We start from the raw sequence: 57,671 nt of genomic DNA, 5'->3' as shown, positions 1-57,671 counted from the left end.
CCTCGTAAAACGAATAGTTATCTTCGCTCCCCCATACCTCCCAAAAAACTTCAATGGCTTTTTCAAAAAGTTCATCCCTATGTTTTAATTCGATAATTTCCATTCTATATTCCCCCTATTTCATAACTCATTATAATATTTTATTTCTTCTATGTCATTTCTGAAATTTTTTTATAATTATGGTACGATAGTTTTTGCAACTATTTATTAGGAGGTAAATCATGGTATTACCAAACTTTGAAGAGAATTTACAAAAATATGCACGATTATTAGTCGCAAAAGGTATTAACGTCCAGCCTGGTGACTGGGTAAAAATGACGATTACGGTTGATCAAGCTCCTTTAGCTCGTTTGGTTACAAAAGAAGCTTATGCTTTAGGTGCAGAAAAGGTAATTATAAAATGGGCGGATGACGAAATTACCAAACTAAATTACATACATCAACCTCTAGAAGTATTGACCGACATTCCCGAATATGAAATACAAGAATCGGAAGATCATGTATTAAATCATCACGTAAGTCGCCTATCGATTGTATCCAGTGATCCTGGTTTACTAAATGAAGTGGATCCTGCAAAAATTGCGGCTTTTCAAAATAAAGCTGGAAAAGCATTCAGTGCACAACGAATTGCCACCCAAAATAACGATTTGAAATGGACTGTTGCGGCGGCAGCTGGTGCGGGCTGGGCTTCAAAAGTTTTCCCTGATTTGAAAACTTCTGAAGAACAAGTCGACGCCCTCTGGGATCAAATTTTCAAAACTTGTCGTGTGTATTCAGATGACCCGGTTGCTGCCTGGGATGATCATAAAAAAACCTTAAATGAAAAAGCAGCGTTCTTAAATGAAATCCAATTTGATGCGTTGCATTACACAGCACCAGGGACGGATTTAACTTTAGGCTTACCAAAAAACCATCTTTGGTGTAGTGCAGAAGGTGAAAATCCAAAAGGCGAAGAATTTATTGCTAACATGCCTACAGAAGAAGTCTATACTGCTCCGGATACTCATCGCATGGACGGGGTGGTACGCAGTACAAAACCACTAAGCTACGCTGGTACATTAATTGAAGGCATTGAAGTGCACTTTAAGGATGGAAAAATTGTAGATATTTCTGCTGAAAAAGGCGACGAAACGATTAAGAAGCTGGTTTTTGACAACGAAGGTGGAACTGGCTTGGGTGAAATCGCTTTGGTCCCAGATCCATCCCCTATTTCTCAATCTGGTATCACTTTCTTCACGACTCTATATGATGAGAATGCCTCCAATCATTTGGCCATTGGAGCAGCGTACCCAACTACGATTCAAGGTGGTACAAAAATGAGCCAAGAAGAATTATTGAAAAATGGGATGAATACTTCCATTGTTCATGTTGACTTCATGATTGGTTCTGACAAGATGGATATTGACGGTATTAAACAAGATGGTACGATTGTTCCGATCTTCCGTAATGGAGATTGGGCAATTTAAACAAAATAAAAAGTCCAGGAAATACTATTTCTTGGACTTTTTGTTTTGGAATTAATCATGATCTCTTACCATATCATCCACCATTTTTCTCATGGTATAAATAACTGTCTTTTTATATTGAGCTGCTAAAAGAAGAAGTCTAATTTGTTGGGATCGGGATAAGTTTTTAAAGCGAGGTTCTTGTTTTAAGAAGGAACGCATGATAGACCAGCTTTTCGGCATTAAAGGAAAATCATCAAGAGGCTGTTTTTTTTCGAAGACGCTGGAAGAAAGGTATGTTTCCAGCAGGAGTGCTTTTATCGACAATACAAGGGGCATAAAGAGTTTTGGTATGTTTTCGAAGCGATTCATAACGTTCCTGTCCGCTAATTATGGTGTAGTCGTTGTCCTTCCGATTCTTTCTCACAACCAAAACAAACATACAATCCCACATTAATCTTTGAAGTTTCTTGACGTGCTCTGTAATTTTTAATGAACTATCTGGTTTAATTTTTTTCAGTGGTATATATTGTATCGTAAATTTCACAAACATCCCCTCCTGTTTTTTCCTTTACTTTGGTGATCGTTGCAACAGGTTCGGAATTCCTTATCGTTTTAGCACTACTACAAATACCCTCTTACCAATCTATGTTCCGACTAACCTAAATTGACCTATTTATTTGATTTTTACTAATCTTTGTTATATAACAAACTAACATCTGTACTATATCACAATCGAATAAAAAATAACTGAAACTTTTACGTTAATCCCAATAACGGCACCAATTAGCAGATGTCTCCCCTTTTAAAAAAAATCCTGTTGTATTTGTTTTAGCATACTGTTACAATAAAACCATTACAATTTATAGAATATTTATAATATTCTATATCCATTTAACGGATAGGAGGAATACCTTTGTCAAAATTGCCAAAAACAAATGCTTTAGGTTTTTTTGAAATCCGCCTAGAATCAATCGGTGGATTAGGAGCTAACCTAGCAGGAAAACTGCTCTCCGAAGATGGAGTTGTTGGAAACGGATTGAATGGCGTCGGTTTTTCTTCTTATGGATCAGAGAAAAAAGGATCCCCTGTAAAAGCCCATATTCGTTTCTGTGACCCAGATACAAACATTCGCGACACCACACCAATAGAACGCCCTCATGTTGTCGGCATTTTTCATGATGCCCTATTTAAAACCATCGATTGCACCAGCGGAATTTATCCCGACAGTACCATCTTAGTGAATTCGCAAAAATCCCCCGATGAACTAAAGAATCAAATGAAAATTCCCGGCGGTACCATTGCCATCGTAGATGCCACTGGTATTGCCTTAGAAGAACAAACAAAAGCCAATACCGCTATGCTTGGAGCTCTTTATCGAATTTTAGATTTCTTAGATCCTGATTCGATGAAACAAACGATTCGTCGTACCTTTGAAAAAAAATACCCTCACCTTGTTGAACCCAATCTTCGTACTTTTGATCGCGGCTATAAAGAAGTCGAATTTAAAACCTATCTTTTGGAGGATGGAGTCGATCCTTTACCTTTCACTCGGGCAGAACCGCTGCTAGGATATAAAACGCAGGCCATTGGCGGTATGATTACCAATCCAGGAAACAGTATTTTAAAGGATTTAAGTATTTCCCGTGCAGGGATGCTGCCCCATTTTCATGAAGAAAAATGCATTAATTGCGCAGCTTGTGATACGGCCTGTCCAGACTTTTGTTTTGTATGGGAAGAAAAACCAGACAAAAAAGGACGTCCGCAAATGTTCCTCAAAGGGATTGACTACCAATATTGTAAAGGCTGCTTGAAATGTGTCACTGCCTGTCCGGTGGAAGCGCTTTCTGGTGAACGGGAATATAATGACGGTTATGCCGACAAGAACCGTGTGCCCCATTTATTTGATTTGGTCACTCAAAACTAAGGAAAGGACGGGATCAAGATGTCCATCGATATAAACCAAGAAAAGCTCACATCTAAAAATGAAACAGTTGAACAAAGTTTTGTATTTGAATCCGGCAATGAAATGGCTGCTTATGCCGCACACCAAATTAATTATCATGTTATGGGGTACTTCCCTATCTCACCTTCTACAGAGGTGGCTCAATTCCTAGATGGAATGAAAGCCCGAGGAGAACATGATATCGTGTTGATTCCGGCTGATGGTGAACATGGTTCGGCAGGAATATGTTATGGTGCGTCAACTGGCGGAGGTCGCGTGTTTAATGCAACAAGTGCCAATGGCTTCCTTTATATGCTAGAGCAGCTCCCTGTTCAATCCGGAACCCGATTTCCAATGGTATTAAATTTAGTGAATCGTTCTGTTTCCGGCCCTTTAAATATCCATGGTGATCACTCTGATTTATATTTTGCTTTAAATACCGGCTGGCCAATCTTAATGGCCCGTGATCCGCAAATTGTCTATGATATGAACATACTTGCTATTAAACTAGCAGAAGATCCTGAGGTCAGACTTCCAGTAATCGTTTCCTTTGACGGCTACTTTACCTCTCACCAAAAACGGCGCGTTCAGGTGATAAAAAATAGAAGCGATGTTCAAAAATTTATTGGGGAGCCTCCAAGGAACTTCCCTCATGCTTTAAATCGTGAAAATCCAGTTACCATCGGTCCTTATATGAATGAACCTGATTATATCAATAACTGCTTTCAACAATCGGAAGCGATGTATAAAGCGGAGGAAGTTTTTGAAAGAATTTCGAAAGAATATGCAGCCTTAACGGGACGAGAATATCCAATCCTTGATTTATATCGCATGGAGGACGCAGAAGTTGCCGTATTTATGTTGAATTCCGCTGCTGAGGTTTGTAAAGACGTGGCTGACACCCTTCGATCACAAGGGATTAAAGCGGGAGTGATTTCCCCTAATATGATCCGTCCCTTCCCGCAAAAGCAAATAGCGGAATCCTTGAAAAATATTAAGGCCGTTACTGTTGGAGATCGTGCCGACTCGTACGGGGCACATGGCGGAAACATGGCGCTTGAGTTACGAGCAGCCTTGCAAACCGTTGGAAATGCCCATACCAAGGTCATTAACAGAATTTACGGATTAGGCGGCAAGGATTTTTATGCAGACGATGCAGAACAATTTTTCCAATTAGCTATAGCTGCCGCGGAAAAGGGTTATGCTGATAGGCAATTTGATTATTTTGGACACAATCCTGGGAGGCCGGAATTTGCTCCAAAGCGCGTTTTAAATCCGATGAAAAAAGAAGACTTAAATACCGGTTTAATCACGGTAACGCCTGATGAAAAAACAGGTGAACTAAAAGTGAAGATTCCACCATTACGGAGCTTAACGAAGAAACCAAAACGCCTGGCTTCTGGACATGGTGCCTGCCCAGGCTGCGGGATTTTCTCTGGTTTGGAGTTGTTTTTCAAAGGAATTGAAGGAGATATTGTTGCCCTATTCCATACTGGCTGTGCTATGGTTGTTACGACAGGTTTCCCATACAGTTCCCATAAAGCAACATACATCCACAACCTTTTCCAAAATGGTTCTGCTACCCTCTCCGGTCTAGTAGAAATGTTCCATGAAAGAAAAAGACGTGGTGAATTAAAAGAATTGGGACTTAGTGATGAGTTCACCTTCGTCATGGTGACGGGTGACGGCGGAATGGATATTGGGATGGGTCCAGCCATTGGAACCGCCCTACGGAACCATAAAATGATTATCCTTGAGTATGATAATGAAGGCTACATGAATACGGGAAGTCAGCTGTCGTATTCAACACCGATGGGACATATGACAAGCACCTCCAATATTGGCGGTTTCCAAAACGGTAAGCCATTTCATCACAAGGATACGGCGCAAATTATGGCAGCAACTCATATTCCATATGTCTTTACAGGAACAGAAGCGTTTGACCGCGATCTCTTAAAGAAGGCGGCCAAAGCACAATGGTATGCTAATAATGAAGGTTTGGTTTACGGCAAAATCTTAATTACCTGTCCATTGAACTGGAAATCAAAAGATGAGCTGGGTCAGACAATTGTTGAGGCTGCCGTGAATTCGTGCTTCTTCCCTCTCTATGAAGTCGAGCATGGAATCACCACACTTACCTACGATCCTGAAAGTAAAAATAAACGATTAGCTGTATCAGAATGGTTGAAGCTAATGGGCAAAACGAAACATTTGCTCAATGAGAACAGCAAGGACATGTTGGAGATGTTTGATAAAGAGGTAGATCGCAGGTGGAATATGCTAAAGGCAAAGCATGAGAGTCCGTATTTGTAAAATGGAAGGAAAATCCCAAGTCGCGGTTGGCTGCTTGGGGTTTTATTATTTAAGCGACTGAATATTTATGGGAGCCATTTTTTCTAGTAATCTTTTTTTAGTATTCATGAATGCTTCATGTGGACTATTTATTGGGAAACAGATAATTTGGGGCTTCATGAACGCTTTATGAGGCCCGTTTTTTAGAAAATCCACAATTTGGGGATTCATGAGCTATTTATGTGAATCGATTTTCCTAAATTTCTTTTCAATCCACATAATCGAAGTTTTCTTTAAACTAGGTGCACAATGATCCGAGTTTTACCTTGATTTGTAAATTATCCGTTTATATTAATATTCCTATTTTCTTTATTCATCTTCTTCGTCCTCTTCATCAATAACCCATTCAATCGTGTAGTATGAATCCCATAACGCTTCTTGGAATCCCCAGCCTTCTGGTGCATTAGAAACGACATTATAAAGTCTAGCGGAAAATGATCTGTACAGGTCCTCATCCTGGTCACATTCTATTGCTACTTGATCAAACATTTTCACCATACTAGAATAAAAACTTTCAGAAATATCTCCAAAAGAATTAGTAAATTCCACACCTTGTTCCACATAAAAAAGCATTAAATCTACCGTACCTTTTTCATCATTTGTCGCCTTTTTAAAAGCGGTAATTTCTTTCTTTGCTTCTGCTAGTCCAAGCTTCCCAATTCCTCTATCCGGAAAAAACTCATTCTCTATTTTTTTTCGAGCCTGATCAAAAAGCACCTCTATCGCTTCGTCACCAAGAAATTTACTAGACAAGAAGTTTTGAATCTCTTTGCTTGTTTTGAACATTTCGACCACTAAATCAATTAGTTCCTTTTGATCATAGTTCTTTAATTGTTTTTTTAAATCAGTTACTTTGATTTTCATCATAATCCCCCACTAATCCACACTTTGAATTAAGCATAGTAAATACTGTACAATAAAATTATACAAAACTATCTAGAGGGATTTAAAGTGGAAAATAATCTTCTATTAAAAGAAATAGAGCTATTAAAAAAAGAAAATACCTATTTAAAAAAGTTGTTATCAAACCTAATACATCAGAGAGAAAAAACCGAGGAAATCTCCTATGGAGATGAGATAATTAGTAATAGATCCCTGCCAGAGCAAAAAATTAACCTCTTTAAAAGTTTGTTTAAGGGCAGAATGGATGTCTTTGCTTATCGTTGGGAGTCAAATGATGGTAAGAGCGGTTATACGCCAGCTTGTGATTTAGAATGGCAAAAGCCTGTTTGTCAAAAACCATTGATAAAATGTTCTAAATGCCAACATCGTAAGCTATCTCCACTCACCAATCAAGTACTATATAATCATTTGAGTGGAGTAAAAACAGTGGGGCTTTACCCACTACTTCAAGATGAAACCTGCTTTTTTCTGGCATTCGATTTTGATAAGCAAAATTGGCAACAAGATGTTTTAGCATTTGTTGGTGTATGTAAAAAAGTTAATATTCCAGCATATATTGAACGCTCTAGATCTGGAAATGGTGCACATGTTTGGATATTCTTTTCCGAGAAAATTCCAGCTTCTTTAGCCAGAAAACTAGGTATGCAACTCTTAACAAAAACTCTTGAACAGCGGCACCAGATTGGGATTGATTCCTTCGATAGAATGTTTCCTAATCAGGATACTCTCCCTAGGGGTGGATTCGGAAATCTAATTGCTTTACCACTACAACTTCATTCAAAGAATAATGGTAATAGCGTTTTTGTTGATGAAAACTTCATTCCCTTTCAAGACCAATGGTTGTATTTGTCTTCAATACAAAAAATGAGTAAACAAGAAGTCTTATCAGCACTAAAATACCCTATTCAATCACAAATTAAGGAAACACCAATTTTATTATCAACTCCAAATACAGTTAAAGTTGATATAAAAAATGGGCTCCATATAAGTAAGGAAGGAATTCCTTCTTCAGTATTATCAAAAATCATGTTACTAGCAACTTTTAAAAATCCTGAATTCTATAAAGCACAGTCAAGGAGGTTATCAACCTACGGAATACAAAGAGTAATTAGTTGTTTTGATGATAAACCCGATATACTAATATTACCGCGAGGCTGTTATGCAGAATTAGAAAAGTTATTCAAAGAATATTCAATTAAAATGGATTTAACCACCAACAATTATGAAGGGGAAAATATTGAAGCAAACTTTAATGGACAACTAACATCCCAGCAAGAAGAAGCTGTATCAGAGCTAATGAAGTATGAAAATGGTACTCTTGCAGCCTCAACAGGTTTCGGCAAAACGGTTACAGCTGCTGCACTTATATCTAAAAGAAAAACGAATACATTAATAATTGCTGATAGGACTCAATTATTACAACAATGGATAGAAAAGCTAGCCATATTTCTTGGAATGTCTCCTCAAGAAATAGGCCAAATTGGAGGTGGCAAAAAGAAAATAACTGGTCAAATTGATGTTGCAACAATTCAAAGTTTTAATTCGAAGGGTGAAGTAAAATCCTTAATTACTCAATATGGGCAGGTTATTGTTGACGAATGTCATCATATTTCAGCTTTTAGTTTTGAAAAAGTGTTAAAACAAGTACGTGCTAAGTATGTGTATGGCCTTACTGCTACTCCAATAAGAAAAGATGGGCTCCATCCAATTATCTTTATGCAGTGTGGACCAATCCGATATAAAACCGATGCAAAAATACAAGCAAAAATTAGACCATTTAAACACACATTAATACACCGAAAAACTAATTTCAGGTCTAATTCAAAAGACATTCAAGAAATCTATCAATCCATCTCAAAAGATATCCATCGAAATCAATTACTGTTTGATGATGTACTGAATGAATTAGAAAAGGGACGCTCCCCTATTATTTTGACGGAAAGAATTGAACATTTACAGGTCCTTCATAAACAATTTAAGGGATTTGCAAAAAATATAATCATCCTTACTGGAAACATGAGTAAAAAGAGTCGAAGACTAGAACTAGAGCGACTAGAAAAGATACCTGATAACGAAGAACGGCTAGTAATTGCAACAGGAAAATACATTGGCGAAGGATTTGATGACCCTCGATTAGATACATTGTTCTTATCCATGCCAATATCGTGGAGAGGTACCCTTCAACAATATGTAGGACGGTTGCACAGGAACCATTCCAATAAGCAAGAGGTAAAAGTTTTTGATTATGTTGATGATAACGTGCCTATTTTAAAAACAATGTTTCAAAAACGGCTTAGTGGTTATAAAGCTATGGGCTATATAATGGAAGAAAATAGAGAACAGCATAGTGATGAACAAATGAAATTGTTTTAAGAATAATTATTATTAGGTCACGTATTGCAGCGATACGTGACCTTGTTTAACCTTCGGGGGTAGTTACTATAACTCGATGATTCTGACTCAAGTCCCAGTCCTCTTCAAATTTCGAGGAGAATTCTCATTTGATTCTTCCCCAAAACCCCTTCTCCACTGTAATTCGGGAAAAGTCATAAACTTATTCTTCCCCAAAATCTTCGCTGCACAGAATATCGGTCAAAATCATCCCAATCCTTGTGTCAGACAACAAATGTATTATAAGGCAAACCCACTAGTCACCTCACTTTAATTCACATTACCTCATTCCGTTTCTGTAAATAGCGATACAAAACAATACTAAAGACCGAACATAATAATGCACATACGCCTATGAAAATAAACCCAGCTTGAAATCCTCTCATTAATCCCATTTCAGCGCCGAGAAAGCTCGTGAATATTTGTTTGAAATATTCAATAAAAGCACCTAAGAATAGATTCGCAATCACAACGACGATTCCCATAATCGTAACGGTAACCGAAATCGCTGCTCCGATTCCATTCGGGTATCTTCTGGCCAGCAAGGCCATAACGGTCGGATAAACAGGTGCAATACCAAAACCGGAAACACCGTAAAGCCATACTCCAGATGGACCGAACAAAGTTGCCAAAATGGTAGAAATACCAGCTAGTGCAGAAAAAATAATAATAGACAGCATAAATCCAATTTTATCCGTTAGAATACCTAGGAGTAATCTTCCAACCATAAAGCAAAGGAAGAAGATTGATAACATTGAAGATGCTGCTGCAGAACTCCAATGATAAGACCTTTCGAGAAAGTTAACGAGCCAGCCTGCAATCGAAAGCTCAGCTATAACTCCAAAAGATAGAATCATGATGATGAACCATGCTACGCGATCCTTCAAAAAACTTTTAAATGGCAGCTGATTTTCAATGTTTGCAGTATCCTCAGGGAATTTTGTAAAAAACGCTGGAATCATAGGGATAATGCATAGGGACAGCATAAATAAGTACATGCCTTTCCACCCCAGCTCTCCACTTCCGAAAAAAGAAATTCCCATTAACCCTGCCGCCATAAGAGGTGCTGCGGTTGAGCTGAGTCCATAAAAGAAATGCGATAAATTCATCATAAACCCAGTATTTTTAGTGAATACTCTAGCTGCCAAAATCGCTAATACAATTTCCAACATTCCATTACCTAAATACATAATGAAATAAGAAACGGAAAAAAGCTCGAAAGTACTAGAAAAATAGATGAAAACACCTGATAACGTCATGGAGCTAAAAGCTAGTAAACTTGTAAGCTTACTGCCAAACTTAGACGAAAAAGCCCCTGTAAAGCTGCAAGCTAGTAAAAACCCAATCGAATTAATGGCCAACAGAAAGCCCACCTGCAACTCATCTATTCCATACTCTGTCTGCATTTTGGGTATCGCAGGTCCCTTTATATTCTCGGAAAATCCAAAAACCAAATACCCCAAAAAAACAACATAAAACGTTAGAGGTATGTATTTTTTTACAGGTTGTGTTTGTGGCAATGTTTGCATAATCATATCCTTTCATTCTAGTTTACATCTTACTTTCGTTACTCTATGATTCCTTACGTCTACCACAAAATTTCGGCGATAGTTTGGAGCAACGCTGGGATACGTAACAGACGATAAACCTCATAAAATCAAATACTAGGTAAAATTAAATACAGGCAACAATAAGGATGGTGTTTTAAAAATATATCTTGATGATCAACTTAAATTGGAAAAACGCGATATTCGTTATAGATCAGATAATAGTATGATTGATACAGCACACATCGCTATCTTTCCAGGAGGATTTACAAGTGATTTGGGAATGACTTGTGATGGTTATATAAGATTGTCATTGGTCAAAAGGGAATAAATAGATAAAGAATAAAGTCTCAAGTGCTTGCATTCACTTGGGACTTTCTATATCTATCTTTATTGGGCCATTTAAAAAAACAGGAGCCCAAGCAGCCCCCTATTAATACCACTTACCTTCTGCAATAACAAACACACTACCGCCTACTTGGATGAGAAAGTTATCCTCTGTCTTTTTGGCATTTATTTTTAGTATAGATGGTCTTCCAATAAAAGCCCCTTGTTCGACAGAATAATTAATTTCCTTAGAATTAAAAAAGTTATGTTCTAATAAATAGCCTGCTAAATTGCCATTTGCACTTCCAGTTGCAGGGTCTTCGAGATATCCGGATATAGGCATAAATAATCTTACGTTAAGATCATTTTCAGGGCTTGCAGTTTCAGTGGTAAAAGCAAGTAGATTTACATCCCCAATATCCGCCAATAGATCCTCATAGGCACGATGATTAATTTTACAACGACTTACAGCGTCCAATGTTTTCAAATTTACAATAACGCTTGGTAATCCCGTTGATACAACTTGAATAGGATACTCAGTATTAATATCTTCTTTATTAATTTGAAGGGCGGCGGCGATTCTATCAATCTCTACTTCATTACCAAACTCAGGTTGATTCTGCGTCATCCAAGCAGATTGATCTTCAAAAACAACCGGAACCTGCCCAACGGTAAGATTTAAATTGACTTCAGCTTTTTCAGTTTTTTCCAATAAGTTTTTGATGACGTAGGCTGTACCAAGGGTCGGGTGTCCTGCGAATGGTAGTTCAGAATCAGGGGAATAAATTTTCACATCATACCCCCCATTTTCCTTTAAACCAGACATAATAAAAGTCGTTTCCGAAAAATTGATTTCTCTTGCAATTTTTTGCATTTCAGCAGCATCTATCTCCTCTTCTGGAAGAAATACAGCTAATTGATTACCCTCATATTTGTTTTCGGCAAACACATCAACGATATAAAATTTCATAAATCAAGACTCCTTTCTTAAAATGCCATTTCATTAGATAACGATTTTACTATACTATTTAGAACAAGAATTGTCACATTTTTCTAACACAATTTTATTATTAACAACAAAAATCATAAGGATGTAATGGCGGATTGGCAGGCAGCAGCCATCTGGGTTGGAACGTTGGATCCTTCCAATGCCATGCACCTAATGCGGCTGCACAGGCGTCTATGAAATGGCTTTCTAAATCTATAAACATTGGAAGTCCTGTTACGTTTTGATCTATCATCCAATTTCTAAGAAAACTTCTCGCAGCTTGATTCTGTTCCTGTTTGTAGTTCAAGACATACTCTACTTCCTCTCGATGAAGTCTAGAGCCAATAACAGCACCTGGGTGCACTTCGACAATCGAGATTGGATTTATATTAGAAAGGTTTTCTAATTCTCTCGTAAGTTTAATTCCTCTCAAAGTTAAATAAACCATGCGATTAAAAGTTGGGGGCATGATGGACCCAGATTTCATGCCTAATGCAATAATAAACTGCCTCAACAATTTATCGCCTAACCTGTCCCCACCACCATCCTCATATGACAAAGGTGCGTCTATTCCGACCACGACTTCATCAATTTGGCTTTGTTCATCAATTTCTTTTATTATTTCCATGTCGCTTATATTACGTAATAATTTTACGAAATTTAATTGATGATCCCGTTTTTCAAATACGGTCAAAACAGTATCCTTATGATTACTGGGACCGGATAAATCAATGCCAATGATTTTCACTTTTTATATCTCGCTCTCTTTAAATATATTCTCATAATATGTGTCCACTTAAATCTCCCATTTTGTTAGATACTATCAATTAATACTTGTATACTTAAAAGATACACCTATAATGGAAATAAATGAAGATTATACTTTAGAAGAGTGATCTAATGATTTCTAAATGGAACTACCTCACTGGCAGTAAAGGGCGTGGGGTTTATATAATAGCTGTTTTTATTACTATCTTATTGGGTTTAGCCTCTAGAAAATTAAGTGATCTGCTTACACCATTCATAGTGAATAATGCTGGAGATATCCTTTGGGCTATGATGGTATATTTTGGATTTCGCTTCTTATTTGTTAATAAGGGGTTGTTATTCGCAATCTTTCTTAGTTTTATGTTTAGCTTTGGCATTGAATTTAGTCAGCTTTATCAGGCGGATTGGATTAATCAAATCCGCGGAACACTGTTTGGTGCATTGATTTTAGGTAAAGGATTCATTTCATTGGATCTTATTCGATATACTGCAGGTATTCTAATTGCCACTGCTATAGATAAAGTGTTTTTCCAGTTAACTTTACCCAAACAGTAAAGAAAAAGACAGAAGAAAATTATTCTGTCTTCCTTTTTGGTTTCCACTAATCTGGGAAATTTGTTTTTGAACACAATATTATCTTGTTTGTATTATTATTTCTAATTAAAACTGTGGAGATCGTTTACAGAAATTTAATTATTTAGAACAACTTTAAACTTTCAGCTTCATCCATTATATTTTTCATCAATGTTTTAACTGTTTGATTTTTAGCCAATCTAGGACTTTGACCAGACCATAGAGACATATAGTCTTGATTATTTTGCAAAGTTGCTGCTTTTCTAATTGGCTGTGTAAGAGTATTTTGAATTGGGAAATCTGGTAATTCATTTTCATACTTCTGCATTTCTCCGATAAATTTATTTTTAATCCCTCTTGCCCATTTTCCAGAAAAGGCTCGTGTTAAGACAATCTGATCTTCCTTGGAGTGAAGAATTGCTTGTTTATGTATCATAGGTGCTCCACTTTCTATGCAAGTTAAGAATGCCGTACCCATTTGTACACCCTTTGCACCCAAACAAATAGAAGCCATTAAACCTCTCCCATCCATTATTCCCCCAGCAGCGATAATAGGAATGTTCACATTATCAGCAACCTGTGGGACAAGTGACATTAAACCAATTAAGCTCTCCTGATTCTCATGGATAAAGTTTCCACGATGTCCTCCAGCCTCACTGCCTTGAACCACAACAATGTCCATACCCTTGTTTTCGTTTTCAATCGCTTCTTCAACTGTTGTTGCTGTTCCGATTAAAATAATATTATGTTGTTTTAACTCATTAATTACTTCCATACTAGGAACACCAAAGGTAAAGGAACAAACTGGAACTTCTTCTTCTAGTATGACTTTAATTTGTTCAAAAAATGTTTCTACTAGATTCCTAGAGTTTGGAATCTCTAGTGTATCCTTTTGTTGTAAATTCAGGTTCTTTCTAATTGGCTGCAATAGATCGTCAGCTGATTTAATCTCTTTCTCATTACTATTAAATTCAATAGGAACGAATAGGTTTATACCAAAATAGTTTGATGTTAACTGTTTTATCTCTCTTATTTGTTCTCGCATTTGTTTAGGAGTTAAATATCCTGCTCCAATCATCCCTAGACCGCCGGAATTTGAAACCTCTGCTACTAATTTCGAAGTGGTTACTCCGCCCGCCATTGGAGCTTGTATTATAGGATATTCAATATGCAACAGATTTGTAATTTCATTTTTTAACATACCTTACACCTCAATCATTATATTCAATAAATGGGTTTACACTCTATTCCCTACAAATCTACCTTATATTTGCATAAGAAACGTTCTACACCAGGATACTTTTCACCAAGACTCGTTATCTCGAACCCATAGTTTCGATAAAAATCTATTGCTTCATGATCTGTCTCTGCAGAAATCACTTGATAATGTTCCGAACTAAATCTATCATTTTGCTGCCAATCCCTTTTCCTCTTAGGTTTTTAGCTACGGCGATATGTTTAATTTCACATTCAATTGAGCTTTTAGATTCAATGCCTATGCAACCAACAATTTCACCTTTAAACTCAAAACTAAATAGTTTTCTGGCAGGTAAATTTCTATATTTTTCAAATTCTTGCTCCACATTAAAAGTGGCAAAGGAAAGCAGTTGTCTAATTTTTGGGTGGATTGTATTCAAATTAACCTCATTCATATAATCACCCTTTCTTTTTTATTTAAATTTATGTTATTCCATTGTTCCTATAATTACAAATATAGTTAAATTCATCAAAAAATGGTTCGCAAATTTTCAAGTACTAAATGCGTCATGTCCAATAAAAATAGGCTGCCGCAGCAACCTAATTCTTTAAGCGTATTTTATTCCAGCCTGCTTGATATTGTTGATATCACTTGAACTGCATGGTGTGACTGCATAGGTCATTTCACAATTTGGGCAATTCATTATAACGGTTTCTAGTGTAAAGGTTTCTCCACATTCGCAGGTAATCTCATGTACGACTGCTGGGGCCAAATTTTCCTTCCCTTTACTTTTAACGTGATCAACGATGTCTCTTCCATCTCGTATATGTGAGGAACAACCACAGCTCATTCTTAACCCTCCATTAATTTAATAATTCTCGTAATATAAGAATAGCATAGAAAACCTTACATGAATGTGGCGAAAACGGAACACATTTTATTGTAGCGTTATTTCCCTGCACATTTTTCACCAGATTAAAAAAGAAGACCTCTTATCGTAGAAGTCTTCTTGGAAATGATTAATTAATGGACACGAATAGTTTCATATATATCTTCATCATGATGCACCCTTGTATGCTTGGACTCAATTCGTTCAAATTCTTCCATTACATCATCATACATTGTCTCGCCAAACCACCAGTTTTTGAATTCAAGAAATAATTGTGTAAGCATCCTTGATTCCTCCAGTTAGGGTTAATGGAATTTCTTATGCTTTCATTATACATGTGAATCTCTTCACGTAAAAGCGCTTACATAATAGGCGGAATAGCAAAATTATAGTGAAAAGTTAGAAAATGGAGCAATTTCTATTATTATGAAAAATAAATGAAAAAGGAAGCACTTTTCAATCAGCATTTTTTTGGGTAAAGGAAACTTTTTTGACGGAGTGAAATATAATTATATAAAGGGAGTGATACGAATGTCTCCATCTAAACGAATAAAGAAAAAAATCTTATTAAATTCCTACTTATGTAAAATATTAGGGGTTATTAGTGACCAAGAATATAATACAATTTTAAATAATTTCAGTTCTCACGACGACCAAACTCAATAAAAATGTAACAGCATTTATTTTATTCGGTAAGAAATAAGGAAAGAATTTAGAGATTTTTGCAAAGAACATCCACTAGTATTAGAATGGCATTGATAAGCAGGTCAGTACTGTTATTTAGTAAAGGTCGTAACGGAATCAGTGAAAAAACTTGAGGAATTTATTGATGCTACTTTACCTTTCGGAAAGCACTCTACCTCACTATAATTATCTTTTGTTGTGGAATATAAACCATTTACTAATGGTGTTGTTTTAAATATGACAAAGGCAGCAGAATAAGATCTATTCTGCTGCCTTTGTCAATGCTCTTTCGAATAATAGACAGGCCATGCTTAAAACAAGAAATACGCTTGATTTGTGGGAGTTATTATCACCCACAGCCCTTACAGTACCGTCAATCCTAAGACCAACTGTATGACGGCGACTTGCTGCTATGGCATTTTTAGCCCACCGTTTCACTTATAATGCTGATTCTTCCGGTGAATTGTAATCCATGTTACTTTCTCCCCTTAAAGACAAGACTTTTTTCTGTGTAATATCCGCAAAAAATCACTTTACATCAATAAAAAATGAGTAACATATTCATATTATCTTGAATCTACTGCAGCTACTGCTTCGATTTCCACCAATTGATTTCTAAATCCTAATACCGTAACACCGGACAAGGTGCTGGGTACATCATGATCACCAAACTCTTTTCTTATAATTTCCCATACAGTGACCAAATCAGATTGATGATGTGTAGCAACGAGAACTCTTGTATAGACGACGTCATTTATTGCAGCGCCACATTCACTCAAGGCCTCTATCAAATTCTCCACACAAAGCTTTGCCTGCATTTCAATTGTACTGAATTCAGGTACATGCCCCTCCTTTGTAAGTGGGCAGGCCCCCGCTAAAAATAGTAAATCCATTCCTGCAGGAATATGGCTGGCATAGGCATAATCAACTTGAGCTAAATGGGTAGATCGAATAAGTGATATTTTCCTGTTCATTTCTATACCTTCCTCTTGTTTCATGATATGAATATACTAATTCTGGATTTTTATCATTATTCCTGCTTATAAGGTAACCTATCGTCTATTTATCCCTATCAGTATAGGAAAAATCACTTTTAAGACAAACTTTCATTTATGAGAAGTGGTTTATTTATGTTAAACTACTTTTATACGATAATGAATGCGGTTCCAACATGAAGAGAGGGATAGAAATGAAAGTAAGAGACTTCATGATTACGAAAGTTTTTACTGTGAAACCTTCGAATACAGTTAAAGAATTGTTACAAATACTCAATTCAAATCGAATTGGCGGCGTGCCAGTGGTGGATGATAGAGATCATCTAGTGGGAATTGTATCTGATGGGGACGTTTTGCGCTACCTATCCCCTAAGCCATTAGGTGTTGCAGGCCTAGTTTATATCATCGAGGATGGCGAGTTTGAGGATATTTTGATAGAAAAACTGGATACACCTGTTAAGGAAATTATGACGAAAAGAAACATCCTCTTCGTATCACCCGATGAAGAGTTTGAAGATACAATTCGTTTATTATCCCGGCACCATTACAAAAAACTTCCTGTGGTTAACGGGGCTGGCCGTGTCGTAGGTGTACTCAGCCGTGGAGACATAATCCATAACATCTCGAAAAAAATTATTTCATCATAAAAAGAACGATAAAAAAACCATTTGTAAAAATTACTTTTACAAATGGTTTTTGTTAATTTATATAATTCTACGATTCTCGTACGGGTTGTGTTGCTTTTACAGCAGCTGGAGATTTTCCCAAACTTTCGCTTGGTTTCTTCATAAAGAAAGAACATAATAATGCAACTGCTGAAATTCCTGTAACAAAGTAGAAAGTATATTTAACCCCGGCAGCTAATACTTCCGTTTGTGCCGCATCCGGAGTATCCGCAACGAAATTAGTTTGACCAGCTGTAAACAGCGTAATTGCGATGGCTGTCCCTGCTGCACCAGCTACTTGGTTCAATGTATTCATTGCTGCTGAGCCATCTCCATATAACTCACGCGGCAATGCATTGAGCCCATTTGTTTGCGATGGTATTGTTACCATCGTTAATCCAAAGAATAAAACCATAAATGCTACGATGATTTGCCAAGCAGGTGTGGTTGCTGAAATAGTTGCAGCAAAAATAAGATTTCCAATCAATACAATGACCGATCCAGCGACTGCTAATTTTTTTGGTCCTATTTTATCAAATAGTGATCCAACAATTGGTGACATAATCACGTTTACGGCATTACCTGGAAGTAATAATAAACCTGCTGCCGCAGCACTAAATAATAGTGATCCCTTTAAATACATCGGCAATAGAATTCCAGTTGATAAAATGACTAAAATACTTAAGAACATCATCGCTGTTCCTAAAGTGAACATTGGAAACTTAAAGACATCTAAATTAACCATTGGCTTATCCATCGAATTTTGACGAATTCCAAATAAAACGATGGCGATAATACCTACAAGCAAAGGTGCCCATACGATCGGAGCTGAGAAAGGAGCTCCTGCCATAGAAGCCAACCCATAAATTAATCCGCCAAAACCTACTGTTGATAAAACAATCGACAGAACATCAATTTTTGGTTTTGTAATTTCGCCAACATTTACAATTTTTGCTACAGCAAGAAGAGTCAAAATTACATAAAAAGCGGCACTGAACCAGAAAATATAGTTCCATCCTAACGTACTAATAACAACCCCGGAAAGAGTTGGTCCTAAGGCTGGTCCTAGTGTAATAACAAGACCCATAATCCCCATGACAACACCACGTTTATGAATCGGGAAAATAACTAAAAGAACACTCACCATGACTGGCATGATAATACCTGTTCCCATCGCTTGGACAATACGTCCGATTTCTAAGATTGCGAAATTTGGAGAGGCTGCAGCTAGAACCGCCCCTGCCATCGAAATGACAAGTCCCCCAATCACTAATTGGCGCGTGCTAAACCATTTCATTAGAAGAGCTGAAATCGGTACTAAGATTGCTAATGTTAATAAATAGCCTGTTGTCAGCCATTGTGCAGTTGCAGCTGTAATGGAATATTGTTCCATTACATTTGTTAAAGCCATATTTAAAGCTGTTTCACCAAATAATCCAATAAAGGCACCCAGCATTAAGATAGCTGCCATCATTTTAGGATTTTTTACTTGAATTTGAGTACTCATACATATCCCCTTTTTATCTAAAAAATTTTGGTAGTGCATGTGAAATAACTTTTAGTGGTTCGCTGGTTTTTTGTGTTAAGCAAAGCAGCATTCCACCTTCAATGGATGCTGTCATCATGAGAGCAACTGAATGTGCCTGATCTGCTGAAAATCCATCTGCTCGTAATTTATAGAAATAAATTTCTTGGATTTTTTGATACAAATGAGCACATGCTTCTCGGACTGGACCACTTAAGGTAGCCATTTCACTGACGATAGAGCTGAAGGTGTATCCAGAAATGGTTCCTTCCGTCTCAAAGGTAACGATTAATTTTTCAATCATGGCCATAGTTGCCTCAATTGTTGAAGGATACTGTTCAAAAATTTCCTCGATGTCCTTCGTAATACTTTCTTCTAATGTTTGAAGGCAAGCGATCAGTAATTCTTCTTTTCCATTTGGAAAGTGATAATAGAGTGAACCTTTTGAAATGTTACATGTTTTTAAAATTTCGTTTAAACCTACTCCTATATATCCTTTTTGTTGGAAAAGTGTTGTCGCGATGTCAATTATCAGCGATTTTGTGTCCATTCCCGTAGTACACCTCCACCATACCAACCGGTCTGTTTGTAACTATAACAAAATTTTTTTCTTAGGGTCAACCATTATTTTTTCACACTTTTGTCACATTCCCCCCTATGAAAACGGATTCCTTTCTGTTTTCACTAACCTCTTAAATCTTTGTTTATCAAGGCCTTAAACGTTTTCAAAAGCTCGGCTTAATTTTTCAAAAAATATTTTTATTTCTTTTTATATAGTAATGCTTACATCACTGTCTTCTCCAAACCCTTATCATTTCGTTTAGAAAAGATTAGCGGCTTTTGAACATGAATAACTTTAAATAGGAATATATTTTTATTTAGGTGTCTTGAAATGCATGTATGAGAATTGATAATAGGAGGCAACGATGAAAGCGATCCTTAGTACCCAATATGGTCCCCCTGATATTCTTAAATTAGCAGATGTCGAAAGGCCTATCCCGGAAGACAATCAAGTGCTTGTAAGAGTGCATGCTGCTTCCTTGAATTATGGAAACCTTGTTCTTTTAAGAGGAAAACCATTCTTAGCCCGTTTTGCTTTTGGTCTATTTAAACCAAAATTCTCCATTCCTGGAGGAGACCTTGCTGGGGTGGTTGAGTCTGTTGGGAAAGACGTTACTCAGTTTCGACCTGGCGATGAAGTGTTTGGGGATCTGTCAGGTGTTGGCTGGGGCAGTTTTGCAGAATATGCGTGTGTTCCGGAAAAGGCATTAGCAATAAAACCAGCCAATTTGTCTTTTGAGGAAGCAGCAGCGACACCGATGGCGGGAGTTACGGCCTTACAGGCTCTTCGTGATAAAGGAAAGATTCAGTCGGGACAAAAAGTATTGATTCATGGTGCTTCTGGTGGTGTCGGGACCTTTGCGGTTCAGATAGCCAAATCATTTGAGGCAGAAGTAACGGGAGTATGCAGTACGAGGAATGTAGACATTCTGAATTCGATTGGAGCAGATCATATCATTGACTACAAAAAGGAGAAGTTTACCGAAAACAATCAGAAATATGACTTGATAGTTGGTGTTAATGGTGGTCAACCCCTCTCAGCCTATAAGCAATCATTAAACCAGAATGGAATTTTTGTTCATGTTGGCGGCTCAGAAGCTCAAATGTTCCAAGCCCTCACATTGGGGCCATGGATTTCAATAACTTCGGGTAAAAAAATGGGCAGCTTTCTACAAAGGGCAAACCAAAATGATTTAGTTGTGATGAAAGAACTCATAGAAAACGGAAAAGTAAAGCCTGTTATTGATCGAACATATAAATTGGAGGAAGTTCCCGAAGCTTTCAGGTATTTTGAAGAAGGCCATATGCAAGGAAAAGTAGTAATTACAATGGAAAAATAGCGAATCCCTCAAAAAAAAGAACGAATGTTAAAGACATCTCTATAACATTCGTTCTTTCCTATTAAGAAATTTCGAGTTGATTAGGAATGGTTGATTAAGACTTTTCAATTTATTAATTGTTCACGGTCATCTGCTTGAGGAGGTTCTTCCAGCCATCCGTGTTTGATCATAATATTTGCCCCGTCTTCTGCATACAACGAAATCTCTGGGATTAACGAAGCATATTTCATCCCTAAATCTCTTCTAGGACTTGCGGCCATGGATGCTCCATAATTTCCGATTCCTGCTGCAATCATGGCCGATACATGGTACATAATGAGTTTATCCGAGAATACAGAAGTGGTTGAATCGGTAACAGCGGAATCCCATATCATAGGAGCTGGTAAGTTTTCTTTTTTCAGATATTCACTAAAAATATCAACATGCTTCTGGGCAATTTGTTTTCCTCTTTCCAGAAATTGTTTCACCTCGTTATCTTTAGAAGTTTGGGCAAACGCAATCATGAGCGCCTTCCCAATGGCATTGGTTTGAACATTTAGAAACAAATGGCTGATTTCAATAGAAGTGAGGGCTCTTTTATCTCCAAAAAACCCTGCTAAAAAGTGCTGTTTCTTTACAAAATCTACCTTGTTCGGAATGGAAATATAGGGAGGTTTTACATACGTTCCCTGTTTTAACATTAAATCTCTTGTTAAAGTTTGCAAAGTAAGGGAAGAATTTAAAACAACGGTATGAAGCGAAACAACATCTGGCCGTGTAGCTAATCCTAACGCGGCACAACTAGCAGCCATTGCAAGGATAGACATATTTTTAAAATACAATAAAACAAATGTATCAGAAAAAAGCCTCTGTGCATCAGGATTTACATCATCCTCTGTAAATCCGTAAGGAATCGGAAATTCTTCTTTTTCAAAGATGTCCGTCATAATAGAAAGGTGTTTTTTCGCTAATTCTATCGTTTTTTCAATAATTGGCCTTACTTCTTCATCTTCAACTTTTTGTAAAAAATATGTACTAACGCAAACAGCCAGCGTATCGTTAATATACTGAGACCATAAGCTAGACATTTCCGCTGCAGTTAACCGGATATTTGTTTTATCATTCATAACATAACCCCCTATTCATACATCAAAGATAATATTTCCAAAAAATTATAAAAGTATGAATGGATAGAGTGTTATATCACTACCTTTAACCTAAAAAAATCGCACCTGCAGCTAAACCAGCAATGATGACGTATGCAGGATGGACCTTCCATTTTTCCAAAAGCAAAAAGCTTATAATCGCAATCATCAGGGTTGCCCAAATCCCATTGGAGGCGTAGGAAGTTTGAAAAAAGTCAAAAGTCAGCGTTCCCATGAGAACAGCAACGGCTGGTAAAACGATTTTTGACAATCTCTTAACCCTTGGAGAATCTTTGTACTGAAAAATTAGCCTCATCAGAACAATCATTAGGAACAAGGATGGTGTAATCGTGGAAAATACACCTACCACTGAACCAAGTACCCCTCCTACTTCATAGCCAATATAGCCAGCCATTTTTGTAGCGATTGGACCTGGCAGAGCATTTCCAATTGCTAATATTTCACTGAATTCACTGGTCGTCATCCATCCATAACGTGTTACGACCTCGTGTTCTATTAATGGAATGGAAGCAGGACCGCCGCCGTAGCCAAGAATTCCCGGTATTAAAAAGGCAATAAAAATATGTACATAAATCATAGGCTCTCCTTCTTACTCTTCTCTGGCATGATGAAAGCTGCAATAAGCAGCAATCCAATCACAATCCCTGGATGAACATCGAGAATTTCCATCACGAAAAAACACCCAACAAGAAGAATCAGACCCCATTTCCATCCAAAGCCAGCCTTTGTTTTTTTAAAGAACTCCCAGGTTAATACTCCCATCATTACTCCAACAATCGGGACGACGGCGGCGGTCATTCCCTGTACCCTCGGGTGGTCTTTAAATTGTTTAAATGACGTTAATAACAGGACCATTAATAGAATTGTGGGCAAAACAGTGGCAAAAAGCGCGGTAATCAAGCCCATAACTCCCCCAACACGGTATCCAATATAGCCAGCCATCTTTGTCGCAATGGGTCCCGGAAGTGTATTGCCCAAAGCTAATACCTCACTAAATTCTTGATCATCCATCCATTTAAAGGTACCGACCACTTCTTTATGTACAAGTGGAATCGTCGAGGGTCCGCCTCCAAACCCTAACATTCCAGATCTAAAAAACGCGATAAACAGATTCCATTGAACTTTCAACGTATAAACCACCTTTTTTTATCCGTACTTATTATAGTAATCATACCCCACTGAAAGCTACCTTTCATTCTTTTTATAACGTTTTTAAAAAGTTCTGTCACATAGTACCTCCCGTAGTCGTTATGAGTGATGAATGAATAGATGGAGGTTTTTTATATGACGAATAAATGGGATATGGTCATTATTGGCGGCGGGCTTTCAGGGTATGTAGCAGCCAATTATTTAGCTAAAGCTGGTTTCTCTATCTTACTAGTGGAGCGGGGAAATAAGGTTGGCGGGAGGGCTCGAAGTGATATGATGAAACAGCAATATTTCAATCTTGGCCCACATGCTCTGTATAAAAAAGGAGTGGCCAAACACATTCTCGAGGAATTAGGTGTGAACCTAAGTGGAAATTCACCGAAAATCGGGTGCACTTTAGTAGAAAACAATATCGACTATGCTGCTCCCTTCTATCCTTTTGGCGTATTGACAACTACGCTTTTAAATTGGCAGGAAAAGATGGAATGGGTTATGGTACTAATGAAGGTAATGATGGTGGATAAGGAAAAGGCAGCCCAGCTTACCTTCGAACAATGGGTGAAGCAAACAGCACACTCTAAAAAAGTCCAGTCTCTGCTCTATTCGCTCGGGCGGCTCTCGACCTATTGTCATGCCCCAGAATTGGTCAGCGCAAAAGTTATTCTTTCTCACTTACAGCTTGTCACAGGTGGTGTACTTTATTTAGACAACGGATGGCAGGCAATGATGGATCAACTTCACAACAAAGCCGTCATCTCCGGTGTTCAAGTACTACGCCATTCAACGGTAAAAAAATTATTCAGGATTGAAGATGATTATAAAGTAATGCTATCAAATGACGAGGAATTTCTCACGAAGTATGTACTTTGTACAACCGGTCCAGAGGAACTGTGCCAATTGCTGGACGAATTGCGGCCGACTCTACAGAATCGTTTTACCGCCGTAAAAGGTGCGACCTTAGATGTTGCATTAACAAAGCTGCCGAACCCAAAGGTCTCATTCGCACTAGGTCTATCAGATCCGCTCTACTATTCTGTTCATTCAACTGCAGCACGACTCTCTCAGGACGGTAAAAGCACTATTCTGCATGTATTTCGATACTACCACCCTGATGATGTGATAGATGGAAATACTGTAAAAATAGAACTGGAACAATTTTTAGAAAGATGGCAGCCTGGCTGGCAAAACTTTGTGATTACAAGACGGTTTATGCCGCAAATAACGGTTAACCAGCGATTGCCACAAGTAGGTGATGAGGAAGTGCTCCATCGTTCTAAAACAGAGATTCCGGGATTATATATAGCAGGAGACTGGGTTTCCCCTGACTATATTTTATCAGAAGGTGCTGTCAGCAGCGGCAAACAAGCAGCTGAAGCAATCATTCAAGAAGCACTGAGGTGATAATCGTGCAAATAAGTAACGAGGATTATGTACTGTATAAACCTTTACTATTTTCCATCGGATACAGGATGTTAGGCTCTATAGTGGAAGCAGAAGACGTCATGCAGGAAGTCTTTTTAAAAGCGTATCAAATGGATCAGCAAATGATAGACAATAAGAAAGCATATCTTTGTAAAATGATGACAAACCGCTGTCTAGATGTTTTAAAATCAGCACGGTTTAAAAAAGAACAGTATGTTGGTCCATGGAACCCTGAGCCATTATTGCTAGAATCCTCAGCAGATTTTGATCCAGCGAAATATGTTCTTCGGAATGAAGGGTTGAGTATCGCCTATTTACGGATGATGGAACATTTGTCACCGGATGAAAGAGCCGTCCTGCTTTTAAGAGAGGTAATGGATTTCTCCTATTTGGAGATTGCGAGTATGATAGAAAAAAAAGAAGAAAACTGTAGAAAAATATTCAGCCGAGCGAAGCAAAAGATTGCACAAGTGGAGAATGAGAGCCTTCATTACGAGAAGAATAAATCGATCATCCATCTCTTTATCGAAGCGTTTCAGACTCAAAATACAGGTGCACTGTTAGAGCTTCTTTCTGAGAATGTTACACTATACTCGGATGGCGGCGGCAAGGTTAAGGCAGCCATTCGCCCAGTATGTACAGTGTCCAATGTTTTGGCATTTTTGTACGGTATTGTTAAAAAAGCACCAGAAGGGTTTAATTTTGATATCAAAAATGTCAATGGTCAGCCAGCCATCGTCAATTATGTGAATAGTTCCCTTCATAGTATTATTTGTTTTTATATAGGCGACGATTGTAGTATTAAAGAAATGTATATTACCCTAAATCCTGATAAACTTATTCGTTTTGAAAAAAAGTAAGATTCATTTCAGATGTTAGGATGTACAACTGAAAATATTAAAGGTGGAATTAACAATGATCAGTGGAATTAATCACGTTGGTTTGAAAGTCATTGATATGGAACGTTCAGTGGATTTTTATTGCAATAAGTTAGGATTTACGAAAGCATTTGAATTAAATACACCGAACGGTGAGCCGTGGATTGTATACATTAAAGTCACTGATGGGTATTTTATTGAATTATTCTACGGAGGCAAAGAAGGCGATCGATTAAGAGAGCATCATGTGTGTTTTAGAGTGGATGATATCCATGCAACTGCCGATCGTTTTAAGAAGAACGGAGTTACTTTAGCGGATGAAATTACGCAAGGGCGAGCTTTAAACTACCAATTCTGGATACAGGATCCTGATGGAAATTGGATTGAGTTTATGGAAATGCACCCAGATTCACCACATATGAATTGTTAAATGCGTTCGCATTAACATTTAAACACAGCATAGCGATGAAAAATAAAGGATAGACGGGCAATAAAAAATGCTCCATCTATCCTTTTTTTACTAAAAAGGTTTTGGTTTTCTTTCGAATATACTCATAAAGTTTTTTCTGTAATAGATCAACAAATAACCATGAGTGACAACAAGTATTATAGCTAAAGGAAGTAATGAATGGTCTAGGAACAAATGAAGTAAAAAGATGTTTGCGACAATTGGCGATAGGACGGCAATGGCTAACGGGATAAATTGATTGAACAGGATTAAAGTCCCGCAAATAATTTCTAACGTTTTTTCCACGATTAATAGATAATCAAATTCAAATAATGACATGGCTTCAGGGCTGGTTGCAATAAATGGTTGTAGTCCAAAAATGACAAAATAACCGTTTATTCCTGCCGTCAAAAAAACAATTCCTACTAGTAATCTGCATATTTGCATAAATTTTTTTTTCAATTTACACACCTCCTCTATATATCTATTCCAATTAGTGTGAAATTAGCTAAAACATGGAACGGTTAAAAATTAATAAATAGTACTTTCTTATTGTTTTATGTTCTGATTTTGGTTGCTATAATGATGGATAGGAATGAATTAGGAGGATGGCCGAATGACAACATACGAAAAGTTAAAGCCTATTATTGCAGACCAACTCGGTATTAAAATGGAAAATATCGCTCCGGAAGCAACATTTAAAGACGACTTCCAAGCTGATTCGCTTGATATGGTAAACCTGACAATGGAAATTGAAGATGAATTCGCGATTGAAATTAGTGACAAAGTGGCAGCAACACTTCAAACGGTCGGGGATGTTGTAAAATTTATTGAAAACCGTAAATAAATAAAATGGCGGATTTCCAGAAGCTGATAGACACAAGTGAACCTATCGCAGAAGGCATCCGCTAAAACCTCTTAAATTGAATGTTTCAATTGCCGCAGCAAGCCCTTTCCAACTAAAACTTCCCTCTGTTAAAGATCTAACTTCAAAGGATTTCATTCAGTGTTCTAACTTAACCTTAACATTTCTATCTCATATTGTCTGTTTCGAACAAATCAAAAGCTTAAAAAACAAAAAATCTCCAATTGTTCTTTGTTGATATGCTATCATATAGAAAAAGTGTTAACTATTAATGATAGTCAGTTAACTTTAATTAACACATGTTAACTAGGGGGAAAATTATGTTCAAGCTGCGGGGTCATCACCTTTTTTGCCTATTGGGTTACCGTGGAATGGGTTATTCCGAAGAATACGTTAAGAATATGACCCGTTTGCATCAGAGCTTGAGAGAGAATCCCAAGACATTGATTCAGATTGTAAACGGACCAGACCAGTTATGTGAAAAATACCCGAACACAGGTACCTATCACTGTCAAAACGAGAATATTTATGAAAGAGACGCTGTTATTTTAGAAAAAATGGGGCTTACAATCGGACAAATACTGAATTGGGAGGACATTGAATCTCATATCAAAAAGTCTGTCGTCCCCTCCGATATTCAAGTAATCTGTGAAACTTGTTCGTGGCGTTCTTTTGGAGTTTGTCAGGAAGGAATTCAAGAGATTCATGAAGGAAAAGGATTGAGGATAGTTAAATAAGCAATAGAAAAAGCTTGAATAATTTCAAGCTTTTTATTTATTTAAAAAGACCGTACCAATGCCAATTAGAATAATACCTAAAATGGAGTAGACTGAAATTTTTTGTTGTAATACAGAAATAGATAAAATGGTGACCAGAACCGCATATATACCAGTTTGGAGACCACCCAGCATGACCGTATTTCCAAATGTTTTGCTGCCTTGGATAAAACCCCAAGACAGAAAAATATTTCCTATAAAACTGAGAGGAAGAAAATATACATTAAATTTTATCGAGTCTTTTATAGTGGGTTCGAAATAATGGGCAGATAAAATGGGCAATAAGGAAAAAACAATCGCACCCATGGTAATTGCGCCAATGACTAATAATTTCATACGGATACCCCTTTTATTAATAGTACTAATTAGTATCGCGTATTTTTCTTCCCGCTATTCAGTTCTCAGTGTGACTCTAAAACAAAAGTTGGACCCTATTTGTAGAGAACCAACTAATTGCTATTGCTATTTCGGGGTAAAAAACCACTAGAGAGTTTTGGTCTCCAGGCGAAATCCTTCAACGACCACCTCTTCATCGACTTCCAACAATAGACACCTTTTTCCTTCGTACGTGATATATTTTACATTTTTCAAATCTTTCGGATTAATTGTTACATCTGCTAGCCTGGTACTTATTTTTATTGATTTAGGGACTAAAGTGTTAGCTTTAAATTCATGGGTTTCATCCGCTACCACACTTTTGAAGGCATGTTCTACCTTAGCACTATCTACATTTTCTACACCGCTTACCGTTAAGATTCGTTCCACGTCGCGATAATCCAGCATTGGTGCTTCACTTGCTTCATTTTCAATGTTTTCCTGAACTACTTTATCAATTTCCTCATACACATTTGAAATCACCCTAGAATCCACTTCGTCACCAATTACTTCCTTTAAAATCGCATCGAAGCAGTCCTTATCTTCCTGTGCAGTAATGATATCTTCACAATTGAGAACCTCTTCGATAAAAGAATAGTCTGGCTGATTTATTTTCCCCGAATAATAGAGAATATGGTTGACATCGGCAGCATTGTCATTAAAGGCAGGAAACAAAAATCCTGAAAGCGGCGATTCTAAATTAATAATCGGATCGACCACGTGATAGGACTTGAATTCTTTTTCGATATAATCGAACATCAAGGATTTTTTCGGCTGGTCAGTTTTATTAAGACTGCATAGGATAAACTCGTTAGAATAAACCTCATCATTGCCGCCCTCTTCAGATTCCTGATTCCGTTTCTTGGTAACCTTCCGATATTCTCCGCGAATAAACGTGACCACTGTGTCAAACTCATAAGCTGTATTCGCAAACATTTTCTCGACGACTTGCAGCATATTTTCTTTCCAGTCTTCTGTTAGTTTCTCTTGTAATCCTTCAAAGAGGATAGCCTGTGTGCTATATTCCACATCGCGTTTGAATTTAAGCTCGAATAATTTAGCGTCCAGGTTGCCGGTTAAAACCTTTTTGAAATTCGCTAAAAACAATTCTTGTGCTTCCTGATCTACTAGTTCGAACGGCTGGCTCACCTGATGGTAGATTTCACCTGATTCTTTTTTCACATAAACATTGAAGATTTCTCGTAAATTCATTAGATGATTATTTAATTTAAATTGCTTTCGGATATTCGCGATATCTTTTTTATTCACTTGTCTCAACTCCCATCCCTGATTATACTGTGCAGACTAGAAAATAGTAATACTTGAAATTTTTTAATCATCATACCTGAGAAAATGGATGTTCTCCCCTTCCGTTTATTTACATTAAAAAAGGCTGCCTAAAGGCAGCGAGATAAGTAATTCTGGTTTTGATCTTTATTTTCTAAGTCGATCCATCCGTCTTCTCCGATTCCGTAAAAATGATGGTACTTCCTGAGATTCTTCTGACTCATCTTGGTATTGATCATAATCTTGAACAGGTTCACTATGATAATTGCGCTCATAATGAATATAGTTATAATCTGTCTGTGGTTCTCTTTGATATGGAAGATGGGCAATTTCCTCTCTTGCTGGCTGTAGTTCTTTTTGTGGTACTTCCTCCTGTTGATCTGTGAATCCCGTGGCGATGACCGTAACAATAATTTCATCATGAAGGTTCTCGTTAATGACTGATCCAAAAATCATATTTAATTCCTCGCTAGAAGATGCAGCCACAAGTTCAGCAGCTTCCTGGACTTCAAAAAGACTTAAATTTTGACCGCCAGTTATGTTCATAATCACACCGTGTGCTCCATTGATGGAAGTTTCTAATAAAGGACTATTTAATGCTTTCTCCGCAGCCTCAGCAGCACGGTTACTGCCACTCGCAATGCCAATCCCCATTAAGGCAGTTCCTTTATGTGACATGACCGTTTTTACATCGGCAAAATCTAGGTTAATTAATCCCGGTACCGCAATTAAATCAGAAATCCCTTGCACACCTTGACGTAAAACATTATCTGCTTCACGGAAAGCCTCAATCATCGGTGTTTTTTTATCAACAATCTCCAATAAGCGATCATTTGGAATAATGATTAAAGTATCGACTGCTTCCCTCATCGCGCTGATTCCACGATTCGCATTAATGGACCGTTTATGTCCTTCAAATTTGAAAGGGCGTGTTACGACACCGATGGTCAAGGCACCAAGCTTACGGGCAATATTCGCAATAGCTGGCGCTGCACCAGTGCCTGTGCCACCGCCCATTCCCGCTGTTACAAAGACCATATCTGCTCCTTTTAAAACTTCTTCGATTTGATGTTTGCTTTCTTCCACTGCTTTTCTTCCTATTTCCGGATTGGCACCTGCCCCTAGACCTTTCGTCAAAGAAGAACCTATTTGCATCTTAATGGCTGCTCTCGATTGATTGATTGCTTGTGCATCTGTATTAACAGCAATAAATTCTACCCCGCCAACTCCGTCCTCAATCATCCGGTTGACAGCATTGTTTCCCCCGCCGCCTACGCCAATTACTTTAATGTTTGCTAATTGGTCCATTCCTGTATCAAATTCAAACATGCAATTTCTCCCCCGTTTTCTTATTCACACGAATTCGTGATTCATATGAACTTCTTCAGCTGTATTAGAAGCCCCATTTATACATTTTGAACCGGTTTTTCATACATCCTAGTTATTTGAAGGCATGTACGAATCAGTTGTTTAAAAATGCTATAGTTTTTAGTCTACGGAACATTAATTTCGTTGTCTAGTTAAGTGATACCTATTAATAGGGTTGAAATATGGGCAAAAAATCATATCTGCCAGAAGCTGATGACAGTATAATCTCCTAGATTTCGTAATAGTAGGACCATTTTGTTTCTTTTGTTAAAGAAAGTTAACTTTCTATTTACAGTTCTATTACTATCGCCCAGTTCGACAAATTTCTAAAAATCCATTGTTATAATGGCTTTAACTTGAAAAAATACAAAAATGGAGGAATCATGCTAGAACTTTTACTCTATGTAGGTACCTATTTATCTGTAACTCTTGCTCTTGGTTGGCTGATTACAGTAGCCTTTGATTTATTTTTTAAATAACCTAAATAGCGGAGGTGTAACACTTTGTCTGAGCTACATTCCCCTAGTGACGTACAGGATTTGTTGGGACTCGACAGCAATACATTACGGAAGTATGCAGTTCTATTGGAAGGACATGGATATCACATCCACCGCAACAAGAGAGGTCATCGGGCTTATGATGAAAACAATATGATCACTCTCCGCAAATTAATTGAATTAAGCCAGGAGCAAGGGATGACCATGGTCGAAGCAGTACAAACGCTGGTTACGGAGGAAGTAGAAACAGTCACGGAGGATGACAAAACGGTCAGTGATAAAGTAGAAATAGCACCCTCACAGACAAGTGATGACAGGTTAATAGAGAAGGTTTGTAATCATGATGAACTGGTAGAACGGGTAGACCATTTGGAGCAAATAAACGGTGATTTAATTAAACTTTTAAAGGACAAGGCTGTTCGGGAAGCCTATATAGAAGAGAAAATCAATCAGATTTTAAAAGTTGTCGAACGAACAGAGCAAATGATCGCTGAAAGTAAAATGATAGAGGAAACTAAAAGACAGATTGCAGCCACTAGTCAAAAAAAATGGTGGAGATGGTGGTAGTTTGGGGGTTCAGCTCTTATGAAGACCACTTTTTTTGTTTTTTTGAATGGAAATGGTCGTCATCACCCATATGAGGACCACTTTCTCTGTTTTTATGAATGGAAATGGTCCTCATCGCCCATATGAGGTCCACTTTCTCTGTTTTTATGAATGGAAATAGTCTTCATCGCCTTAATGAAGACCAATTTCCCTATTATTTTGAAGATATTCCGTCTTAATCTAAGAGTGGGTCCCCTCTCATTTCATTTTTACAGGAGTGACCACAGCAAATACATTTTCTGACGGGTCCTTTAAATTGATTTCAATAACTTTATACCCATTTCCACCAACATTTTGGTCATTTTTATTAGTTAAGATGATTTGGTTATTCATTGTTATACTTCCTTCCAAGAAATTTCTCACAGAAGCTATCATATGATAAAGGTTCAAAAAGGTGCATGATTTTTTTTGAAATATAAAATTCAACCTTTTGGTGATGTTGTATATGCATTTTTATCCTTTAAATCCTCGAACTAAGCGCATTCTGCAAATGAATCAATTCTCTTTGGATACTTGGAAATCCCTCAATATCAGGAATGTTTTTAATTGAGTCTGAAGAACGTGGGTTTGCAGCATGGGCCATCATTTCACACGCGTAAATCAATTGCGAAAGGGTAGTATCTGATAGCTTTGGTCGTTTCTCCATTTTAGAGCAATCCTCCAGGAGAAAACCTAAATGCTCGATGGAGAAAAGAACGGGCCAATAATAATCCAATTCTTCTCTATTAACAGGAATTTCTCCTGAAGCTGTATGATACAAGGTTTTTAAATTCATAATATTGATTCGCATCTTTTTTAATCCTTCACTTTTACTAACATGAAAGCCATCTCCTAGTTCGGAAAAAAGGACCAATAATAATTGTGCCTGAGCTCTAATCGTTTTGGTAATTAAATGTGGAATTCGACTAGAAGCAGACTTTCTTCCAATCAACCATACACCAATTAGACCGATCACACTCCCAATGATTACATCTATGATTCTGGCTGAAGCAAAATAAGTAAAGCTAAAACTGCCTTCTGATGTACTTTCAGCCATCAACAGAGCATTGGGTGTAAAAAACAAGGCTGCCAGCCCATAATTTTTCACAATAAACAGCTCAGTAATGAATGTCAGTAGAAGGACAAAAAAAGCAATAATATATCCCGATGGTTCCATAGCAAGGATCAAGCTGGCAATTAGAATACCTATCACCGTACCAATTCCTCGTTGAATGGCACGGTGATAGGTAGACACAATTGTAGCTCCCGACATGACAGCCACACAGGACAACGGCACCCAATAAGAGCGTGCTAGATCAAGCTCAAAGGCAATGATCGCAGCAATAATAATAATAAAACCAAAACGTAAAGCCGAGATGAAAACAATGGAGTTTTTGTCAAAGGCACCTGCAAATCTTGTCTTCGCTGATAATTTGGAAATTTGAATAGTTTGGTTAATTTTTGTAACAGGTTCATTCATTAGTGCGTCAGCATCATAAACCATGGTAAATAACTGACTTACCTTCTGATCTAGTTCACTCGGCTGAAGAATCCTTTTGTAAGTACCTTCCGCCTTCTTTTGATTAAATGAATGGGCAAGTTCTCTTACCATCTGTCCTAATTCTGGCGGGAATTTTTCTTGAGAATCCAGAAAATTGTTTAAGATATACGTAAATATCATGTTTGCCTGTTTATTTAGTAGATATAAACGTTTAAATACCTCTGATTCCTGCCAAGGGATAAATCCTACGGTGAGCGTTTCATCTGAGGCATTTAAAACGGACATCATCCTGTGTCTCGATTCATTAAAGCTATCTGTCCCTACTGAGTCTATGAATGCCGCCAATTCTAGATAGACTCTCTCTACTTCATTTTCCTCTGGACCATGTGGATTAAAAAACCATCCAATCATGGCAATTACCCATGATAGACTGCCGCCAAGGAAAACGAGACCGGATCGTATTAGAGCGAGTTCTGGTTCTTCCACCATCCCAGAAGTCATCGCAAAAACCAGAACAAAAAAGATGGCAGATGGTCCAGCAATTTTTAAAGCTCCGAAAATAAAAAGAACAGTGCCTCCTATTACCCCCATTAATATAGCAACAGCAAGAGGATAAGGTGCTGAAATGGTTCCTAAAAAAGTGACCAAGGTCATTCCAAGTACAACAAAAAACAACTTTTTAGCTCGCTGTGCATAAGGAATATTGAAGACGTACAAGTAGGTGAAACCGCCCAATCCTGCAATTAGTCCATATTCTATGTGACCAAAGAGCAACCCGATTATTATAGGTAAACTTGCCGCTAATCCAGCAGAAAAGGCTTTTAACCATGGAAATGGCTTGCTGTTAACTGCTAATGCCTGTTTCATAATGGATGAAGCTTCGCTCTTTTTTATTTCTCCCATCTTTATCACTTCTTCCTAAAAATGAACAAATCATTATTTTTCCTTCCTATACTAATATCAGAAATTGTTAGCAAGAAAATACATTCGAAATCTACACTTTGAGTATCTATATGGAATTATCATGTTGTTCGTGATACAGTATTATTTTTAGAGAATATACACAGATTTGAGGGGTTATTATGAACATCTTATGGGATTTTGACGGAACACTTTTCGATACATATCCAGCATTGGTCGAGGGTTTTGTGAAGTTAAGTCAGCGGGAACTTGATCGTCAGGAAGTATTACGATGGATGAAGATTGATTCGAAGACAGCATTTAAGCATTTTGGGATTGATGAATCCTATAGAGCTGAGTATAAACGATTAGATAAACATTACTCCACCATGTACAGTAAGCCATTTGAGCATTTAGAAGAGGTGTTAGGTGCTGTTGAAAACAATATAATCGTTACCCATCGTGATATGGAATCTTCCATCTATCTGCTGGAGAAATATGGATTAAGAAAATACTTTAAAGAAATTGTATCGGTAGAGGAACAAGGTTTCAACAGAAAGCCTCACCCTGCTTCCTATGAATTTGTTTTAAAAACATACCATATTGATTTGGTAGTAGGTGATCGGGAGTTAGATTTAAAACCAGCTAGAAAATTAAAAATCAAAACCGTCGCCTTTCAAAATCGAGACATAGAAGCTGATTTTCACATTGACAGCTATGAGGAATTTATTCCATGCGTTTTAAAAAATAGGCTGTGATAAAGGTTATTGTTGATTTTATTAATTTTAAAAATCTAAATAGACGGAAAAATCTCGCTTAATTAGAAATTTCTATTAAAAATAGCATAAATAGACGGAGAGAATCCGCCTATTTATCCGAAAAACGTGAAAATGGAGAATTTTGCTTCGCATAACCGGAAAACCTCCTCTTATTTATTCTCAAACAGACTCCATTCTGCATTTAACCGGAAAGTCTCCGTTTATTTTACTTTCGCTAGCAACTGGAGCGCAAATCAACAGCCTTATTTAACACAGCAAAAAAATAAAAGCTTGTAGATTTGTCCAAACGGACTCTTCTACAAGCTTTTTACATTTCCTGGATTTATTTTACAATGAAAACTGGACATGGTGCCTTTTGAACGACATAATGACTGACACTGCCTAAGAATAATTCCTTCAGTCCACTCAATCCTCTACTTCCCATTACGACAAGGTCGGCGTCATATTCCTTTACAAATTCAACAATCATGTGCCCTGGCAGTCCTTCTACTAGCATAATCGTTGATTTATTTGGGAGCTGCTTTAATTCTTCTTCAAGTTCACTTCGAATAGCTTGGAATTCCTTTTCTTGAGACTCGCGGTTTAATGCGAGTGCATACCCATATGACGAGTATGGGATCGGCCGAACTGGCTGCATGACAGTAACAACATACAATTGAATAATTTTATCTTGTTTCGCCAAATTAATGGCCATTTTTAATGCTTTTTTACTTAATTCTGAATGATCATATGCGACAACGATTCTTGAATAATCCGTTAACATTATTATCATCCTCTCCATGTAAAAAACCTATCTTCACTATTATTATACGTCTGGAAATTTAAGAGTGGCGTGAAGATAGTGACAACTTTGTGATATCTAGATAATTTTTACAATGAAATTTCCACTACTAAGAACGTCTATTTAAAAAGAAAAATCCCTGGAAAAATGTCCAGAGATTTACGCTTTTAGTTCAACTGATTACTAGGTTATTTACTACTCCCCTGTATGGGTGCTGTAACCTTTTCAAAATTGAATCCTTCGTACCCATTTGCTGCGATTTCGGTACATCTCTGACGATATGCTCCTACACCCCCTAAGTAGATTAAGAATCTACGTGTCTTACCCGGGATGTTGGCACCCGTGTACCAAGAATCTGCCTTCGCAAAGAGCGTTGCATTGGCAACCTCTCCACAATGCTTGCTCCATGCTTCTTCAGCCTCGACGTTAGCTTCAATGATTTCAAAATTATTTTCTCTCATATATTCAATACAATCGGAGACCCATTCCACATGCTGCTCAATGGATGCCGGCATGTTACTTAAAACGGAAGGGCTTTCAGGACCGGTGATCATGAAGAAATTAGGGAATCCAGCATTTGCTACTCCAAGATAGGTTCGCGTATTTTCTCCCCCATTCCATTTTTCTTTCAAGGAAATACCTTCCTTTCCACGGATATCAATTTTTAACAGCGGACCTGTCATCCCATCAAACCCTGTGGCAAACACTAGTGCATCTAGTTCATAATCTCCTTTTGTCGTACGAAGTCCCGTTTCGGTTATTTCATGTATCGGATTCCTCTTCACATCTACTAAAGTAACATTACTTCGATTAAAGGTTTCGTAGTAATCGGTGTCGATAATTGGGCGCTTCGTTCCGTAGTGATACGAAGGGCTAAGCATTTTTGCAACTTCAGGATTTTTAACAATGTCCCGAATTTTGGAACGAATGAATTCGGCAGCAGTTTCGTTTGCCTCTTCATTAACGGTAATATCATAGTAAGAAGTAAAAATTCCTTGGCCCCCTAAGCGCCAAGCCTCTTCGTATTTCTGAATCCGCTCTTCTCGTGAAACCTCAAGTGCGGATTTAGTTGGTACTTCAGCAGGGGCCCCACCAGAAGATTCACGCATTTGCTTCTTAATTTCTCTAAAATTTTCTTTTGCTTGCCGTACATACTCAGGATCATAAGGATGATTTCTTGCTGGAGCACTATACTGTGGGGTACGTTGGAAAACAGTAAGATGTGCCGCTTCATTAGCTATGACTGGGATAGCCTGAACACCACTCGATCCCGTCCCAATTATACCTACACGCTTCCCAGTAAAATCAACCTTTGTATGCGGCCAATGTCCTGTGTGGTACCAATCACCCTTGAAGTTTTCTAAGCCATTAAATGTAGGAAGATTAGACGCTGAAAGACAACCTACTCCAGTAATGAAGTACTTAGCTGAAACAACACTGCCATCATTTAGTGATATCTGCCATCTCTTATTTTCTTCATCATAATGAGCTGAATTAACTCGAGTTTCAAACCGAATATCTGGTCTCAACTCAAACTTGTCAGCAACAAAGTTGAGATATTTTAATATCTCAGGCTGTTCTGGATACCTAGAGCTCCAGGTCCACTCACGATACAGCTCTTCAGAAAAGGTATAATTATAGTAGATACTTTCAGAGTCACAGCGTGCCCCTGGATAGCGGTTCCAATACCAGGTACCTCCTACACCATCTGCTGCCTCATAAACACGAGTAGAAAAACCTGCCTCACGTAAACGATAAAGCATATACAGTCCTGAAAAGCCTGCACCAATGACAACAGCATCAAAACTCTGTATCTGATTATTCTCCTGTGTACATGACATAAGATTCCTCCTCCTAATTTAAGGTTTACACGCTTTTCTTATGAAAATTACACTCTGCTAACCTCTTGGTCCACTTTACTTAAAAACGCAGCAAACTTATCTATCGCGGCTTTTATATCATCTGGAAAGACAGCCATATTCGTGAAGAATCCATGGACTAATCCTTCTTCTCGTGAAGATTCTACGCGAACTCCCGCTTCCTTTAGACGTTCTGCATAGGCTTCCCCTTCATCACGCAATACATCACACTCTGCTGTAAGTACATAAGCAGGCGGCAAATTGCTTAAGTCCTCGGCCAAAATTGGAGCAACTAAACTATTTTTTGCGTCCTCTTCATTGCGTATATAATAATTGCCAAACCAAATCATCAAGTCTCTGTCTAAACCAAATCCTTCTTTAAAGTCTTGATAAGATTGGGAATCATAGCTTAATGCCGTTACCGGATAAATTAATACCTGACCAGCGATTGCAGGTCCTTTTTCCTCTCTTGATTTTAATGTCATGACAGCAGCGAGATTTCCGCCAGCACTATCTCCACCAACGACAATATTGGAAGCGTTTCCATTTAGTGACACGGCATTTTCACTTACCCACTGTAAAGCTGCATAGGAATCTTCTACCGGAACAGGAAACTTATGTTCAGGTGCTAGTCGATAATCTACTGAAACGACAATTCTCTCCGTTTTATTTGCTAACATTCTGCAGCTGGCATCTGATGTTGGAATATCACCTAATACCCATCCGCCTCCATGATAATAAACAAATAGTGGAAATGGACCTTGACCTTCTGGTGTATAGATTCTCACATTAATTTCTGCATCTTTAACAGGTATAAGACGATCTTCAACCTTTGCAAGCGATGCTAGTTCAACCTCTCCTAGGGGAGCCATAGCAAACATATCTCTTACTGTTTGTGGTTCTAATGAAGCGATTGCTGGCATTTGCTTAAACGCTTCTAAATACATCTGTGACTGCGGTTTTAAATTTGCCATTTTTAATCTTCCTTTCTTAATAAAAAGATTCTTACCTAATAGCACTATCTAAATGTTACATTTTTTTGTATAATTTGAATATTCCTATTTTTAAATGTGTCCAATCCCCCAAAAGGAGATGATAATTTGGCAGCTGATTATACCTTGATGGAAAAGATTGCACAACTAGAGGAAACAGATAGTCATGAGGAAAAACTTTATAAAATTCTTGAAGGTTATATGTCTCTCTACCCTGTTCGAAATTCGTATCTATTTCGCTTTTCCCCATTAGGCTATCTTGGAGAAGGAATAATAATGTTGAATTCAACCGGCATTGTCTACATAAACGAGATCAGAGACAATATTCGAACCCTGCCTATCATCTACTCTGCTATTCTAGAAAGAAGAGCAAAGTATTGCTCTGGAATTGAATTTTTCAAACAAACAAACAGTAAATATATTCTGACGTCGAATGTAAAGTCAGTGGCTGTTATTCCAATTTGTTCTAGTTCAGCCGTAATCGGCTATATATGTACGACGGAATTTACCGACAATGCTGTAATAGACGAAAGTATCCTCTCCTCTTTCTCCAACTATGGAAGAATGGTTGGAAAGTATATGGAGAAGTCCAATAGTATAATAGAAACACCTGAGTTAAGCAAAAGAGAATTAGAAGTAATGAGAAAAATATCTTGGGGCGAGAGCATCAAAGAAATGGCAGCCGAAATGGAAATAAGTGAAGTAACTGTCAAGCAATATGTGAAATCAGCCATCAAAAAGCTTGGCGCGCACAACCGTTCCCATGCCGTATGTGAACTTTTAAGAAGAGGTATTATTTCCTAGCGAAAATGAAAACGCCTACAATACAAAACAAAAAACTCTCGATTCCGCAAAAGGAATCGAGAGTTTTTTGTTTTGTTATGCAACTTTATTGATTTCGACTTTTTTTCCTTCCTTCAATCTCTTCTTATAATCAGCCGTTGCAGTGAAAAGAACGTCTGTCGAAGAGTTAAGGGCGGTTTCAAATGAATCTTGTAAAACACCAATGATGAAGCCAACTCCTACTACCTGCATAGCTACATCATTTGGAATCCCAAAAAGGCTGCATGCCAGTGGAATCAATAAGAGTGAACCACCGGCAACCCCTGAAGCACCGCAGGCACAGATGGCTGCTACAACACTAAGGATAATGGCTGTGGGTATATCCACTTCAATTCCAAGCGTATGAACCGCAGCGAGTGTCAAGACAGAGATCGTAACAGCTGCACCAGCCATATTAATGGTTGCCCCTAATGGAATAGAAACAGAATAGGAATCTTTATCTAAACCTAGTTTTTCACATAATTTCATATTGACTGGGATGTTTGCAGCCGAACTTCGGGTAAAGAACGCTGTAATCGCACTTTCATTAATGCACCTGAATATTAATGGGTATGGGTTTTGACGAACATTTACGTATACCATGATTGGATTGACAACAAAAGCTACAAAGAGCATACATCCAATCAAAATAGCAAGTAATTTTCCATAGCTTAGCAGAGACTCGAGTCCATTTGTTGTAATGGAATCAATAACTAGACCCATGATTCCGAATGGAGCAAACTTAATGACCCAAGTAACGATTTTAGAAACAGCATCGGATAAATTAGTAATCATCGTTTTAGTCGTATCTGGAGCATTTCGGAGAGCCAAACCAAGGACAATTGCCCAAGCTAGTATCCCGATATAATTAGCATTAATAATGGCATTTACTGGGTTATCGACTACGTTAAGAAATAAAGATTTGATAACCTCTACCACACCCCCAGGAGCTGCCAAATCCTCAGCACCTTTCGTGAGTGAAATGGTAACTGGAAAAATAAAGCTAACAATTACGGCGATCAAACCAGCTAAAAACGTACCTAAAAGGTATAGCGAAAGGATTGATTTCATATTTGTTTGTTTACCTTGCTTGTGTTGGGCGATAGCAGACATAACCAAGAAAAGTACCAATACAGGTGCTATCGCTTTTAACGCACCTACGAACAATGAGCCTAAAATGACCACTGGCTTTGCCACTTGCGGAACACTTACAGCCAGGATGATACCAATAATTAAACCAATCACAATTTGTTTTACGAGGCTGACTTGATTCCACTTTTTAAGTAGATTTTTCATAAATTCTTCCCCCACTTGTATAAAATATTTTGCACCCTTACATAGGAAATTTATGGTTCGAATCATAATCCCCCAATTTGCACACTAGACAATAAATTCTAATAAATAGAATTATAGAGAATATTAAGATATATTACAATAGAATAATTGCTAGCTTAGCAGAATAATAATAAATAGTTAACTGGCGGAAGTTTTGTTATTAGTTACTAAAGTGAGTATAACAAATAAATCGGAGTAATTCAACAAAGCATGAATAATGTTTCAAATAAACACTTTAATATTCGTGTATTGGTGGTATTTTGGTGTTTGTAGATTTGTAATGTTCGTATTTTTAATAACCAGCCTACTGGGCTGTTACAAGCTAATTTGATTTAAGATACTATATAGCGAAAACCATAAAGCCATTTTACAAGAAAGAGTCCCCGATCCACTATGGTCCGGGGACTTTTGGCTTACACCTCTATGTTTTCTTCTTTACACTTTGCCTTCTTTTAGCCTTATGTTGTTCAAAATCCCACTTCGATAAAAATTCTTTTGCAGAGGTATATCCTGAATGATAAAGAAATTCAATTTCATCCTCATTCAATTGAAAATCAGTTGCGTTGATGTCATCTGTTGGAATTTTAATAGTGCGTTCAAGAGTTTCATCGTTCATATGACGTAAATCATGTGCCTGAATCATTGTTTTAAAAATATTTTTAAACAGGTGTAAAGGAGTTGGTATAACAGGGTCTATGTTTACTTCATCTTTCACAAAACGGAATCCAAACGTTGGAAACTGAGGGTTGTCAGTATCAAATATCCATATGGGGAAATTACTAAGTAGTCCACCGTCTAAAATATATGATTTGTTACGATCTTTTGATCTCCAAATAACGGGACGGTAGAAAAATGGTATCGATGAACTCATCATCACAGCGGTTGAAACGTTTAAATCAGCTGGAGTCATCCCATAGCGAATTAAGTCATCTGGCAAAATAAGCATTTGCCCATTCGAAACATCCGATGCAATAATCTTCAACTTTCCATCTGGAAGATCTGCAAATGTCTTAATACCTTTTTCTGAAAGAAGTGACTCCACCCATGTTTCTAAATAATCATTTTTATAAATTCCAAGATGAATCAGTAGTTCTAGTAAACTCCCGAAAATTGGAACTCGGTTCAAGAAAGTCCTTCCCCGAAGCTTAGAAAAATTGAGTTCACTTAGATGTTTTCTAATTTCATGGCTTTTATAGCCGCCTGCCAAAAGAGCAGCGATTACGGCCCCTGCTGAGGTTCCAGCTATTCTTTGCCATTCTACCTTTTCCTCTTCCATTGCTTGTATGGCTCCGACAAAAGCAATACCCCGAGCTCCCCCGCCTTCAAAAACAGCATCTGCCTTCAAGTATTTACACCTCACGTTAAGTGAAATAAATTTTAAAATGTAGATTCTTTGATCACTTGCGATAAAGTTTTAAACAGTGAGTAAAATGGTCATTATAAATTAGTTAGTTGACCATGTACCAGTCCTTTATCTAATTCACGTACTTGATCATATGAGTGTAACAATTGTTCAGACACTAATGTTCTTCCATACACCCAAGCATTCGTTTCAATTTCCATTTTCAACTTTGCTATCTCGTGGTCTTCACCATACTTTAGGGTCCTCAAATCATGTTTGTTTTTCTTAAAATCTAGGTAATATCCAATCACATGATAAAGTATAATTTTAACAATGTTTTCCTCTGTCTCTTTCATTCTAATTTTATTTATATAACCGTTAACCTGAAGATAATTAAATTTTATCGTATTTGTCGAAACGTTATAACTCATAGGTACAGTGAGTTTATTGTTAATTTCATAGTTTATATCTAAATTAAGCTTTTCTAGTGTTTCTTCAATGATCTTTTCAATATTCCAAATTTTAAGCATACGCTCACTTCCCTATATAAACTTAATCTTAATGTAGATTTTCCACTACTACACATAATACAAATTATAGTTAAAACTTTAAAGCAATAAAAGCATATATTTAAAACAAATCCCATTACCCATTCGATTAAAAAATTGGATGGGTAATAATTCATAGAATAGTAGAGATCTAGTATGGAGGATTTTGCAAGATCGATATGGTCTTCATGAATGCTTCATGAGGCACGAATATATGAAATCTAACTGTCTTGAACTTCATGAACGCTTCATGAGGTCCGAATATATGAAATCAAACGGTTTTTAGGATTCATGAACGCCTCATGAGACACGCTTTTAGGAAATCAAACAGAATTGGGGCTTCATGAAACAACTCATGAGGCCCAGTTTTTAAAACAGTGTTGTTTCTTACACATTTTGATTTCGTTAACTCTATTAACTATACAATCCACCTATTAACCAAGGTCGATCACGATAGCGACCAATCGGAATTTGAATTAAGCTGGTTTTTCCATGCGGCTCTAGCTTGTAAATCTCATCACTTAGGTTGGAATCATATCCGAGGAGCGGGTGGCCTCCCATTCCAATTGCAGCTGCAGACAAGAGCAATCGTTGCACGAGCATTCCTGCCTCCATTTGTTGGATGCGATATCCCCTGTATCCGAGTGTAGTTTTATAGTAATCCTTGTCTCCTGTGACATGTATGCAGAGTGGCACTTGGAGCAAATTTACATTATATAACGACAAACCAGATTGCAGCAGGAGTCGATGATCCCCGGGATGGATCAGACATAATGCATGAGCAGTGCTGTCATATTGATACGCACCATTAGCTATGCCTTCAACATTATACAAACAGACATTTAGTGATACACGGTGTTCGTGCTTCTTGTGCACAACTTCCAAATCATTACGATACAAAAAGGAATCCGTCGCCTCGTGAAGCAGATTTGCCAAGTCGAGGTGACTTACCTTCCCCATTATGAAATCCATATCTGGAGAAAATCGCTTTCGGCAAGCAGCCCCCAGATCATATGACAGCTTCTCAGTATGAGGCAGGGCTACCTCTTGCCCACCACGACTCCCATTCACCTTCTCCTCGATTAAACAAAACGAGATTGTATCCTCTAGCATGGACACTTCATTTAACTTATTTAGCATAGGATACTCTTTAACCCGTTGTGACCGGACGTAGTGATCCGTGTCAATCGATGGCAATTCTTGGCACAACTGTGCTGCAGATACCATTCTGTCCTTTTCACTCCCGTTCGCTGACCAAATGGTTGGTTCCACCGATAGCGGGATGACGGCATATACACTTTCCTCTTGTTCAGATAAACCAAGTAAATGATTCATGGCTCGATCAAGAAATTGAAAGTATACCCCTGATTCGAATCCAAACCGTTTCGATACTTCCAATAATTGTCCAATCAAGACACCGGCATCCAATCCCTGCAGACGGTAGGCAAAGTTATTGTATTTGAAAAAATTTTTCCAAAACATGGTCGATACAAAAACCGTTCCAAAACATGTTGAAACATCACAACGATTACCAAGAGCCCTGGCAATATAGGAATCGAAATTTCCTTCTCGCAGTAATACTAAGCGATGGTGCGCCACATCATAGTTGTACACTCCAACTGGTAATTCCTCGATTTTTAAATATACGTATAATTCGTTTGGATACAGCGCTCCGCCCGAGGGAGCAAACCTCCTGTTTGATTGCATTACTTCTGCTGCTTTCTCTGTTGAATCCAAGCTAAAGAGAGTTTGGCTAAATTGAGTAAGGCCGTAAACATACCAAAGAAAATGCCCGATTTTATATAGGTCGGGTGTGGCGGGTTGTTCATGTTTTTCTAGTGTCAGTGGTACTTCTAGAGATAAAGGAAACACAGGCAAATCGCGGTAAAGTTTATAGGGAAGTGGTTTATCTTCCCAATCCACTTCCCAATTAGGTATACTTGCCTTCTCAATATCAAAATGTAAATGGTGCAGAAACTCATCTAGGCTCATATTCCCTCCTCCTAGTGAAGTGCTTATGGAAACGGATGCGGATGTGGATTGAGTTGTTCGAATGACAGCGGTTCATTTGAATATCCAAGTTCCATAGGTACCCTGAGCACTCTATTTAGCCCTGTCAAGCGTGTAAGATGATGTCCGAATGTCATCGGCAGCATACCCGGAATCAGCACTTTTACACAATACAGTCCGTTTCGGGCCGTTTCCGGTGTCGTCTGGTCAACCACAATCACATCGAGGTTTAATCGGCGAAATACTTGAAGAATATCCTGAAGATCATCGGTAAGATCTAAATGTGTTGACTTCCACTTGAATTCTTCATTAAACGAACGCAATGGACGACGTTCGTCCAGCAAAAACTTCAGGCGGTCTTCCGCTTGCGGTAACCCGTACAGCATGCCATGATCATCCATTTGTAGCACCAAAGAAGAATCATGCAACATTCGCACATACTCCTCCTGGTTCGCCTCTAAATTCTCATCCAATGACAGCATCATAGCAGCTAATTCGTGAACCGCCGTTTTTACTGCCCGCACAGGGTCCAAATGAGATCCGGCCGCACAGATAAGATTCATTCCTTTTTCCTTTCTGTTTTTCGCTATGGCCATAATACTTGGAATTCCGTGCTCCATCGTTGAGTTATACAAATATAGATCATATCCCGCAACCGTACGCATCCTTTCAATCATTAACAGAAGCTCTTGGTCTTCAGTGGAAGCTGGGTCAAGACGCGGGAGAGGCATCTGCGCGTACCAAGTCATTAAGAACGAATCGCGCTCCACCACCTCCAATATACCGTAGAAAATGGCCTCTTCAAGACTTCCCCCCAATGCGCATCCGTTAGAAGTTTCATAAACAAATCCTCGTGAACCGCAGCCCAAACTGTAATAGGCAAGCAGCTCTGGAACTAGAATCGGGCGCTCTTCTAAAAACGAATATCCCCATACCCAATCAATCGCGCGATCTGGATCAAATTCTGTAAATGGAAAACCAGGTCTCTCATATTGTTCTTTTGCATGTACGCCCACCTCTATTGGATTAAGTGCTTGATTTTTCAAGTTGTTATACGTGTCATGAACCACTGTCCGTTTTCCACGAGGCTCCAATCCACAGTACCGCTCCAACCCTTCCAAAATGGCCGTTAACTCACTTACCGCGAATGAGTTAGTCCGTCCTGCTGTTCCCTCATCCCCCTCGAATAAAGGCAAATTGACACTTACATCAGCAAATGTATGCACGAGGTTAACCATTTTATTATTCAAAAGGCCGGTTTTATTATCGAGATAGTCTTTAACGAGGACATTATTCAGGTCATCTAATGAACGGCTGCGGTAACTGTCGCTGGTAACTTTCGGACTTTTCTGAAGTGAAATTCGAGCCATGTCTGGCGAATCGTCAGGTAATTGACTACATTCCTGACACAAGGCGACGGGCAGAAACCTATGCCAGGTACTATCCAATGTTTTTAGATTGATGAAACATAACTTTTCTTCTGAGTAAGCCTGATCCCCCTTCATAATTCTTTGGACCTCCGTCCCAATCAAGTGGGCCATCTGTAATATTCCCGAATGCGACACCCAAGCTTCCTGTTGCATTTCTCCGGATAACTCCAACCTCTTTTGCATCTCCCACATCTCAATTCGGTCGCGTCCTGTTATTAGACGACGCATTTCAGCGCATTTAGAGCATCCTGCCGTACCTGGTTGAACAAAAGGACCTATAACCCCCTCTCCAAACGTAAAAAAGCCACGAAGCCAAGGAGTGTTGGTTTGACGAAAAACTTCTTCTGCTTTTTGATGAACAGAGGGATTCCAGGCATCTTGTAAAACCAATGCCAAATTTATCTTTCCCGGTACTATTGCTCCGAAATCGGTTTGGCGAACTACCAGGTATTGAGATGACAGTTCTTCACACATGTGGTCTGCCAGCAGCCCTTCTCCTACAACCAAAACGAAAGCACTCACCTTAATCCCTCCTCTTGAACCAATACCCCAAATACCCCTGTCAATCCCTCTTTCAAAAAGGGTTCTAGTTCTAATTCATATACAAACAACTGCTTTCCGTTCCGTTCCAAGATTTCCAACGCAGTCAACAAGTTCTCAGACTGTATCCTCTCTCCACTCGCAGGAATTTCGAGGCTTTGCAACACTTTTTCATCTAGAAGGATCGACGAAATCTCCAAGGATCGTGCTGGTACGAATTCTGCTTCATTTTGCACTTTGATAATTGCCTGTTGCAGCGCATTTCGTAATGCCATAGTTATATTCAAATCGACACTGCCATACCATCCATCTTTTGTACCAATCCACACAGCCGGAAATCCATACACATCCTTACCTACACCTAAAGTCGGTGCTCCCTGCAACGTAGTCAGTGCCTGCAAATAATAACGACAGCGTTCATCTTCTACTTTACTCACCTGCACCGGGGCGACTGAATACATTTGCTCAAGACTTTGTCTAATCAACTCCTCGTCCAAACACTTTTGCAATCCCCGGCAAATACCTTCCGCGAACGTTTCACCAACTCCAATCTCCAACTCTGCAGGTAGATCGAGCGAACCGACTATTGGTGATACATACGCTTCAATTCCTGACAAACCCGCTTCCCTTCTTGCCTCCTCATGTGTCAGACCTGTACAGACAATATCACCCAACAGTTCAGATGGCCCCTCTGCCATTGGGTTGACTGCTTTAACTCGGCACTGAGCTAACGGTAGCTGTCTTAAATCCCCCTCCTCCCATATATGGAAAATTCCAGATACCTTTGAGGTCAACTGGTTGAAGGCAAGAAGTAATGTACCCGGATCACTTCTTTCCAATCCTTGTGCTAGTCGAATATCTAAATCTTCAACCAATCTAGCTGATGTTTGTCCTGTCACCAGTGGATGAGGCATGAACGAATGCCAGTTTCCTTCTAACGTTTCCAAATCTAGAAGGAAGAATTGATTCTTCTGTTCCCTTTCGGATACACCCGTAACGTTTTTAAACAACTCAAATACGACTAAATTTGCTAACATTGCTCCGGCTGTGGGAGAAAAGGCTGAAAATGGCTGATCTTTGAAAAGAGCCGATTTGTGAATACGGCGCCATGCAGACTCCCAGCACGCCTCTGAGTCAGGATGTACTATCGGACCCGCTAAACCCGCCTGCTCTAAACAGATAGCTGGGAGAAACACTTTCTTCTCTTCCCTAGTAACCCTATGTAGAAGTTGGAGTTCCTCTACATCACCCTTTTCAGACACATATAAAATATAATCAAACGGTTTCAATATTTCCTGCCAGGAACTTTCTCCCTGCTTGTTATGTGTAACCTCCTCTATCTCCACTTCTGAGTCTGTTTTACGGGCATGTGCCACCAGTTCCATCAAACGCTGTCTATTGGTCTGAACCGTGTCAGTAATCAACATTTGGAACTTGGGCAATCCGGAATAAAGTAACGACGCCACCAACGAAACAAAAAAAGGACCAGAGCCTACTGTCAACACTTTCGCTTGACGAAAGGTCTGAAAACGGAACGCACCCGAATCAACCAAATTATCTACAAATTCAATTTGAGAAGTATACTTTTTTAGAACCTGTTCCTTCAATTGATGCGGTTGGTCTTGGCTCACATCTCGAACAAATCCATTTCGATATAGTGCTTCTGCTATTTCAAACACTCTATCTCGGTATGCCCCCGACAATCCTTTTGTCAAATACTCCAAGGTGTACTCACCATTAAACATTGGTATTAGCTTTTCAATCCATTGATCAATCATACTGCCTTCCATACGGAACGAACTTTCATTGTTCCGAAAATACACACCGCTGTTTGGATCAGGGAGAAAAAACGTGTCCCTTTTCACTTTTAGACGCATAGAAGGGTTCATATTCGTCATTTCGCTCCTCCTTAGCCGTAGCTTTCTTCATATTTATTTATCATCACTATCATCCTATGTATTGCAATTTGTCCCTTATGTTAATTCTGTAAAGAAAAGCCCCAACAACAATTGTCGGGACTTTTCTCCTCTACATTTCTAATTTGAGTTTTCCTTACAAAATGAAAGCTATCAACCGCCGCAACGACCGCCTCCGCAATTATGACAGCGACCGCCGCAATTGTGGAAGCAATTGTGGAAGCAATTGTGGAAGCAATTGTGGAAGCAATTGTGGAAGCAGTTGTGGAAGCAGTTAAAACAGCTAGAACATCTTCCAAAACCGCCAAGACCACCAACACCACCAAGACCACCAACACCGCCAAGACCACCAACACCGCCAAGACCACCAATACCGCCAATACCGCCCATACCACCAAATCGGGTAGGATCAGTATAGTACATGCTTGGGTCAAAAGGAACGGCCTGGCTCGCATGGAAATCACCTAGATTTAACCCTTGGAGTTGACTATGAAAATCATTCATTTTTATTACCTCCTTATATATTTAAAAAGGGCCGCAGCAACCAACTTAATATGAGCACAGATAAAACTTGAAAATAGGTAAACACACTGCTAAACCTTCCCCAACAAAATATGTACAATGGGTGGGTATTGCTACTCATACAAAAGCCTATTTTTTATACCTTAGCGGTACCCAAAGACCTTTTATGAAAAAAAGTGTCCAGGAACATAGATGGACATTTGTCCACCAGCTGTGCTGGACACTTTTACTATTCTATCGTTAAAGGTTAATGCTTCTTTTGGTTTACTCCTATCTAACTCATGACAAGACCGCCATCGACATTCAGTGTCTGTCCGGTCATAAATGAGCTCCATTCGGAGGCTAAGAAAAGCACAGGTCCGACAATATCCCCTGGTGTTGCGATTCTTCTTAATGGTGTTTGGGCGATGATCATTTCCTTTACATCTTCTTTTGTTTCACGACTGGCATCGGTTGGATACACCAATCCAGGTGCCACACAATTGACTCTAATTCCGAAAGCTCCTACTTCAACAGCTAGATTACGGCTAAATCCGATTAACGCTGATTTTGCTGTTGTGTAATCATGATAAGGGACGAGCGGCCGATCCACTAAGTTGGTTGCAACATTAATAATGCTGCCCTTCGTTTGTTTTTTCATCAAAGGAATGGCTTCTTGACAAACATAGTAGCTAGATTTTAGTGCTCCATCAATTTGTTCTTGATAATCAGCCCATTTTAATTGCGAAAACATCTTCCGTGTATCTGGATTAAATATATACGGTTTAAAGGCATTATTGACAACCACATCTAATTTTCCTACTTCGAGTTCAATTTGCTCCATCATCCCTTTAACAGCTGACTCAGATGTTACATCGGCTTGAATTGCCCATGCATCACCGCCAAGCTCAATACATGAGGTCACTGTTTTTTCTGCTGCTTTCTCATTTTGAACGTAGTTTACAATAACGGTTGCCCCTTCTTTAGCGAATCCTTTTGCAATGGCAGCCCCGATTCCTCTACTTGAACCCGTAACGAGGACCGTTTTATTTTCAAATTTCCTCACAATATGCCAGCCTCCTATTTCTTTTTAGGAAGGAAATCTCCAACGATTACATCCGCCATATTTAAATCCTTATCGATTAACCCTAACTTTTTATACGCATCAGCACCCTGTTGCAACACATCTGCTTCTAATGCGCCCAAACCTCTTTCGTTCGTTGTATTCGAAATACTAGATTCGTTTCGTAGTTTAATAATTTCTAAATTGTGTTTTTTATCTTTGCCATCAATGGCGTATTTTACAGCCAAATCAGCTGCTTCCTCTGGCTGGTTGATCATCCACTCTGCACTATTTTGATAGCCTTCGATAAACCTTTTCAGCATGTTCTTTTTCTCGTTGTACGTTTTTTCTGTTACCACAAAGACATCGCTTGGGACATTGAAATAATCTTTTACTTCTAATACATTTACATCCGAAAGTCCTTTTTCCATTGCGGTCACTAAGCCAGTGTCGGTAGCAGCCGTTGCGTCAACCTGCCCTTGCATCAGCGGGGCAAAATTCAACAGACCCGTTTCAACGATCGTGACGTCTTTTTCCGTAAGGCCTGCTTGGTTTAGAAGAACAAGTAGATTTTGTCTTGTACCACTTGAAAGGCTATAGACGCCAATGGTTTTTCCCTTTAGGTCCTCAGGTTTTGTGATATTACTCGTTTTTAATGAAACCACATTAAATATGTTTTGCGGATAAATATTGTAGATTACCTTTAATTTCTCTCCTTGATTTAAGGCGAAATAGAGGGAGCCTGGATCTGTGAAGGCAATTTCGGCTTTCCCTGAAATGATATTCTTAATGGCGTCTCCTCCCCCAGCACCAGGTATCAACTCCACACGTAAACCATGACTTTTAAAAAAGTCTTTTTCCTCACTGACTAGCAGATTCGTTTGTTCTGAAATCGGCTGGCTCCAGTTTGCAACTTTTACTGTATCTAACTCTTTTTCTACTGCAGTACTTTGTGCGCCACAACCAGTCAACAACAATAATAGAATGAAAGTTGCTGCTGAAATCGTTGCTTTCATTTTCATTTGTAAAATCCCCTTATTTTTTATATGGAAGTAATTTTTGTTCCATGAAATATATGATTTGATAGAGAAGCGTACCTATGATCGTCACTAAAATGAGTACGGAAAACATCAAGGGTGTATCCATCATTCCTTGCGACGCAATAATCAAGGCTCCTAATCCTTCACTCCCGCCAATAAATTCACCCACCACAGCACCGACAACCGCTAGAACGGCTGCTACGCGAAAGCCAGCGAGGATACTTGGCAGCCCAGCCGGTATTTTTAATTTAAATAAGGTTTGCCATCTGTTTGCCCCTAGCACCTGAAACAACTCAATTTTTTGACGATCGGTGTATTGAATGGCAGTGACGGTATTTTCCATTAACGGAAAAAAACAAATTAAAGCGGTAATCACGACCTTTGACGTCATTCCAAAGCCAAACCAAAGAATAAAGAGAGGCGCAAGGGCAAGCTTAGGAACAGCTTGACTAGCAATGACATAAGGAAATAATAACTTACGGATAAATTCAATTTCCCCCATTAAAATTCCAGTCAACATACCCAACAAACTTCCGAGAAACAGTCCAATGACAATCTCGAGACTTGTTCGAATAATATGCGGGGTATAATAACCACTCATTAATCCTTCTATAAGGGTAGTGACGACAACGGACGGTGCGGGGAGGATAAGCTCGGACAAAAGACTAGCCAGCCCTTCCCAAATCAATAGAATCAAAATGAATAAGATACAGGAATAAATGGGTGCTTTTTTCATTGTTCTCCTCCATTAATGGCTATACGAATCTGCAAACATAGGTTATTAAAGGATTGAGAATATCTAAGATCACTTTGCCGCTCTTGTAACTCAACAGCTTGTTCATAGATCATTCTTCCTTTATCCAACACTACAATTCTATCTGATAAATAGACTGCTTCTGAGATATCATGGGTAACAAACAACACAGTCATTTGATGGAGTTCACAAAGCCGAAGAAGGTCATCTTGAAGCTCCTCCCGTGTAATCGCATCAAGAGCTGAAAAAGGCTCATCCATATATAGCATGGTTGGGGTTTGAATGAGCGCTCTAGCAATGGAAACTCGACTTTGCTGTCCTCCAGAGAGACGATCCGGATATTCCCTTTTTAAATGGGATAGACCCATTAAGGCTAATAGGGATTGTGCTTTTTCAATATCCTCGTTCGTCACTTTCCTCTTGATGGAAACTGGTAAAAGGACATTATCAATGACTGTTTTCCATTCCAATAGTGTGGGTGCTTGAAACACAAACCCTATCATTTCTGAAGGTTTGACGGCCTCACCTTGTAACTGTATGGATCCTGAGTCCGGGGTTATTAAGCCTGCAGCAAGCTTTAATAAGGTAGTTTTTCCACATCCGCTTTTACCTAGTAAACTATGAAACTTTCCTTTTTCTAACTCAATACTGACAGCATCAACAATTGGGTGGTTGTTGGCATAACTGTATGTCACATCTTGTAAACGTAAGAAACTCATTCCAATCCTCCTAATCGATATAAGCTGCAAAATTTTCTGCATACTCTTCAGCTGAATGCTCAATATCAACCATTTGAACGAGATCTAGTAAATTAAAGCGGCCGTCATGATGCCAGCCTGACTCAGGAGAAGTCATCATCCCTAAAGCAGTGATCCTTGTGACACCAGATTTACCAAGCACTTCACCCCATTGAAAAAGTTCTTTAGGTGGAGCAGCTATCCCAACACTCTGCAGGTACTTCCGGTATGGCTTAATACTAGCCAATAGATCTTCTATTACATCAAAAGCAATCACTTTGATATTGCGATTTGAGCAGGTTGGCGTGAAGAAGGCAGCTTCTTCATAGACAACACTCCATTGTTGTTCAGTTTGACCAAAGACATGTTTGGCAGGTTTTGTATAGGACGTTACTTCCTCTTGGTTACGCCAATGGGTGGCAGTTGTCATTTCTTCTAAGGATAGAACACGCCTTGGATATCTCTTTTCAAAGTTTTCAAGTTCATGCGCGATGTATTGGGCAAAGTCAAAAGGTGAAACGGCTCCCCCATTCTGAACATAGAAAATATGGGGAGAATAACAGCCCTGTTGATCAAATTGGATGATATCGAATGCAGCATGATGTGCGGTGGTCCATGCTTTTCGTGAATCTAGAGCCTTGCTGCTAACCACCCCAAAGCTGACTTTATGACCAAATGGGAGAAAGCGTGTGGAAACAGGGATCCTTTGACTCATCGCTTCTAATGACTGATTACTACCATAGCCGACCACAACATCTGAATGTGCAAACATCTCTGTTTCACGTTCCTCGTCTCCACCCTTCCACCAAACGACCGCAAAGCAATCTGCTAGTTTGGGGGCAATGTCAACTAATACTCGTGCAAACCACCCTGCAAACAACGGCTCAGTACTCGAAACCTTTCCGATGTTTCCTGATTTAACCAATAAACCAGAAATAAGGCTCCACAAAGGAAGTGCTGGTACATTTCCTGCCCAAATATGGAGGATTAAATCAGGACCAACACCTTTTGAAAATCCATTTTTTGCCCGAGGCTGAAAGTCATCCAGCAGTAGCGGATTGCCTAAGTCTTCAACCACGAAACGCTGCAGCTGCGGTTTACGAAACTTTTTTAAGAAGGAAGTAAGTCCAAGGCGAATCATTTCTTCATCGTATCCGGTAACAATCGGTAACAGTCTTTCTGCTTTTTTTCGATAAAGTGAATTTCGATCGAGTAATACCTCAACAGCACTGTCAATAATCGAAATAATCTGTGTTATCGTCATCGATTTCAGCACTTCCACACTCGCTTTTTTAACCTTTTCAGCGACTTGTTGCAATTGCTGCTTGGTCAGAAGTGGTGCTTCTATTTCAAGTACTTCATTTCTTCCCGTAAAAGTGAGAATTTTGGTTTCTATCACTTCTTCCCCAAGTTCGGGAAGATACCCAGCTCTTTCTCTCATTGCACTAGCCCCTTGGCAGCCTGGATAAATTCTTCCACTGCAAGCGAACAGCCCTTCGCCTCTGTTCCCTGAACTCTGCCTAATAATAGAAAACCACCATCTACTTTCATGCCTAAGTCCTCTGTCAATATAGTCGTAACAGAATTGAAGTTCGCAAGATCACAATGAACAATTACACCCCGTTCACCCTCAACCACTTCTTCACCCGTTAACGGATGAATAATTCTCGTTTTTAGCCAATGAGGACCCGATTTAACCGATGGGATCCGGTCATTTCCTGAATCATATAGCTGTGAGCTTAATTCCGTCATTCCGTACATATTGATACAGTTTTTCTTTGGTACCCCCAGCAGACTCGATAATTGGTGATAAAAGTCATCGAGATTCCATTCCTTTGACTGGTTTTTAAATCCACCTGTATCTAAAATTTTACTACCGGGTGGTAATTGAAAACTACGTCCTAGTTCTTGTAGTTTCTCCATTAAATGAACAAAACTAAAAGAGGCCCCTAATAAAGCATAGGGCTCGCCAGAACTCTCAGCATGCTCCAATTCTTGAATAAGCAACTGGAGATTTACCCCATTTTCTGTCAGAAGATAGTGACTGTCCTCTGTACCAAACTCTTCTTTTGCAAGGGCTAAATACCTTGCTAAAGAAGAGTTTGGCATTTCTTCTTCCGTCGGGAAAAGAATGCCCATTCGAATTTTGTCACTCATAAATCGTTTTTTAAAATACGTTTTCATTGATTTGTTCCAAACCTGTAACGTCGGATGATAGTGCTTCCCTTTCACTCCCATTGTGGTGCCGCTTGTCATAAAAAACCGTTCCGCCTCTTCTGGAGGTATGCATGTGAGCGGTACCTCCTTAAAAGCGTTTATCGGCACGGCTGGAATGTCCTTCCATGTTTTGACGGTCCGGATGGTTTTCCCTTTTTGCTGACAGAATTTTCGAAAAGGAAGATTATTCGTGTATTGGTAAGCAAATATTTGCAGGGCGATTTGATTAAATTCATCTTCTGAAAGTGAATCGAATGAAAGAATAGTTAGTAGTTGGTTGATGATCTGCTGTTGTTCCATGAAGTTACTTCCTTTCTATTTCAACGTTGTTCCATTTTGAGTAAAGATAGCTACCTTCTTCTTTAAAAATATGGAAAGAATGATGGCACCAATCAATGCACCTGCGATCGAGCTAAATATAAATAACGGTATAAAACCAAACACTGCCGCTTCTTGACCCATTAATAGAGTTGCGATTGGGTAGCAGAGAATCGCACCCAGAATACCTGTTCCAATAACCTCACCGAAAAAGGCCATATAAATCTTTCTGGTTTTCATAAAAAGAAGCCCTGCTAATAAGGCGCCAACCATACTTCCTGGAAATGCAAAGATTGAACCAGTTCCCATCATATTTCGCAGGATTGAGACACACAGTGCCTGGGCAACGGCATAAACGGGTCCTAATAGGACAGCAGACAAAACATTCAAGAAATGCTGAATCGGGAACACCTTTGTAATACCAATTGGTATAAACATTACATTACTCGTAAGTGTACCAATCGCGATCATCATCGCAGTCAATGTGAGTTTATGCGTTTTTCTCATAAAAAAATCCCTCCGAGTTTTTATTTGCACTGGGGGATCACCGTTATATACGATTCCCCTCGAAGGTCCGATGGTGGAATGTATCGTTCACTTCCCTACGCTGGTATAATCCAGATCAGGTTCAGGGGTTTAAGACCTTCTTAGTCTACTCTCAGCCAACTTCGGGCTCCCCCAGTGCTAGTATTTAATTTTCATAGAAATGGTTCCATTGGTTAGAATACGATATACCTACTCAAGCGAGTCTATTCGTTACCCAAAACAACAAAAATGAACAATAGCGGGAACAAATAATACCTATTCGTTACTGAACACGACAAATATGGGCTTTAACGGGCACGAATAGTGCTTTATCGTTACCGTAATCCACAAAAATGAGTTAATACGGGCACGAATAAAGTTTTTCACTTTTTTCCATACGAGAATCATCCAATCTTTATAGATAAGATTAAAGAGTATCTAAGACACTATTTCTTAATGCTTTAGCTGCGTTGGTTACGGAAGGAGCATGGCTTATGGCTGTAATAACCGATACACCATCTGCACCTGCTTGGATGACTGACCCAGCATTTTCCGCCGTGATTCCACCTATTCCAACAATCGGAATGGTTACCCCTCTCGCTCGTAATTCTTCAATGAGCTTCGTTCCGTTAGATGGTTTGGCATCTTCTTTTGTTTTTGTTGGAAAAACAGGCCCGATTCCAAAATAATCGGCTCCACCTTCTAATGCATTCATTGCCTCCTCATAACTATGTACAGAAACTCCTATGATTTTATCGTTGCCAATCATCTTTCTGACTTCCTCTATCGGCTCGTCATCCTGTCCTATATGTACACCATCTGCATTCAGTTCGATCGCCAAGCGGATATCGTCATTAATAATGAAAGGAATTCGATGGTCTCTGCATATTTGTTGTAGTTCTTTGGCGAGTTCAACCTTTTTATCATCTTTTAAGGCTCCGATTCCTTTCTCGCGGAATTGAAAAAGGGTAATTCCTCCTTCAATGGCTTCTTGCAAAACCTGGGCAGGATGATCCTTGCAGTTTGTACTGCCCATGATAAAGTAGACTTTCAATGCCTCTCTTATTGTCTTCGTCATCTGCAATCCTACCTTTTCAGTTGATTTCTTTTCCGATATGCCCAGTGATTGGTTGGTCCGTGCCCTTGACCAATCTCGAGTTGATCTTCAATCGCTGCTTGTATAAAGTTTTTCGCTTTCGAAACTGCTTCAAATACACTTAAACCCTTGGCCAGTTCTGCTGTGACAACCGCTGAGAACGTACACCCTGTACCGTGTGTGTTCTTTGTCTGAACTCTTGTGCTTGTAAATGTCGTAAATTCGATTCCATCAAACAATAAATCGATTGATTCATTTTCGTCTTCATCATGCCCGCCTTTTATGACCACATTCTTAACTCCTAAATCATTAAGTCGTTTGGCAGCTGCCCGTTTATCTTCTACGGTTTTAATCGACATTTCCGTTAAAACCTCGGCCTCAGGGATATTCGGTGTTATGACCAACGAAAGAGGCAGCAAATATTGTTTTAAGGCCGAAATTGCCTCATTCTGTAGCAGCGATGCACCTCCCTTAGCAATCATAACAGGATCGACCACTACATTTTTCCAATTATAGTATTCTATTTTTTCGGAAACACCTTTGATGATCTCTGCATTAAACAGCATCCCAGTTTTAAGGGCATCTGTTCCCATATCTTGGCCAATTGATTCGATTTGTTTGGTAACGGCCTCCGCTGTCATCGGAAAAACAGCTTGAACCCCTAATGTATTTTGGGCTGTTACTGCGGTTAGAGCAGACATTCCGAAAACCTCTAACTCCTGAAAAGTCTTTAAATCTGCCTGAATTCCTGCACCGCCGCCACTATCAGAGCCG

The 57,671-nt window shown here is 38.7% G+C and carries 57 protein-coding genes and 1 riboswitch (2 of these 58 cut by a window edge); of the genes, 16 read left to right on the top strand and 41 right to left on the bottom strand.

Going from position 1 to position 57,671, the window contains the following annotated elements; translation table 11 throughout:
- Nucleotides 1–103, bottom strand: the 5' end (the start) of a protein-coding gene (locus AC2TFD_RS15465) for a GNAT family N-acetyltransferase (protein ID WP_484673486.1). Its footprint begins 359 nt before the window's first position; 103 of the gene's 462 nt are visible here — the first part of the coding sequence; it begins with the start codon at nucleotides 101–103; its stop codon lies beyond the left edge, outside the window.
- A 118-nt stretch (nucleotides 104–221) separates the two neighbouring features.
- On the opposite strand from AC2TFD_RS15465, the gene AC2TFD_RS15460 reads away from it, so the two are divergent.
- Nucleotides 222–1,466 (top strand): aminopeptidase, encoded by a 1,245-nt coding sequence (locus tag AC2TFD_RS15460; protein WP_484673485.1) that lies wholly within the window; start codon nucleotides 222–224, stop codon nucleotides 1,464–1,466.
- 235 nt (nucleotides 1,467–1,701) lie between these two features.
- Here AC2TFD_RS15460 and AC2TFD_RS15455 read toward each other — a convergent pair whose 3' ends face one another.
- Nucleotides 1,702–1,992 (bottom strand): hypothetical protein, encoded by a 291-nt coding sequence (locus AC2TFD_RS15455; protein ID WP_484673484.1) that lies wholly within the window; start codon nucleotides 1,990–1,992, stop codon nucleotides 1,702–1,704.
- A gap of 369 nt (nucleotides 1,993–2,361) precedes the next feature.
- On the opposite strand from AC2TFD_RS15455, the gene AC2TFD_RS15450 reads away from it, so the two are divergent.
- Together AC2TFD_RS15450 and AC2TFD_RS15445 are read left to right on the top strand one after the other, a co-directional pair.
- Nucleotides 2,362–3,372: a 2-oxoacid:acceptor oxidoreductase family protein gene (locus AC2TFD_RS15450; protein WP_484673483.1), complete on the top strand. Its 1,011-nt coding sequence runs from the start codon at nucleotides 2,362–2,364 to the stop codon at nucleotides 3,370–3,372.
- Between the two features lie 18 nt (nucleotides 3,373–3,390).
- Nucleotides 3,391–5,703, top strand: coding sequence for a thiamine pyrophosphate-dependent enzyme (locus AC2TFD_RS15445; protein ID WP_484673482.1), 2,313 nt, complete (start codon nucleotides 3,391–3,393; stop codon nucleotides 5,701–5,703).
- A gap of 348 nt (nucleotides 5,704–6,051) precedes the next feature.
- Here the strand turns inward: AC2TFD_RS15445 and AC2TFD_RS15440 are convergent, their stop codons facing one another.
- Nucleotides 6,052–6,606: a DUF6155 family protein gene (locus AC2TFD_RS15440; RefSeq protein WP_484673481.1), complete on the bottom strand. Its 555-nt coding sequence runs from the start codon at nucleotides 6,604–6,606 to the stop codon at nucleotides 6,052–6,054.
- Nucleotides 6,607–6,693: 87 nt separating this feature from the next.
- Here AC2TFD_RS15440 and AC2TFD_RS15435 point away from each other — a divergent pair, with 87 nt between their 5' ends.
- Nucleotides 6,694–9,018, top strand: a complete 2,325-nt coding sequence (locus tag AC2TFD_RS15435; RefSeq protein ID WP_484673480.1) for a TOTE conflict system archaeo-eukaryotic primase domain-containing protein — start codon at nucleotides 6,694–6,696, stop codon at nucleotides 9,016–9,018.
- Nucleotides 9,019–9,311: 293 nt separating this feature from the next.
- Here the strand turns inward: AC2TFD_RS15435 and AC2TFD_RS15430 are convergent, their stop codons facing one another.
- From AC2TFD_RS15430 to AC2TFD_RS15420, 3 genes are all read right to left on the bottom strand, one after another.
- On the bottom strand, nucleotides 9,312–10,565 hold the full coding sequence (locus AC2TFD_RS15430; protein WP_484676328.1) for an MFS transporter: 1,254 nt from the start codon (nucleotides 10,563–10,565) through the stop codon (nucleotides 9,312–9,314).
- Nucleotides 10,566–11,016: 451 nt separating this feature from the next.
- Nucleotides 11,017–11,880 (bottom strand): PhzF family phenazine biosynthesis protein, encoded by an 864-nt coding sequence (locus AC2TFD_RS15425; RefSeq protein ID WP_484673479.1) that lies wholly within the window; start codon nucleotides 11,878–11,880, stop codon nucleotides 11,017–11,019.
- Between the two features lie 100 nt (nucleotides 11,881–11,980).
- Nucleotides 11,981–12,646 carry a DUF429 domain-containing protein gene (locus AC2TFD_RS15420; RefSeq protein ID WP_484673478.1) on the bottom strand — a complete coding sequence of 222 codons (666 nt, stop codon included), beginning with the start codon at nucleotides 12,644–12,646 and terminating at the stop codon, nucleotides 11,981–11,983.
- A 152-nt stretch (nucleotides 12,647–12,798) separates the two neighbouring features.
- On the opposite strand from AC2TFD_RS15420, the gene AC2TFD_RS15415 reads away from it, so the two are divergent.
- Complete coding sequence (locus AC2TFD_RS15415; protein ID WP_484673477.1) at nucleotides 12,799–13,221, top strand: ribosomal maturation YjgA family protein; 423 nt, start codon at nucleotides 12,799–12,801, stop codon at nucleotides 13,219–13,221.
- A 142-nt stretch (nucleotides 13,222–13,363) separates the two neighbouring features.
- Here the strand turns inward: AC2TFD_RS15415 and AC2TFD_RS15410 are convergent, their stop codons facing one another.
- The 6 genes from AC2TFD_RS15410 to AC2TFD_RS15385 all read right to left on the bottom strand — a co-directional run bounded on the left by AC2TFD_RS15410 (nucleotide 13,364) and on the right by AC2TFD_RS15385 (nucleotide 16,984).
- The gene (locus AC2TFD_RS15410) at nucleotides 13,364–14,440 is read right to left on the bottom strand and encodes an NAD(P)H-dependent flavin oxidoreductase (RefSeq protein ID WP_484673476.1); all 1,077 of its coding nucleotides are present in this window, start codon (nucleotides 14,438–14,440) and stop codon (nucleotides 13,364–13,366) included.
- A 175-nt stretch (nucleotides 14,441–14,615) separates the two neighbouring features.
- A complete protein-coding gene (locus AC2TFD_RS15405) occupies nucleotides 14,616–14,891 on the bottom strand; it encodes a GNAT family N-acetyltransferase (protein WP_484673475.1) in 276 nt (91 codons plus the stop codon).
- A gap of 153 nt (nucleotides 14,892–15,044) precedes the next feature.
- The gene (locus tag AC2TFD_RS15400; protein WP_484673474.1) at nucleotides 15,045–15,287 is read right to left on the bottom strand and encodes a hypothetical protein; all 243 of its coding nucleotides are present in this window, start codon (nucleotides 15,285–15,287) and stop codon (nucleotides 15,045–15,047) included.
- 173 nt (nucleotides 15,288–15,460) lie between these two features.
- Nucleotides 15,461–15,610 (bottom strand): hypothetical protein, encoded by a 150-nt coding sequence (locus AC2TFD_RS15395; protein ID WP_484673473.1) that lies wholly within the window; start codon nucleotides 15,608–15,610, stop codon nucleotides 15,461–15,463.
- A gap of 661 nt (nucleotides 15,611–16,271) precedes the next feature.
- Nucleotides 16,272–16,448, bottom strand: coding sequence for an RCC1-like domain-containing protein (locus tag AC2TFD_RS15390; protein ID WP_484673472.1), 177 nt, complete (start codon nucleotides 16,446–16,448; stop codon nucleotides 16,272–16,274).
- A gap of 128 nt (nucleotides 16,449–16,576) precedes the next feature.
- Nucleotides 16,577–16,984: a RidA family protein gene (locus AC2TFD_RS15385; RefSeq protein WP_484673471.1), complete on the bottom strand. Its 408-nt coding sequence runs from the start codon at nucleotides 16,982–16,984 to the stop codon at nucleotides 16,577–16,579.
- A gap of 215 nt (nucleotides 16,985–17,199) precedes the next feature.
- Here AC2TFD_RS15385 and AC2TFD_RS15380 point away from each other — a divergent pair, with 215 nt between their 5' ends.
- Complete coding sequence (locus AC2TFD_RS15380; RefSeq protein ID WP_484673470.1) at nucleotides 17,200–17,652, top strand: CBS domain-containing protein; 453 nt, start codon at nucleotides 17,200–17,202, stop codon at nucleotides 17,650–17,652.
- Nucleotides 17,653–17,719: 67 nt separating this feature from the next.
- Here AC2TFD_RS15380 and AC2TFD_RS15375 read toward each other — a convergent pair whose 3' ends face one another.
- Nucleotides 17,720–19,177 (bottom strand): DHA2 family efflux MFS transporter permease subunit, encoded by a 1,458-nt coding sequence (locus AC2TFD_RS15375; RefSeq protein WP_484673469.1) that lies wholly within the window; start codon nucleotides 19,175–19,177, stop codon nucleotides 17,720–17,722.
- 13 nt (nucleotides 19,178–19,190) lie between these two features.
- Complete coding sequence (locus tag AC2TFD_RS15370) at nucleotides 19,191–19,745, bottom strand: TetR/AcrR family transcriptional regulator (RefSeq protein WP_484673468.1); 555 nt, start codon at nucleotides 19,743–19,745, stop codon at nucleotides 19,191–19,193.
- Nucleotides 19,746–20,121: 376 nt separating this feature from the next.
- Between AC2TFD_RS15370 and AC2TFD_RS15365 the strand changes: the two genes are divergently transcribed.
- Nucleotides 20,122–21,096 carry an NAD(P)-dependent alcohol dehydrogenase gene (locus AC2TFD_RS15365; RefSeq protein WP_484673467.1) on the top strand — a complete coding sequence of 325 codons (975 nt, stop codon included), beginning with the start codon at nucleotides 20,122–20,124 and terminating at the stop codon, nucleotides 21,094–21,096.
- Nucleotides 21,097–21,200: 104 nt separating this feature from the next.
- Here the strand turns inward: AC2TFD_RS15365 and AC2TFD_RS15360 are convergent, their stop codons facing one another.
- The 3 genes from AC2TFD_RS15360 to AC2TFD_RS15350 all read right to left on the bottom strand — a co-directional run bounded on the left by AC2TFD_RS15360 (nucleotide 21,201) and on the right by AC2TFD_RS15350 (nucleotide 23,369).
- Nucleotides 21,201–22,202: a DUF3231 family protein gene (locus AC2TFD_RS15360; RefSeq protein WP_484673466.1), complete on the bottom strand. Its 1,002-nt coding sequence runs from the start codon at nucleotides 22,200–22,202 to the stop codon at nucleotides 21,201–21,203.
- Nucleotides 22,203–22,287: 85 nt separating this feature from the next.
- On the bottom strand, nucleotides 22,288–22,818 hold the full coding sequence (locus AC2TFD_RS15355; RefSeq protein ID WP_484673465.1) for a chromate transporter: 531 nt from the start codon (nucleotides 22,816–22,818) through the stop codon (nucleotides 22,288–22,290).
- Nucleotides 22,815–23,369, bottom strand: a complete 555-nt coding sequence (locus tag AC2TFD_RS15350) for a chromate transporter (protein ID WP_484673464.1) — start codon at nucleotides 23,367–23,369, stop codon at nucleotides 22,815–22,817. The genes AC2TFD_RS15355 and AC2TFD_RS15350 overlap by 4 nt, the downstream gene beginning before the upstream one ends.
- A gap of 156 nt (nucleotides 23,370–23,525) precedes the next feature.
- Here AC2TFD_RS15350 and AC2TFD_RS15345 point away from each other — a divergent pair, with 156 nt between their 5' ends.
- The 3 genes from AC2TFD_RS15345 to AC2TFD_RS15335 are packed head-to-tail and all read left to right on the top strand — an operon-like array spanning nucleotide 23,526 to nucleotide 26,120.
- Nucleotides 23,526–24,791 (top strand): phytoene desaturase family protein, encoded by a 1,266-nt coding sequence (locus AC2TFD_RS15345; RefSeq protein ID WP_484673463.1) that lies wholly within the window; start codon nucleotides 23,526–23,528, stop codon nucleotides 24,789–24,791.
- A 5-nt stretch (nucleotides 24,792–24,796) separates the two neighbouring features.
- Complete coding sequence (locus AC2TFD_RS15340; RefSeq protein WP_484673462.1) at nucleotides 24,797–25,672, top strand: RNA polymerase sigma-70 factor; 876 nt, start codon at nucleotides 24,797–24,799, stop codon at nucleotides 25,670–25,672.
- Between the two features lie 55 nt (nucleotides 25,673–25,727).
- Nucleotides 25,728–26,120 carry a VOC family protein gene (locus tag AC2TFD_RS15335; protein ID WP_484673461.1) on the top strand — a complete coding sequence of 131 codons (393 nt, stop codon included), beginning with the start codon at nucleotides 25,728–25,730 and terminating at the stop codon, nucleotides 26,118–26,120.
- A gap of 90 nt (nucleotides 26,121–26,210) precedes the next feature.
- Here AC2TFD_RS15335 and AC2TFD_RS15330 read toward each other — a convergent pair whose 3' ends face one another.
- Entirely contained in the window at nucleotides 26,211–26,600 is a 390-nt protein-coding gene (locus AC2TFD_RS15330; protein WP_484673460.1) for a hypothetical protein, read from the bottom strand.
- A 154-nt stretch (nucleotides 26,601–26,754) separates the two neighbouring features.
- Here AC2TFD_RS15330 and acpP point away from each other — a divergent pair, with 154 nt between their 5' ends.
- Entirely contained in the window at nucleotides 26,755–26,985 is a 231-nt protein-coding gene (gene acpP, locus AC2TFD_RS15325) for an acyl carrier protein (protein WP_484673459.1), read from the top strand.
- A gap of 338 nt (nucleotides 26,986–27,323) precedes the next feature.
- A complete protein-coding gene (locus AC2TFD_RS15320) occupies nucleotides 27,324–27,740 on the top strand; it encodes a DUF1284 domain-containing protein (RefSeq protein WP_484673458.1) in 417 nt (138 codons plus the stop codon).
- A 33-nt stretch (nucleotides 27,741–27,773) separates the two neighbouring features.
- Here the strand turns inward: AC2TFD_RS15320 and AC2TFD_RS15315 are convergent, their stop codons facing one another.
- From AC2TFD_RS15315 to ftsZ, 3 genes are all read right to left on the bottom strand, one after another.
- A complete protein-coding gene (locus tag AC2TFD_RS15315; RefSeq protein WP_484673457.1) occupies nucleotides 27,774–28,115 on the bottom strand; it encodes a hypothetical protein in 342 nt (113 codons plus the stop codon).
- A 147-nt stretch (nucleotides 28,116–28,262) separates the two neighbouring features.
- On the bottom strand, nucleotides 28,263–29,423 hold the full coding sequence (locus AC2TFD_RS15310) for a DUF4317 domain-containing protein (RefSeq protein WP_484673456.1): 1,161 nt from the start codon (nucleotides 29,421–29,423) through the stop codon (nucleotides 28,263–28,265).
- Between the two features lie 165 nt (nucleotides 29,424–29,588).
- Nucleotides 29,589–30,770, bottom strand: coding sequence for a cell division protein FtsZ (ftsZ, locus tag AC2TFD_RS15305; protein WP_484673455.1), 1,182 nt, complete (start codon nucleotides 30,768–30,770; stop codon nucleotides 29,589–29,591).
- 542 nt (nucleotides 30,771–31,312) lie between these two features.
- On the opposite strand from ftsZ, the gene AC2TFD_RS15300 reads away from it, so the two are divergent.
- Entirely contained in the window at nucleotides 31,313–31,873 is a 561-nt protein-coding gene (locus tag AC2TFD_RS15300) for a MerR family transcriptional regulator (protein WP_484673454.1), read from the top strand.
- Nucleotides 31,874–32,110: 237 nt separating this feature from the next.
- Here the strand turns inward: AC2TFD_RS15300 and AC2TFD_RS15295 are convergent, their stop codons facing one another.
- Together AC2TFD_RS15295 and AC2TFD_RS15290 are read right to left on the bottom strand one after the other, a co-directional pair.
- Complete coding sequence (locus tag AC2TFD_RS15295) at nucleotides 32,111–32,245, bottom strand: hypothetical protein (RefSeq protein ID WP_484673453.1); 135 nt, start codon at nucleotides 32,243–32,245, stop codon at nucleotides 32,111–32,113.
- Between the two features lie 127 nt (nucleotides 32,246–32,372).
- Nucleotides 32,373–34,295 carry an FUSC family protein gene (locus tag AC2TFD_RS15290; RefSeq protein WP_484673452.1) on the bottom strand — a complete coding sequence of 641 codons (1,923 nt, stop codon included), beginning with the start codon at nucleotides 34,293–34,295 and terminating at the stop codon, nucleotides 32,373–32,375.
- Between the two features lie 179 nt (nucleotides 34,296–34,474).
- Here AC2TFD_RS15290 and AC2TFD_RS15285 point away from each other — a divergent pair, with 179 nt between their 5' ends.
- Nucleotides 34,475–35,050 (top strand): HAD-IA family hydrolase, encoded by a 576-nt coding sequence (locus tag AC2TFD_RS15285; RefSeq protein WP_484673451.1) that lies wholly within the window; start codon nucleotides 34,475–34,477, stop codon nucleotides 35,048–35,050.
- Nucleotides 35,051–35,393: 343 nt separating this feature from the next.
- Here the strand turns inward: AC2TFD_RS15285 and AC2TFD_RS15280 are convergent, their stop codons facing one another.
- From AC2TFD_RS15280 to AC2TFD_RS15270, 3 genes are all read right to left on the bottom strand, one after another.
- Entirely contained in the window at nucleotides 35,394–35,834 is a 441-nt protein-coding gene (locus AC2TFD_RS15280; RefSeq protein WP_484673450.1) for a universal stress protein, read from the bottom strand.
- 206 nt (nucleotides 35,835–36,040) lie between these two features.
- Complete coding sequence (locus tag AC2TFD_RS15275; protein WP_484673449.1) at nucleotides 36,041–37,693, bottom strand: flavin-containing monooxygenase; 1,653 nt, start codon at nucleotides 37,691–37,693, stop codon at nucleotides 36,041–36,043.
- A gap of 47 nt (nucleotides 37,694–37,740) precedes the next feature.
- Complete coding sequence (locus AC2TFD_RS15270; RefSeq protein ID WP_484673448.1) at nucleotides 37,741–38,685, bottom strand: alpha/beta hydrolase; 945 nt, start codon at nucleotides 38,683–38,685, stop codon at nucleotides 37,741–37,743.
- Nucleotides 38,686–38,811: 126 nt separating this feature from the next.
- Between AC2TFD_RS15270 and AC2TFD_RS15265 the strand changes: the two genes are divergently transcribed.
- On the top strand, nucleotides 38,812–39,507 hold the full coding sequence (locus tag AC2TFD_RS15265; RefSeq protein ID WP_484673447.1) for a response regulator transcription factor: 696 nt from the start codon (nucleotides 38,812–38,814) through the stop codon (nucleotides 39,505–39,507).
- A gap of 75 nt (nucleotides 39,508–39,582) precedes the next feature.
- On the opposite strand, the gene sstT is transcribed toward AC2TFD_RS15265, so the two are convergent.
- The 6 genes from sstT to AC2TFD_RS15235 all read right to left on the bottom strand — a co-directional run bounded on the left by sstT (nucleotide 39,583) and on the right by AC2TFD_RS15235 (nucleotide 48,628).
- Nucleotides 39,583–40,821, bottom strand: coding sequence for a serine/threonine transporter SstT (sstT, locus tag AC2TFD_RS15260; RefSeq protein ID WP_484673446.1), 1,239 nt, complete (start codon nucleotides 40,819–40,821; stop codon nucleotides 39,583–39,585).
- Between the two features lie 460 nt (nucleotides 40,822–41,281).
- A complete protein-coding gene (locus tag AC2TFD_RS15255) occupies nucleotides 41,282–42,205 on the bottom strand; it encodes a patatin-like phospholipase family protein (RefSeq protein ID WP_484673445.1) in 924 nt (307 codons plus the stop codon).
- A 92-nt stretch (nucleotides 42,206–42,297) separates the two neighbouring features.
- The gene (locus AC2TFD_RS15250) at nucleotides 42,298–42,732 is read right to left on the bottom strand and encodes a hypothetical protein (RefSeq protein WP_484673444.1); all 435 of its coding nucleotides are present in this window, start codon (nucleotides 42,730–42,732) and stop codon (nucleotides 42,298–42,300) included.
- A 432-nt stretch (nucleotides 42,733–43,164) separates the two neighbouring features.
- The gene (locus tag AC2TFD_RS15245) at nucleotides 43,165–44,742 is read right to left on the bottom strand and encodes a SagB family peptide dehydrogenase (protein ID WP_484673443.1); all 1,578 of its coding nucleotides are present in this window, start codon (nucleotides 44,740–44,742) and stop codon (nucleotides 43,165–43,167) included.
- 23 nt (nucleotides 44,743–44,765) lie between these two features.
- A complete protein-coding gene (locus AC2TFD_RS15240) occupies nucleotides 44,766–46,712 on the bottom strand; it encodes a TOMM precursor leader peptide-binding protein (protein WP_484673442.1) in 1,947 nt (648 codons plus the stop codon).
- Complete coding sequence (locus tag AC2TFD_RS15235) at nucleotides 46,709–48,628, bottom strand: putative thiazole-containing bacteriocin maturation protein (RefSeq protein ID WP_484673441.1); 1,920 nt, start codon at nucleotides 48,626–48,628, stop codon at nucleotides 46,709–46,711. The genes AC2TFD_RS15240 and AC2TFD_RS15235 overlap by 4 nt, the downstream gene beginning before the upstream one ends.
- Nucleotides 48,629–48,862: 234 nt before the next feature.
- Between AC2TFD_RS15235 and AC2TFD_RS15230 the strand changes: the two genes are divergently transcribed.
- Nucleotides 48,863–49,114, top strand: coding sequence for a hypothetical protein (locus tag AC2TFD_RS15230; protein ID WP_484673440.1), 252 nt, complete (start codon nucleotides 48,863–48,865; stop codon nucleotides 49,112–49,114).
- 328 nt (nucleotides 49,115–49,442) lie between these two features.
- Here AC2TFD_RS15230 and AC2TFD_RS15225 read toward each other — a convergent pair whose 3' ends face one another.
- The 9 genes from AC2TFD_RS15225 to thiD form a co-directional block, all read right to left on the bottom strand.
- Complete coding sequence (locus AC2TFD_RS15225; RefSeq protein WP_484676327.1) at nucleotides 49,443–50,216, bottom strand: 3-oxoacyl-ACP reductase; 774 nt, start codon at nucleotides 50,214–50,216, stop codon at nucleotides 49,443–49,445.
- Between the two features lie 11 nt (nucleotides 50,217–50,227).
- Nucleotides 50,228–51,232, bottom strand: a complete 1,005-nt coding sequence (locus AC2TFD_RS15220; protein ID WP_484673439.1) for an ABC transporter substrate-binding protein — start codon at nucleotides 51,230–51,232, stop codon at nucleotides 50,228–50,230.
- 13 nt (nucleotides 51,233–51,245) lie between these two features.
- Nucleotides 51,246–51,986: an ABC transporter permease gene (locus tag AC2TFD_RS15215; protein ID WP_484673438.1), complete on the bottom strand. Its 741-nt coding sequence runs from the start codon at nucleotides 51,984–51,986 to the stop codon at nucleotides 51,246–51,248.
- Nucleotides 51,983–52,723 carry an ABC transporter ATP-binding protein gene (locus AC2TFD_RS15210; RefSeq protein WP_484673437.1) on the bottom strand — a complete coding sequence of 247 codons (741 nt, stop codon included), beginning with the start codon at nucleotides 52,721–52,723 and terminating at the stop codon, nucleotides 51,983–51,985. The genes AC2TFD_RS15215 and AC2TFD_RS15210 overlap by 4 nt, the downstream gene beginning before the upstream one ends.
- A gap of 10 nt (nucleotides 52,724–52,733) precedes the next feature.
- On the bottom strand, nucleotides 52,734–54,182 hold the full coding sequence (locus tag AC2TFD_RS15205; RefSeq protein ID WP_484676257.1) for an acyl-CoA reductase: 1,449 nt from the start codon (nucleotides 54,180–54,182) through the stop codon (nucleotides 52,734–52,736).
- The gene (locus AC2TFD_RS15200; RefSeq protein WP_484676256.1) at nucleotides 54,179–55,258 is read right to left on the bottom strand and encodes a LuxE/PaaK family acyltransferase; all 1,080 of its coding nucleotides are present in this window, start codon (nucleotides 55,256–55,258) and stop codon (nucleotides 54,179–54,181) included. Before AC2TFD_RS15200 ends, AC2TFD_RS15205 begins: the two co-directional genes overlap by 4 nt.
- A 15-nt stretch (nucleotides 55,259–55,273) precedes the next feature.
- The gene (thiW, locus tag AC2TFD_RS15195; RefSeq protein WP_484676255.1) at nucleotides 55,274–55,783 is read right to left on the bottom strand and encodes an energy coupling factor transporter S component ThiW; all 510 of its coding nucleotides are present in this window, start codon (nucleotides 55,781–55,783) and stop codon (nucleotides 55,274–55,276) included.
- Between the two features lie 75 nt (nucleotides 55,784–55,858).
- A riboswitch (TPP riboswitch) is annotated at nucleotides 55,859–55,966 on the bottom strand.
- 262 nt (nucleotides 55,967–56,228) lie between these two features.
- Nucleotides 56,229–56,879, bottom strand: coding sequence for a thiamine phosphate synthase (gene thiE / locus AC2TFD_RS15190; RefSeq protein ID WP_484676254.1), 651 nt, complete (start codon nucleotides 56,877–56,879; stop codon nucleotides 56,229–56,231).
- 8 nt (nucleotides 56,880–56,887) lie between these two features.
- Nucleotides 56,888–57,671, bottom strand: partial view of a bifunctional hydroxymethylpyrimidine kinase/phosphomethylpyrimidine kinase gene (gene thiD, locus AC2TFD_RS15185; RefSeq protein ID WP_484676253.1) — the 3' portion only. It continues 23 nt past the right edge of the window; only the last 784 of its 807 coding nucleotides appear in the window; its start codon lies beyond the right edge, outside the window — the gene reads right to left on this strand; it ends in the stop codon at nucleotides 56,888–56,890.

The organism is Neobacillus sp. plas4 (assembly GCF_057221695.1).
Note: the sequence above shows the minus strand (reverse complement) of the source record. Positions and strands in the feature narration are given on the sequence as shown.

Excerpts from the sequence above, each read along its gene's own strand:
- AC2TFD_RS15205 (WP_484676257.1), bottom strand. The coding sequence starts at position 54,182 with ATGAGAGAAAGAGCTGGGTATCTTCCCGAACTTGGGGAAGAAGTGATA.
- AC2TFD_RS15370 (WP_484673468.1), bottom strand. The coding sequence starts at position 19,745 with ATGGACACAAAATCGCTGATAATTGACATCGCGACAACACTTTTCCAA.
- AC2TFD_RS15215 (WP_484673438.1), bottom strand. The coding sequence starts at position 51,986 with ATGAAAAAAGCACCCATTTATTCCTGTATCTTATTCATTTTGATTCTA.
- AC2TFD_RS15410 (WP_484673476.1), bottom strand. The coding sequence starts at position 14,440 with ATGTTAAAAAATGAAATTACAAATCTGTTGCATATTGAATATCCTATA.
- thiE (WP_484676254.1), bottom strand. The coding sequence starts at position 56,879 with ATGACGAAGACAATAAGAGAGGCATTGAAAGTCTACTTTATCATGGGC.
- thiW (WP_484676255.1), bottom strand. The coding sequence starts at position 55,783 with ATGAGAAAAACGCATAAACTCACATTGACTGCGATGATGATCGCGATT.
- AC2TFD_RS15440 (WP_484673481.1), bottom strand. The coding sequence starts at position 6,606 with ATGAAAATCAAAGTAACTGATTTAAAAAAACAATTAAAGAACTATGAT.
- AC2TFD_RS15275 (WP_484673449.1), bottom strand. The coding sequence starts at position 37,693 with ATGTCATGTACACAGGAGAATAATCAGATACAGAGTTTTGATGCTGTT.
- AC2TFD_RS15400 (WP_484673474.1), bottom strand. The coding sequence starts at position 15,287 with ATGAGCTGTGGTTGTTCCTCACATATACGAGATGGAAGAGACATCGTT.
- AC2TFD_RS15380 (WP_484673470.1), top strand. The coding sequence starts at position 17,200 with ATGAAAGTAAGAGACTTCATGATTACGAAAGTTTTTACTGTGAAACCT.
- AC2TFD_RS15285 (WP_484673451.1), top strand. The coding sequence starts at position 34,475 with ATGAACATCTTATGGGATTTTGACGGAACACTTTTCGATACATATCCA.
- AC2TFD_RS15235 (WP_484673441.1), bottom strand. The coding sequence starts at position 48,628 with ATGACGAATATGAACCCTTCTATGCGTCTAAAAGTGAAAAGGGACACG.
- sstT (WP_484673446.1), bottom strand. The coding sequence starts at position 40,821 with ATGAAAAATCTACTTAAAAAGTGGAATCAAGTCAGCCTCGTAAAACAA.
- AC2TFD_RS15200 (WP_484676256.1), bottom strand. The coding sequence starts at position 55,258 with ATGGAACAACAGCAGATCATCAACCAACTACTAACTATTCTTTCATTC.
- AC2TFD_RS15320 (WP_484673458.1), top strand. The coding sequence starts at position 27,324 with ATGTTCAAGCTGCGGGGTCATCACCTTTTTTGCCTATTGGGTTACCGT.
- AC2TFD_RS15425 (WP_484673479.1), bottom strand. The coding sequence starts at position 11,880 with ATGAAATTTTATATCGTTGATGTGTTTGCCGAAAACAAATATGAGGGT.
- AC2TFD_RS15395 (WP_484673473.1), bottom strand. The coding sequence starts at position 15,610 with ATGCTTACACAATTATTTCTTGAATTCAAAAACTGGTGGTTTGGCGAG.
- acpP (WP_484673459.1), top strand. The coding sequence starts at position 26,755 with ATGACAACATACGAAAAGTTAAAGCCTATTATTGCAGACCAACTCGGT.
- AC2TFD_RS15250 (WP_484673444.1), bottom strand. The coding sequence starts at position 42,732 with ATGCTTAAAATTTGGAATATTGAAAAGATCATTGAAGAAACACTAGAA.
- AC2TFD_RS15270 (WP_484673448.1), bottom strand. The coding sequence starts at position 38,685 with ATGGCAAATTTAAAACCGCAGTCACAGATGTATTTAGAAGCGTTTAAG.
- AC2TFD_RS15415 (WP_484673477.1), top strand. The coding sequence starts at position 12,799 with ATGATTTCTAAATGGAACTACCTCACTGGCAGTAAAGGGCGTGGGGTT.
- AC2TFD_RS15245 (WP_484673443.1), bottom strand. The coding sequence starts at position 44,742 with ATGAGCCTAGATGAGTTTCTGCACCATTTACATTTTGATATTGAGAAG.
- AC2TFD_RS15345 (WP_484673463.1), top strand. The coding sequence starts at position 23,526 with ATGACGAATAAATGGGATATGGTCATTATTGGCGGCGGGCTTTCAGGG.
- AC2TFD_RS15460 (WP_484673485.1), top strand. The coding sequence starts at position 222 with ATGGTATTACCAAACTTTGAAGAGAATTTACAAAAATATGCACGATTA.
- AC2TFD_RS15315 (WP_484673457.1), bottom strand. The coding sequence starts at position 28,115 with ATGAAATTATTAGTCATTGGCGCAATTACCATGGGTGCGATTGTTTTT.
- AC2TFD_RS15210 (WP_484673437.1), bottom strand. The coding sequence starts at position 52,723 with ATGAGTTTCTTACGTTTACAAGATGTGACATACAGTTATGCCAACAAC.
- AC2TFD_RS15385 (WP_484673471.1), bottom strand. The coding sequence starts at position 16,984 with ATGAACAGGAAAATATCACTTATTCGATCTACCCATTTAGCTCAAGTT.
- AC2TFD_RS15355 (WP_484673465.1), bottom strand. The coding sequence starts at position 22,818 with ATGATTTATGTACATATTTTTATTGCCTTTTTAATACCGGGAATTCTT.
- AC2TFD_RS15445 (WP_484673482.1), top strand. The coding sequence starts at position 3,391 with ATGTCCATCGATATAAACCAAGAAAAGCTCACATCTAAAAATGAAACA.
- AC2TFD_RS15335 (WP_484673461.1), top strand. The coding sequence starts at position 25,728 with ATGATCAGTGGAATTAATCACGTTGGTTTGAAAGTCATTGATATGGAA.
- AC2TFD_RS15365 (WP_484673467.1), top strand. The coding sequence starts at position 20,122 with ATGAAAGCGATCCTTAGTACCCAATATGGTCCCCCTGATATTCTTAAA.
- AC2TFD_RS15220 (WP_484673439.1), bottom strand. The coding sequence starts at position 51,232 with ATGAAAATGAAAGCAACGATTTCAGCAGCAACTTTCATTCTATTATTG.
- AC2TFD_RS15290 (WP_484673452.1), bottom strand. The coding sequence starts at position 34,295 with ATGGGAGAAATAAAAAAGAGCGAAGCTTCATCCATTATGAAACAGGCA.
- ftsZ (WP_484673455.1), bottom strand. The coding sequence starts at position 30,770 with ATGTTTGAATTTGATACAGGAATGGACCAATTAGCAAACATTAAAGTA.
- AC2TFD_RS15405 (WP_484673475.1), bottom strand. The coding sequence starts at position 14,891 with ATGAATGAGGTTAATTTGAATACAATCCACCCAAAAATTAGACAACTG.
- AC2TFD_RS15295 (WP_484673453.1), bottom strand. The coding sequence starts at position 32,245 with ATGAATAACCAAATCATCTTAACTAATAAAAATGACCAAAATGTTGGT.
- AC2TFD_RS15360 (WP_484673466.1), bottom strand. The coding sequence starts at position 22,202 with ATGAATGATAAAACAAATATCCGGTTAACTGCAGCGGAAATGTCTAGC.
- AC2TFD_RS15280 (WP_484673450.1), bottom strand. The coding sequence starts at position 35,834 with ATGTTAACGGATTATTCAAGAATCGTTGTCGCATATGATCATTCAGAA.
- AC2TFD_RS15430 (WP_484676328.1), bottom strand. The coding sequence starts at position 10,565 with ATGCAAACATTGCCACAAACACAACCTGTAAAAAAATACATACCTCTA.
- AC2TFD_RS15375 (WP_484673469.1), bottom strand. The coding sequence starts at position 19,177 with ATGAGTACTCAAATTCAAGTAAAAAATCCTAAAATGATGGCAGCTATC.